The sequence below is a fragment of the Methanosarcina sp. KYL-1 genome, from assembly GCF_024372725.1.
Taxonomy (GTDB): Archaea; Halobacteriota; Methanosarcinia; order Methanosarcinales; family Methanosarcinaceae; genus Methanosarcina.
In genome coordinates this window covers 1-45,151 of sequence record NZ_VOUA01000033.1, presented here as the reverse complement: position 1 = coordinate 45,151, position 45,151 = coordinate 1, and the positions used below count along the sequence as shown (strand labels likewise).

Below are 45,151 nucleotides of genomic sequence, written 5' to 3'. Positions count from 1 at the left end.
ATTTTCAATTCGGGCTTTTCTTTTTTCCATTCTGGAATCATTTTCTTAGAATCATAGTAACCTATGTTCTTTTGTTCTAATTCCCATGCGTTTTTCCTGAGTGCGAGTGTTTCGTTATACGTCCACCTGCAAAGCTCAAGAGTGTTAGTCATAATTGTTTTTTGAGCCTTTGAAGGATAGATTCTATACCGAAGCACTTTCAACAATCAGTTCACCTTTTAGGTATCAACCTTTTAGGTATCAATATACTAGCCAATAATCTTTCTCTGGCATATTATTTTATGTAGATGGTTACTATACATATGTTAATAAAGTTGCGTTGTTGGAGTTGACGGGCTGTATCCCGCCTTTGAAAAAGCGGGGATTAGACCTTAATGCTCCTAAATTCTATCAAATACGGATATGAAATCTAAGGCCACACCCGGGAGAATTCCTGAGTAACCTCCCCTTCTTCGCCATGAAAGTGCTTCAAGTACTTTCATTTATTTGAGCCTGTTATTCAACCCGCTTTCCGCAGATGTCTTTTCAATTTTCACAAAGATTCATGCTATCGTTTTTCGGTTCTTGCCTGTTTTATCTTCCAGTTTAACCAGTGAAACTGATTTACTCCAAACAAAAAGCCGAACAAAGCAACTGTAATTTTATCTTTCAGTTTACCCTAAAACCTTATTAGATCGACTTTTAAGGTACATTTGCTCACCAGCTGCGAAGCAGACAGACACTTCCATGAAAGTGCATCGGAATAACTAAAAAGTACATCCTGATGACTGAAAAGAAGGATAAGAAAACATAGGATTTTGTTTAAATCGATAAAACTATTTGAGACTCTTTTGATGTTTTATATAATATAGATGAAAAATGGAAAAAATAGAATAATATAATATAGAGAATATAATTAATAGGACTATTGGGGAAATCCAGAAAACATCTTTTGTGAAATTAATAACCTCTCCATAGACGGGGAAAACCGAAGCACTTCCGGGCAAGATAGAAAAGAGAATTAGAGACTCCTAATCTGCCTGACCGGAGCAGAAGATGTTCATTCTTATGGCGACGGCCTCCATCGACGTGATTAATGAAAGGGACTCTGAAAGGGATTATGGCTGGGTATGGCACCAGAGAGCAAATAAACAGAGGGGTAAGACGGGGCCTTACAGCAGACAGATTGTCTCATAAAGGGGTGGGCAAATTATGATGACAGCTGATGCCTGGATTACAGCAGGGATTCTGGCAGTTACTTTTGCAATGCTCTTATTTTCCAAACTGCCGGCGCACGTAATCTTCCTGGGAGCACTCACAGCCGCAATAACGTTCGGACTTGCCCCGGTAGAAGAGTTACTGAAAGGCTTTTCCAATCAGGGGGTACTGACCGTTGCCGTACTTTTCATGATTGCCGAGGGGATGTACTCCACCGGGGCCATCACGATGATTTCGGACCGTGTTGTGGGAATGCCAAAATCGCTGCTCAAAGGTCAGCTCAAGATCCTCCCTCCCGTGGCATTAGGGAGTGCGTTTCTTAACAACACTCCGCTCGTTGCCATGATGATCCCTGTGATCCGCGACCTTTCCAGGAACACAGGCCTCGACTCTTCAAAACTTTACATCCCCTTAAGCTACGCTTCCATACTCGGGGGCGCTTCGACCCTTATAGGCACCTCTTCAAACCTGATTGTTGCGGGCCTCGTAATCGAGCAGATCGCGAAAAATGACCCGGGAGCGCCCGTGATGGAAAGGATCACGATCTTCATTCCGACTGTTGTAGGACTTCCTGCAGCTATCATCGGCATAGTCTTCCTACTCTTTATCGGCACAAAACTTCTTCCGGGGCATGGTGAGGGAAAAAAGGAGGAGACAAAACGGCGCCTCTACAGGGCTGAGTTCTTTATCGATGTGGATTCCTACCTTGCAGGAAAGAACATAGAAAAAGCCGGCTTTTCTGCCTCGACGGGGTATTCCCTGAACTCGGTTCGGCGGGGAGAGAAGGAAAAACCCCCGATAGAACCTGCCCTTGTGCTAAGGCAGGGGGATATCCTGACCTTCACCACTGATGCCGAAGGACTTCCGGCACTCTGGGCGACCATAGGGCTTACCCCGCTGAACACGCTTTCCCCGATGAAGGGCGAGCGGTACCGGCACCGCCTTGTGGAGGTAGTAGTATCTCCCCAGAGTTCAGCTGTCGGGCGCAGCATTGAAGAACGCCGGGAGACCGGGGAACCTTACGAGGCAGCGATTGTGGCAATTTCCCGGGGAGGAGAGCCTCCGGCAGTCCCTCTCCGGAAGGTGCGGATCAGGCCAGGGGACAATGCCGTGCTTGAGGTCGAGGACTCGTTTTTCTACCACAACCGGAACGAAGCCGAGTTTATTCTTATCAAGCGCCTGAGGGGGTACCGTATAAAGAGGACGGACCGGGCTATCGCCGCAATTGCAATCACGGCGGCAATGGTTGCATCGGCTGCACTCGGACTGCTTACGATCCTCAACGCTGCGCTTCTGGCAACCTTTGCGATGCTTGCTACCGGGTGCATGAGCATAAGGAGAGCGACTAAGAGCATTGAATGGAACACGGTCGTGGTGCTCGGATGCGCTGTCGGGTTTGAGGCGGCAGTTACGGAAAGCGGGCTTGCAGATGTCATCGGCAGCCTGGTCTCAGACTTTGGGGGCAGCGACCCGTATGTAGCACTTACGGTAGTCTTCGTTAGCTGCATCATAATGACAAACGTCATCACAAATGCCGCAGCAGCAGCCTTCATGTTCCCGATTACGGTTTCAATTGCAGGGGACATCGGTAGCAGCTTCATGCCATTCGCAGTTGCCCTTATGCTAGGGACAAGCTATTCGTTCCTCAACCCCGCCGGGTACCAGACCAACCTCATGGTCTTCGGGCCCGGAGGATACGCTACAGGAGACTACATAAAAGTGGGACTGCCCCTCACAATTCTGGTGAGCCTTATCGTAATCCTGCTAACCCCACTCATATACGAGTTCTGAAAAAACAAGTTCTGAAAAAACAAGTTCTGAAAAAACAAGTTCTAAAAAAACAAGTTCTAAAAAAACAAGTTCTAAAAAAACAAATTCTGAATAAAAAAGGGAAAAATAAGAGTGACCTGAAAATCACTCTTTTACTTGCTTAACCTAATATTTCGAACCGTGTTCGGTTCACTCTGCTGCAGCTTCAGCGGGGGCTTCTTCGACTTCGAGACCGAGGAGAGCCCTGATGGACTTGCTTCCGTACTCAACGACCTTGGCGTTGACCTGGACGATGTCCGGAGCAATTTCCTTGCCGCGCATCATCTTTCTTCTGCGCTGCCCGTTTGATTTGGGGGTGTAACCGACACCTACGGCAGCCAGGATCCTCTGTCTCCTGGGGCCCGGAAGGTCCGGGCGCATTACGAAACCGCTGCCGTCACAGCCGCCGGTGATCTGGACCTTGTACCCGGCGAGTCCGAAAATGGCGCCGTCCACAACATCCCCGATTGCTTTTCCGATTAATGCGTTTGCTCCAGCATCCTTTACATCGATCTGGTAAGCACGTGCCTCTTTTGGGTCAGAGACTACAACTTTGAAATTTGCCATGTAAAATCCTCCAAAGATCAAATTTATCTGATAATTTCCTTGCCTTACCTTGCCTTATTTACCTGAATCCTTACCTGCATTGCCCGGCAGTATTCTGCACGCCTATGCATTATAACCGCATTATAACCAAGGTATTGTTTACCCGTCAGCATTAGTTTGATTGCATGTCGCATTATTTTGCCCAGAAAGGATTGTCCCTGCGTTTTATCGTAAGGAACGAATCCAGGGTTTCCTTTTCGTCCCCGGAAAGGGACTCGTAGATTTCGTGCTCAAGGACTTTGGCATGCCTTTCAGGCACGTTGATATAGAGTACGTCTTCCTCTTTGACCTGCCTGCCTACGGTTACGCTGTCAATTGCCATTGCAACTTCCTTACCTGCTTTGGCAGTGGGAATGTTTTCCCCTTCGGACTGAAGGCCCTTAATCTTGCCCACGACAGTCCCGTTTTCAAGCATAACGTCGGCATTTGTCCGAACGACCCCACCGAGAACCCTTACCCCGACAACCGCGGGCTTGCTCTGGCGGAATACGCATCCCGGAAGGATCTTGAACCTGCCCGGGCGGATGATGGTTTCGAAAATCTTCTTTTCAGCCTTTTCCTGCTGTTCTTTAACGTATTTCTGGTAGTCCTCGACCAGGCGGTAGATCACGTCACTCGTGAACACCTTCACGTTACTTTCCTGCAGGAAATCTCTAGCGTCAGGGTGGATTTTAACACTGAAACCGATAAGTACCGAGTAGAGAGGGTCTTCAACTGTAGAAGCCTCGACCGCATCCCTGTGGGAAATGTCTCCCACCTCAGCTTTCCTGATAGGGACCTCATCTTTCTGGAACTCATGGACAAGGGCTTCTAAGGAACCAAGGGTATCTGCTTTTATCATAACCCCTACGGAACCCGTATCAATCCTGACTTCTTCGATCTCGGACTTTACCTGCTTGACGATTTCTTCAACCGTATCTTCCGCAGCAACCCTTATGGGAGAGCCTGCAAGGGCCCCTTCCAGGCCGGGAGCCGAAATCTTCACACCAACTGCGGCAGTAACCTTGTTGACCTGCTGGAACTTGCTTTCGTAACGGATCTCGGAAAGTTCCCTGGGTTTTAACAGGGCCCTTACCTTGGTCTGGATAGGCTCGCCCAGACTTCCGATAACGACCGTATCCCCTTTCTTCAACACACCGTCGTAGAGGATAATGTCAAGAGTTGAGCCCAGGCCTTTTTCTTCCTTGACCTCCAGGACAGTCCCGACCCCAGGGCCGGTTGCACTGTACTGCAGGTTTGCCTCAAGGAACTTCTGGGCCAGCCCGAGCAGCACCATCAGGACATCAGGAATACCTTCTCCTGTAAAAGCACTTACAGGCACAACACCCAGGGTTTTCTGGAAGTTCGTAACCCTGTCGTAGCGTTCTGCTGCAAAGCCCTGGTTGTAAAGCTCCCCGATAACCTCATAGAGCTTCGTTTCAAGCCGGGACTGGACCTGTTCGTTCTGTTTTTTGAAAGTTACAGCAAAAGGCAGGTCTTTTTGCGAGACCCAGCCGCCGATCCTGTCGATCTTGTTGGCTACTACGACAAAAGGAGTTTTGAACCGTTTTAAGATCTGCAGGCTCTCGTAAGTCTGGGGCTTGAAGCCTTCGTTTATGTCCACGACCACAATCGCAAGGTCGGCAAGGGCGCCTCCCCTGCTCCGCAGTGTTGTAAAAGCATGATGCCCCGGAGTGTCAATAAAGAGCAGTCCGGGCACGAGGAAACGTTCCCGGAGCCTTGGGTCTCCGAGTTTGTTGACAATCACGTCTATCGGGACTTCAGTTGCCCCTATGTGCTGGGTGATGGCCCCGGCTTCTCCGCTGACAATCGCAGTACCTCTGATCTTGTCCAGCAGAGTGGTTTTTCCGTGGTCGACATGCCCCATCACACAGACGATGGGAGTCCTCAGGTTTTTCTTGTCGGTCATATACAAACCTCTCTCATTCCCGCGTCTTACTTGTTGCAGGTCCAGAAGGGCCCGGGAGATTCCCGGAAGGACCATTTTGCAGGTACCGGATAGGTAAAGGCCTGAAGTCGTGCCCGAAATGCCGGGACACGAAAAGGCTTTGATGCACCTGCTTTATTCGTACAGACAGACCTCGTCGATCCTGGAGTAGGCTGCAATTTCAGAGTCCTTGAAGTGGATTGCAATTTCCCTTGCTGCAGCTTCCGGAGAATCGGAGGCGTGAACTACGTTCCTGCCTACATCCAGAGCGAAGTCTCCGCGGACAGTTCCTGGAGCGGCATCCACAGGGTTTGTAGCCCCGTTTACAGCCCTCATTACCTTTATTGCATCTTTTCCGGCAACGACCATAGAGACCGAAGGGCCGGAAGTGATAAACCCGATAAGGGAGGGGAAGAATGGCCTGGCTGCATGTTCAGCATAGTGCTCCTTTGCAGCGGCGTCACTGATTACGTTCATCCTAAGGGCAACGATTTTCAGCCCCCGTTTCTCAATTCTGGAAACTACCTCTCCTACCAGCCCGCGCTGGACTCCGTCAGGCTTTACCATAACGTATGTCTGTTCCATGTGCACACCTTTTATGCCTTTTGTTCTTCAGCCGGCTTGATTTTGCCTGGCTTATGCCTTCTTCAACTGGATTCTGCCTTTCTCAGTCCATACGGTACGCCTGGGAAGCCTACCCAGCTTGAAGTTGCTTATGCATTTGGAAGAGCACATGTGGTAGGTAGACCCATCCTTTTTGACGTAGAGCTTACCGGTTCCGGGCTCAAGCATCTCCCCGCAAAAATAGCATTTTCTCTGTTCCATTCTCTCTCACCGTACCGCTTTACCTTGTGGTCAGTTTCTTGGCTTCTCTTGATGTCTCAAGGAGCATAAAGATGTCGCCAATCCGGACAGGGCCCACACAGTTCCTTGTGATGACGCGGCCCTTGTCCCGCCCTTCCAGAACCCGGCACTGGATCTGGCTGGCTTCTCCATGCATGCCGGTGTTCCCGATAACATCAATAACCTCTGCAGCAAAGCCGCCCATACCTTCTTCAGCCATAATCAGCACCTCATATATTTAGCTGCTCGAGCTTATTTGAGCGCTTCGATCTTCTGGGCAATGTCCTGAACGATTTCAGCTGCCTTTCCCGCATCGACGATTGCCACAGTTGCGCAGGACACACCAAGTCCGCTGGCTGCACCGAGTTCCTTCTGGTTCTTGATAAAGATGTAAGGTGCTTTCTTTTCTTCGGAAAGGGGGGCAATGTGAGCAACAATCTCAGCAGGCTCGATGTCTTCTGCAATCAGGACAAGCTTTGCGCTGCCTCTTTCGATTGCTTTTGTAGCCTCGTTGGTGCCCTTTTTGATCTTTCCTGTGTCTCTGGCAAGCTCAAGAGCTTCAAGTGCCTTGTTTGCGAGTTCTTCTGGAACATCGAATTTAACAAATTGTGCCATGTAATAGATCTCCTTCGAAATTGCGAATGCCGCAATTTTTCATCAATCATAGGTTTTAAACATATATTGAGTCGCATCGAAAAATCAAATTCCAAAAAGAGAACTTGAAATACTTCAATGCGGAAAGTAAATTAATCGAAACATAGATACTGCTAGCTAAATGCTGCAGGCAGAACCTTAGAAGTACATAATTGCCTATAAACTTTCTGCTTGGAAAAGCGGCTGACACCCCAAAAACAGGAAAATAAATCAATACAAAACCCGGAAAATGAACGCATATGGATACCATCTACTATAAAGCCCACGGGAACCTGTACCTGAACCTTACGAACCGCTGCACTGCAGACTGCGTTTTCTGCATCCGCAACTTCGCAACAGGGGTATACGGCTACGACCTGAGACTGTCAAAAGAACCCTCAGTAGAAGAGATCATAGAAGCCCTTGAAAAACTTGACCTTTCGAAGTACAGGGAAATTGTGTTCACCGGCCTTGGAGAGCCCACCCTCCGCCTGGATGTGCTCCTTGAAGTGACCCACTGGCTTAAAAAACGTGAGTTGAAGGTCAGGCTTGATACTAACGGGCACGCTTCCCTGATCCATCCCAAAAAAGACGTTATCACGGAACTGAAAAGGGCCGGGATCGATTCCATCTCTGTCAGCCTGAACGCCGAATCCGAAGAAACGTATAACAGGCTCTGCAGGCCTGCCCATAAAAATGCTTACAGAGCAGTACTTGATTTTGTCCGGGAAGCCCGAAAAGCCGGAATCCCTACCAGGGTGACAGTGGTAGAACTGCCAGAAATAGATGTGGAAAAGTGCAGGAAGCTTGCAGCAGAACTTGACTCGGACTTCCATGTAAGAAAGCTCTCGGAAGCCGCAAGCAAGAAAAATAAAAAAGATCCCCGGGCTTGACCCCCGGAACTGAAAGGGCGCAGGAAAGTTTTCAGCCTTTAATAAGAATTTTTACCTTAAAAAAGATTTTCAGCCTTTAAAAAGGTTGAAAAACTCCAGGCCTCAGCGCCCCGTGTTTTCATCCACGAGGACATCTTCCCCGCTCTTTTTCCTCCGGAGGTCTCTTCTGGACTCCCTGGCAAGTTCGGCTTCAGCGCTCAGTTTGCCTCCCACCCACCTGTCCATCACGGTGCAGGCAACAAGGTCTCCCGTAACGTTGATTGCAGTCCGGCTCATGTCCAGGATCCGGTCCACCCCGATTATCAGGGCTATCCCTGCTGTCGGGATTCCGACACTGCCCAGGATCAAAGAAAGGATCACTATTCCTACCCCAGGAGTCGAGGGGGTCCCTATAGATGCCCCGACAGTGGTGACCATGATCAGAACCAGGGCCCCGATCCCTAGCTCAACCCCGAAAACCTGGGCAAGGAAAACAGCTGCTATTGCCTGATAGAGCGCAGTCCCGTCCATGTTTACGGTTGCCCCGAGGGGGATTATGAAATGGGAGATAGAAGGCCTTACACCCACTTTTTCGTCAGCGGTTTTTATGGACATGGGCATGACAGCCGCAGAACTGGAAGTGGAAAAGGCAAGCAGCATGACCTCCCTCACATCTTTTAAAAAAGAGAGGGGGTTGCGCCTGGAAACAAAAGTTACGATGAGAAGGTAAAATAAGAGCAGGAGCAAAAGCCCAAGGAGCACGGTCCCCACATACATTGCCATGCCCACGAGGGTCCCGACTCCCAATTTAATGGTGAAGTTCGCAAGCAGCCCGAAGACGGCAACCGGGGCTATCAGCATGCTCCATTTCACAACGGTCATGCACACCTCCTGGATCGAACCCATCAGGTCAAGGAGGGGCTTTGCCTGGGCCGGGAGCATGGACACGAGAGCTACTCCCACGATCACGGAGAAAATCACTACCTGGAGCATCTCCCCATTTACCATGGAAACAAGGGGATTTTTAGGGACAAGGTCCCCTATAAGGAGGGGCACGTTGCTGAGAGTAGGAGCGGGAATGGAAGATTCGTTAGCTGCCGGAACAACCGGAGAGCTGCCCAGAGTGCTCTGGACAAGGTCCCCGCTGATGTAAAGCCCCGGTTTGATAAAAAGGGAAAGTCCCAGCCCTATGCAGATCGCAATGCTGGTGGTAAACAAAAAGTAGCCCAGGATTCTCAACCCTACCTTTCGGAGCTGTTCGACATCCGAACCTCCGGCAATCCCCCGGATGATGGAGGCAAAGATTAGGGGCACCACGATCATCTGCAGGAGCCTGAGGAAAATATACCCGGGAAGGGAAAGCCATTCTCCCAGGGCATATGCTGTTTTTTCATCCAGTATTCCCCCAAAGGGCCCTAGCAGCAGCCCCAGGGCAATCCCCAGCACCATGCCGACCATGATCTGGAGCCAGAGCCTTTTCTTTAAAATATCCTGAAGCTGGTAGCTGAGCTGTTTAAGGGGACGGGGATGGATGCGTTCCACATGATTGGGTTTTTTGTCAATTCCAAACATGGTAAATCAATTTCTCCGGAGCCTCCAATCTTGCAAAAAGGGCCGATAGCAGCTCGTGGCACAGTTCTGTGACCCTTAGCACTATGAGGTGGGAGACCCACAATGAAACCTGAAAGGCTTAAAGGGCTTAACACAGGCTTCCTGAAAATAAGTTCAGGAAAACACGGACCTGACCAGGCAGCCGGATCGGCTGTAATAAATTTGAATTTGAAATGATAAAAACGTTATACCCTGAAGTGCAGATACAATGTATAAAGATGTACACGGATAAAGTTGTACCGTAAGTAAAAAGACTCTACTGCCGTGCGGTAAAAAAATGAGAGGAGGATAACTCGAGAAAAGCCTGAAAATAGGCCATCGAGCCCCTTCATCATTTGTTTTCAAGGGAATCGTCATTTTCGAAGAAATCCTCGCCTTCAAAAGCTTCTTCACTATCCCGTGAATATTCTTCATTTTCAAAATCCTCGAAATTCTCAAGGTCCTCATATTCTTCCTGTTTTTTGTTTTTGACCTTTTTAATAACAAGGACTGAACCAACTGAGAATGCCAGGAATATGGCAAGAGGAAGTTTTAAAGAGCTTAGCAACCTCAGGACTCCGGAAGAGCTTTCCTCAGGACCCGCGCCCTCGGAATCCGAATACTCAGAACCGGAAGCTTCGGGAGACTGTCCCTCTCCGGAAACCTCTGAGGCAGGAGAGGAAGAAACTACATTGTTTTCAACTCCTCCAGTAATTACCGTGGCGTCGTTTAACTCCTGGTCTGATTCTTCCACCTGAGCTTTCCCATCGTTTACCGGGACTTCCTCAGGAAGGAAACGGTCATCTCCGAGGAGCAGCGCAAAGGCTGTGGCGTTCCGGCTGAAGATATACACGGTCCCGTCGTCACTTCCTGCGGCTACGGTTGAACTGTCCCGGGAAACGGAAACACTGTTTATTTTTCCGAGGGTTGTGTATTTCCAGAGTTCTTCTCCTTCCATACTCAGGATATAGAAAGTGTGGTCCCAGCTTCCTGCGGCAATATATGAAGTGTCAGGAGAAGCGGAAACACTGTATACGTCCCCTCCGGTCCCGTACTCCCAGAGTTTTGCCCCGCTGCGGTTGAACATGTAGACCTTATCGTCAAAGCTTCCTGCAGCCATGTGCGAGCCGTTGTAAGTTAAAGAAACACTGCCTATCCAGTCCCCCGGATCATTCATCCAGGAATAATCCTTTTTCTGCTCCATTTTCCGGTCAAAGAGGTATACATTGTTGTTGGAACCTCCGGCAGCAACATAGTAAGCCCCGGGAGTCATGCTCACACTGTTGATTACGCTTCCGGTCCTCCGCTCCCAGACCTTTTTACCTTCCCGGTCAAACAGATAGACGTAATGATTGTAAGTGCCAGCAGCCACATAGTCCCCGTCCCTGGAAATTGCAACATCCCGGACCGCATCCCCGGAATCAAAACTCCAGAGAAGGGTTCCATTCCCATCAAAGAGGTAAACCCTGCCGTCCTCATTCCCTGCCACAACGGAAGAACCGTAAGCAGAGACCTTAACGCTGTTGAGGATGCCTCCTGTATCGTAATTCCAGAGCAAATCCCCGGCCCGGTTGAAAAAGTACACCTTATTATCATTACTTCCGGCTGCAACCCGAGATCCATCTGAAGAAACAGACACAGTATATACAATGTTTCCTGTAACATAATTCCAGAGTTCTGTCCCTCCAGAATCAAAAAAAGAAACGTTGTGATCAAAACATCCTGCAGCAACATAATCCCCCCCTGAAGAGAGCGAAACTGCATTGACAATGCAACCTGTTTCACATCTGCTGAGCAAGTAAAAAGCTTCGAGTTCAGACAGATCTACATCTTCATTATCCGAAACCGCCGGGTCTGAAGCTGCCGCAACCGAAAGAAGGCAGAAAAGCAGGCCCAGCCCTAAAAATACCCTTGTTCCCGATGACTGCTTCATATTAGTTAATAAAGAAGGACTTTATTACACATGAATTTATTGTTGGAAACGGACGGTAAAAAAGATTAGAGAGATCAGTATTTATTTATTTTACATATTATAATTATGTAAAATAGTAATAATTAAATTATAGATATATTATCACAATAAATAGTACTGGAAATCAGCAATAAAAGTACTGAAAATCAGTGATTAAACAATTTACTTATGTGAGTGTTTACTTCATGGAGTTTTTACTTCACGTGAGTTTTTACTTCACGTGAGTTTTTACTTATGTGAGTGTTTACTTATGTGAGTGTTTACTTCATATGATAAGTAAACCAGCAAATTCTGAAAAAACAGGAAAAACTTATACCCCGCACCCTGAGAGTGGCAGTATAAGGATACGCTGACGTAACTATGGTAAAACCTGCATTAATTCTGGTTTATTGCAGTTATCTTACTGGAGTGTGTAGCTCTCAACCTTACTACCTCGGAGTGCGGGCTATAAAGGGCTATAATAGTGATGTGGTTTAATGGCAAGAGAAGTTTGGAACACCAGAGTTGGATTTATTCTCGCAGCGGTAGGGTCTGCTGTGGGCCTCGGAAACATCTGGAGATTCAGTTACATGGCATACGAAAACGGCGGAGGGGCCTTCCTGATTCCGTACTTTGTAGCCATTTTAACTGCAGGTATCCCCCTGATGATCCTTGAATTCGGGTTAGGAAGTAAGTTTCGGGGCTCGGCCCCCATGTCCCTGAAAAGAGCAAAGAAAAGTTTCGAATGGATCGGCTGGCTGGGAGTCATGACCGGTTTCATCATCACAACGTATTATGCGGTCATCGTGGGCTGGAGCCTGACATACCTGGTAAATGCCTTCACCCTGGGCTGGGGGACGGATACTGCCGGTTTCCTCTTCGGAGAGGTACTCGAAATTTCGGAATCCCCCTGGGTCCTGGGAGGTTTTGCCTACAAGGCTCTTCTAGGCCTGCTTGCTGTATGGGCTATTGTCTGGATCGTTGAAAAGAAGGGTGTCCAGGGAGGAATCGAAAAGGCAAACAAGATTTTCATGCCTCTCCTCTGGATTCTCCTCGTCGTATTAGTCTTACGGGGAGTAACCCTCGTGGGTTCCCTCGAAGGACTCGAATGGTACCTTAAGCCGGACTTCAGCAAGCTCACCGACCCGAAAATCTGGATCGCAGCCTACGGGCAGGCATTCTTCAGCCTGAGCCTCGGGATGGCGATCATGATCACCTACTCAAGCTACCTTCCGAATAAGAGCGATATCGTAAACAACGCTTTTATCGTTAGCCTTGCAGATGCCGCCTTCAGTTTCACCATGGGCTTTGCAGTCTTTGGGACCCTCGGGTACATGGCAGCAGCCAAAGGTGTAGGCATCCAGGAAGTCGTGGCAAGCGGCGTAGGCCTTGTATTCGTGGTCCTGCCCGAAGCCCTTAACATGCTCCCGGGGTTAAAAGCGCTTACAGCAGTGGTTTTCTTCCTGAGCATCCTGGTTGCGGCGCTCTCTTCCCTGATCTCCATCGTCGAAGGCTTTGCTGCAGCCATGATGGATAAGTTTGAAATGAGCAGGAGCCGGGCAGTGGACATTACAATTGGTATGGCCCTTTTAGGCAGCCTGATCTATGCAACCAAAGGAGGGCTTTACTGGCTGGACATAATTGACCATTTCGTTAACAACTACGGGCTCCTGCTGGTCGGGCTCTTTGAAGCCGTAGCAATCTGCTGGGTCTACGGCGGGGACAAAATCAAGGAATGGGTCAACTCCTACTCGGACATCATGGCCGGAAGCTGGTGGGACATTGCCACAAAAGTATTCCTGCCCCTCGTCCTTATTGTCCTGCTGGCTCAGGAGACCTGGAACAACATCGTTGAGCCCTACGGAGGCGGAGACTATGACATAGCCGCACTCATGGTAGGGGTTGGCGTGCTCGTTGCAGGAATAATTATATCCTTCATCATGCCCCGGATCAAGAAGGAGGTTGAGTAAAATGCTGTCCACTGGCAGCATCGCAATGGCTGTCTTCGGGTTTGTGTTCCTTTACGGAGGACTTGCTTATTGCCTGAGCATAGCCCTGAGAAAGAAGATGCTCTGAAAAGGAAATAATAAAAAGTGTAAAAAGAAGTTGTGGGATTATTTCCACAACCTTCTGTTTTTTAACTTGTTCTGTTAGCTTTTTTCCATAACTTATTTCTGAAGCCCTGAGTTTCTTTTTTAGTAATTTAAAAACCCCCTTTCTTAAGCCTCCGCCTTTTCAGCTGGAAACAGAAGGTTCTCTTCATATCGACTAGAACTTCAGCATATCTGGATATAGAAGGAGAAATAAGCAGGCGGCATGGGTAAATCGTAGTGTAGAAGATACTGCAATTACATAATAAATTTTGTGAACTTTCACGATAATGCAAAAGAAGATATTTGAAAATAAGGCAAAGAAGATGTTTGAAAACAAAATAGAGAAGTTATGGAAACTTTTCCATAACTTCCTGTTTATGAAATTCCTTCAATAGAGATTATTTCTTTTTTCACGATACTATCAAAAGCCCCTTATCAAACCCATAAACAGCAGACATCTCCGAGTCCACATTCGCCCTGAAGAACTTTAAACCCCGAGAAGCCCCTACAGGCACCCTCACCTCAAGTGGGAATATCTTTTCTTCCCCTGCCCTGAGCTTAACCTCATTTTCAGTCCAGCTAAAGCCGGAAAGGTCCGCACAAAGAGATTCTCGCAACCTGTCAGTATTTATCCGGACATTAAAAATGTCATCGATGTTCTGGGTGTTTTTTACCTTTAAAGTTAAGGAAACAGTATTTCCCGAACTGGCAAAACTGACTCCTGGAGATATGGAAATGTCAACTCCACCTTTACACAGGACCACATGGTAGGGCACTGAAGTTTCCGCAGTGCTGCCAGCGGCGTCACTTGCTGCAATTGAAAGGGAATAATCACCAGGAGAAGAAGGAGCAATTATGCTTCCCTGCCAGATCCCATCTGTTTTTTTGACAAGCAAAACGTCGCCGACCGCTACTTCAATTACTTCAGCCTCGCCCACGACGTCCACACTTACATTTATTGCAGCGCCAGGCGTTGTCCTGGCAGGGAAGAGATCAACCGAATTGATAACAGGAGGCCCATAAACCTGCGGACCTGTAACGAGGATGGATTGTGTTGAAGTATCCCCGGTACCGAGTTTGTTTGCTGCGGTAAGGGAAACGACATACTCCCCGGGTTCGGTGTACGTGAATTCCGGATTCTGTGCCCTGGAATCCACGAGGCCGTCGCCATTAAAGTCCCATGACCAGGAAACGGCATTCATGGAAGTGTCGGTGAACTTAACTGTTAACGGAGCTTCGCCTTCACTGACACTGGGAGTGAAACCGGAAACTACCGGCCCAATCAAAACAACTGTCCCGCTACTGGGATCAAAACCGGTAATTTGAAGATTTGAATCTACAATTATAACATTATTAAGGATGAATTCTTTTACTCCATAAGATGAAATCGGGTCCTTTACCCTAAATTCAATTGTTGAAACTATACCGGGTGCAGAGACCCCCGTCTTTATCCCGTACCTTGATTCTACATAGAGGACTTCGCCTTTTTCGGGATATGTTTCCCGGACTACAAACGCAGGCCGGCCGTCCTGAGAGAGGAAGGGCCCCTGGGACTGCGACAATATTTCAAAGGCATCCGGGTCAAATGATACGTTGTACTGGACCCCGTAAACTTCCATTGACTGCGGGTCTATGCTTACGGTTACTGTAAACACGTCTCCGGGATGTACGTATGTTACGTCCGGTTCCAAAATTATGCTGCGAGAGGAATCGGCAGCTGCTTCAACAGGAGAAACAGATGTAAAAAAAAACAATATAAGTAAACAAAAGCAACTTCCAAGATGTCTGATTTTCATTATTTCGCTCCACATTATCGACTGACTCCACAAGTATTTGGCCTGTAAAGCCCAACCGGAGCAGGATCATAAAAATACCCCTAATTTTTCAGGCCAAAAGTAATAAAATAAATTTTTTATGACAGCAAATGCGTGAAATAAATAAAGTAATATATACAGTTAGGGTATGAAATTAGTACATAAAAACTATTCTATATTTTACTATCTTTTCAAAAGTTAAATGCAAACATAAGAGGTCACTGGCACTTCAAATCAACTTTCCTGAAACGAGTACACAAATATATTTGAAAGAATACCGCATAGAAAATTTTGAAAATGAATTTGTGAAACAGTTTAAAGAGTGGTATTCCTGAAATGAAAAGTTAAGAAATGATTCTCAGAAAATTAAGTCCCATGAAAAGGTGTATGCATTACCTCAAGTCCCTGAACCCCGAAACCTTAAATCTGGAATACGACTACGAAAGAAGAAGTGCAGTCGAGAAAAAGAGATATAAATTAACCAACAGGCACCTTCAAAAAGCACCTGCCAAAAAAACGTACATGAAATTTTTGAATTACAGGCACAAAAAATGAAAGTACTCCGGTACTTTCATGCCAAAGAAAAAAAGAAAAAGCCGCTTTAAAAAGCAGCAGCTTCAAATACACCTAATGATGCCCGTGCCCGTGTTCCGCCTGTTCTCTTTTGAACTTGACGTAGGTTTCACCGGCTGCCTTCAAACACTTCTCACAGAGCATGGCGTTTTCAGTCACAACGCCTTTTGAGAAGTTGGGGATGCGGAGCTCTACGGGGTAGAGGTCGGTTTTTGAGCCGCAGAGGTCGCATTTGCCGGGGGTGCCTTCAAGTTCTTCTTTTTCCACTTTTACGCGGGTTTTGTCGGCGGATTCGAGGCAGGTCTCGCAGAGGCCTGTCCAGACTCCTTCGGGATAGACGAATTTGAGGAGGGGAGGGATCTCCCCGAAGGATTTTGCAGAAAAATTCGCACCTGCCGCAGGGTTCAGGAATATACTCGTCCACATGTATGACGAAGTGGACCCCGGGGTTCTGGAAGAATTCCTGACCGAGAAACTTGGGGATTTTGAGGAATTTGCGGGGTATGTGCTGGAGTATGTTGAGAAGAAAGAAACTGAATGAAAATTACTTTTACAATTTATCTTCCAATTCTTCAAAAATCTTATATTCGGCCGGTCGACATAATAATTTAGACATTTCTTTTGATGCCGTTTTTGAATTAACAATCTCTAACTGAAATCATTTGATAACGTTTACATATACTTGAAATCTCGGTCCATATATAAGTAAGAGCATGTGTATGGAATCTACATATATTGGATGTAATTTCTGAAACAAGGCGAAAAACGGCATCGGGAAAAATGATTCAGAATATGCAAGCCACCTGCCGAAAGTAGGTCAGATCAGCCAGAGCGGTGAGTTCCTAAAGGAATTGACTGATGAGAAGGTTGTAGAGAAGGCTTTCGAGAACATCGACAAGTTCAATGAGAAATACCGGATATCCCAGTTTATCTTTGACAAGGATATTGAGAAAAGGTTAAAAATAGAGAAAAGTTTGAGGTAAGGAACCCCACACTTTTCATCAGAGATTATTTCAGTTCTACAAATACTCAATTTAAATCCATATTTTTGAACAATATTACCACGGCCATTCATAGTCATCTCTAAAATAACGATATACCATTTGCGCCTCTTCATAACGAACTGTCATTGTGTCTATTGAGTATTCCCACTCCGGATCCACAAATCTAGTCACATCATTTACGTGAGTAAACTCGAAACCAGAATTCACAGCTGTATCCCGTATAATTGATACAGTAGTATATGCAGCATCTAACTTATCTATATCACTCGAATGTTCCCAAATATCAACAATTTCTTCTTTAGATGTTGGTATATCTGAAAGAGTGAGACCATGGCTGTGGAAACTTTCAGATAATTCTGTAGCCACAGTTACTCCCATCATGATATTTTCAGCCGTATTCGTAGTTCCTTTAAGAGATTTTCTTGATTCAATGTATGGCCATATACTATTGAGACTTGTACCCTGGTTCCTCGTTGCTGCTCCTAAATATGTGACTCTATTAATAACAAAAGGATCTGTAAAAAAAGACATCGCCGGATCTACATATCTTTTTGTCCAGAAAATTTCATCTACACTTTTTACCGTGTTACCATCCTCTGAACATAAGCCTGTAGGATCAACATAGTTAACCGGATTATTCTGAACATAAGAATACCTGTTCAGACTCTGAGTGTTTGACATAAAACCTTCAAACGGATCCTTGTTGATAAATCTACCAATCTCGGGATCATAATACCTTGCTCTGAGATACATCAATCCAGTCTCGTCATCCATTTGTTCTCCGGTGAACAGGAATTCATTATCAACATGACCCATTTCCTTCTGTATTTGTCCGAAAGCATCATAGAAGTAAATAGTTTTAACACTTTGTTGGCTATCACTCAGGCTACGTACACTTCCAAGTCCATCATATTGATAGTAGAATTCCCCTCTTTGAGGATCTGTCATGGAAATGAGGTCCAGCCCATAAGTGTAATAGGTTGAATCCTTCTTATCAGATTCAGCAAGCACTTGTGGCAGGAAACTGTTGACATCCCATACATACTCTGTTGAACGCAGGTTATTTCCATGAATTTCGGTCTTGATGATACGATTTCCGTCACCATCATACTCGAAATTGTACAGGTCTTTAGGGGATTTCTTGCTATTTATGACTGCAGATATGCCTGTTAAGTGGTTTGCTGCATCATAGGTGTAGAGTGTAACCTGTCCCGGATTTTCCATCTTCTCGATCAGATTTCCGTTGTTGTCATATGTATATGCAATGCTACCGGAACTCAACAGGCGGTCAGCAACATCATATGAGTAATCCACAGTAGTGTCTATTCCATCGACTGTTGTTATCATACTGATACGATTACCCATAGGATCATAGTTATACTGCACAGTCTTATCGAAAGGATAGTTGACCTCGGTCAGGCGGTAGAGACCATCATACTCATAGGTAGTAGTGAGAACCTGTGCTTCGTCACAAACCGGATCCTCTGCCTCGAACCTTCCTGAAAACAGCTCATCAACGCTCAAACGATTGCCTACGGGATCCAGAGTGTACTCAAAACTCGAGACTACCTGGGTTTCATTTTTATTGATAAGCCTGACGAGTCTGTCATTTGCATCATAAACATAGTCTGTGGACATACCGTTTGGATAGGTCATATTTATCAGGTTACCGTTTGTATCATATGCATAGCCTGTGATCAAACCATCCCGACCAGTCACGCCAATGAGCCTGTTTATATCGTCATATATGTAAGAGGCAACCTTTCCATCAGGATATGTAATTTCAGCACGGTTACCGGATTCGTCATAGGTGTAGCTCACCTGTTCTGAGTCGGAATCGAGGACACTGAGCAAGCGGTTCAGGCTGTCATACTCATAGTTCGTTACTCCATGGCTATCCTGCATGGTGAGGCGGTTACCCAGGCCATCATGGCCATATATCACATTTTGACCATCCGGATAGGAGATCTGCACCAGACGATCAACAGCATCGTAACTGTAAGTTGTTGTCTCACCATTTGCATCGGTGAGGCTGACCATGTTGCCAACGGCATCATAGGTGTTACTCGTAGTGTATCCCAACGGATCGGTTGCAGAGACAGGACGATCCAATGAATCATAGGCGTAACTCGTGGTATGCCCGTTTGCATCTGTCATAGAAACCATATTGCCCACAACATCATACTCATAGATCACTGATCCACCCATTGCATCCGTAACCTCGATCAACCTATTAAGCAGGTCATAAGAGTATGTTGTCACGCTTCCGGCAGCATCCGTAAAGCTGATACCGTTACCAACGGCATCATATTCAACTGTTGAAATATAACCCAATGGGTCGGTAACAGAAACGGGGCGATTCAGGGGATCGTAGTTGATGTTTGTGGTCTGATCCTTTGCATCTGTAACTGCGATCATGTTGCCAACGGCATCATATGTAAAGCTAACAGAATCACCTACGGCGTTCGTTACCTCAAGCAAATTGTATAAGGGGTCATAGGAATACGTTGTTGCGCTTCCTGAAGCATCGGTAAGACAAATCATATTTCCAGCCGCATCATATGTACTGGTTGCAGTATTTCCAAGTGGGTCGGTAACGCTTATGACCCTGTCAAGGACATCGTATTGTAATGTGTATGTGTTGCCATTGGCATCGGTTATGCTGGTAACCCGGCCTATCATGTCATAAGTTAGAGATGCAGTGTTACCCAGGGCATCAACAACACTAATTTTGTCTCCGTTGGCGTTATAGGCAAAGGTTGCAGTGTTACCGTTGGCATCCGTGCTGCTTATAAGCTGTCCGTGCAGATCATAAGTAAAAACAAACTCATAACCCAGAGCATTGATTATTTTGCTAAGGTCATTATTGCTATTATACTCCAGGGACATCTGCCGACCCAGTGCATCTGTAAGACTTATCAGATTGTCTTCTGAATCATATGCCATGGATGTAGTATAACCCAGCGGATCAGTGATGCCGATAACATCACCATTTTCATCATATGCAAATGTGCTGGTCTGGCCATTCTCATTGGTCACACTGATCCTATTACCATCTTCGTCATAGGCATAAGTTACTGTGTTCCCGAGCTGGTCGGTTTCACTCAGTCCCCAGAAGTGTTCATCGTATGCATAGACCTTAGTATTGCCAAAGGGATCAGTTTCAGTAGTCCTTTGGTTCTCTGTATCATAATCGAAAGTATAGACCGATCCAAGGGCATTGCTCTGACTGATCACGCGTCCTTCATCATCATAGGTATTTGCCATGATCTGATTTCCAAGAGGATCGGTTATTGATGTCATCCAGTTATTTTCATCATATGTGTAACTGAATTGACCGCCCATGGGATTCAGACATTCGATCAGATTACCCTGGCTATCATATGAATAGCTCCATACCCTGCCTATCGGATCGGTGATCGAAATGATGTGACCCTCTGTATCATAGGCCAGAATCAGCTCCCGGCCAGAAGCATCGGTAACTTCTGTCAGATAGTCTCCAGTATACGTTAAACTTACTTGGTTATCGTTTTTGTCTATTATACTGGTAAGTTTTCCATCTGGGCCAAAGTTATACCGTGTCCTGTCCTTTCCTGTTAAAATATAGGTTCCATCCGGGTTTTTGGTTAAAGTATCAAAGACACCCAGTGGTGCGGAATAGGTCCCGTCTGTATTCAGTGTATACCTGTCCCTTCTGCCACTTTCTCTCATGACCGTTACATCACCAGTAGCTGAAACGATCAAATTCATATTGTAATTGAATGTCCAGCCATGACCTAGTGGCCCGTTATAATCATCCATGGAATTATATGAACGTGTAATTGCCAAAGGTAGACCCTGCCCGGGGATGTAGATGTCTTGGTGATTGTAGAAGTAACTACCAGTTCCCATGTTTATCGGATCATCGGAATGAAGACTGTTTGATTCTGAAGGACCGCCATAAGTAGCACTTATAGCTTCGTTATCTTCATCTATGTTACCAGAAGAAGGAGATATCCAAAAAGTACCCCCTTCTCCACCATTTGGCCAGTTCCAGTACCCGCTGAGAGTATCACCTTTTAGTTCCGCATAATAATCCCCATTAAGAACTATGGAAGATGACCCCTGTATTTGTTCGTATTCCGTAAACCAAGCTTGATTTAAGTTTGGATCAATTGTACCTGTAAACTTAGTTTTACTATCCCCAAGATCTGGCCAGTAAAGTATTCCACTAAATTCCAGTCCATCTACATCTGTAACTTCCATAATCATGGGGTACGAACCGTAATTGTATTGATCAAAAGTTCCTTCTAAAAAGGCACCTGGTTTAATGATCTCAAAAATTGGTTCATTAATATTTATCTCGTTTCCCTCTGGAAACATGTTTATTATCGACGAAGAAACGTCTATGACATCATCAAAACTGAATCCATTCCATTCGAGAGCTTCAGGAGATGTAAAGTGACGTTTCTTCCCATTTTCAATCAAATAAACTTTGTAATCTCCCACTTCCCTGATAAGCAGCCCATCAGAAATCGATTCCGTACTGATGAAACGTGGACCCTGTGAATAATCCGCTGGGTCAAAGTCACTGGCTGGCAGGGTGTTCACACTGTCCCAGCCCGGCACACCTGACATCTGGTTGATTATATCCCAATCGGTCACCCAGTAAAGTTTGTTGTTCTGGAACCAGTAGACATCTGGACTGCCTTGCACCTGGAGAAGAGATTTATCTTGCATAGATGATGAAGGCGGGGTTGAAGAATATGGTGCCATCAGCGGATATCTATCCACACTGCTGCCGCCCGGGATCGGGTAGGGGGTATCACCGATGCCATCACTGCCAGGTTGATCTTGATTTGGACCTTTGAAATTATCAGAACCAGTGTAATCGCTCCAGTAATTGCCACCTGATGGGTAATCATTATCCCACGTGTTCCATGTATAACCGGTGGAATCAAAAATATTTGCATCTATAGCGTTAGTATAATTATTGGTAATTAGATTATAACCATTGTTAATTAGATTATTATGATACAGAAGATTGTGGTATGTACCATTCGCAAAAAATTGTAAGTAGATCCCACATCCTCCGTTGGAATCTGCGGTATTGTTAATAAGTTCAATATAGGAGGAGCTTTGAATTTGGAAGCCATAATCAGCATTTGAATTTGCAGTATTATTTATTAAAGTATTATTCATTGAATTTTGTCCGATAAATAAACCAATGCTATTAGAGTTTGCAATGTTGTCTTTTATAACATTGTCTTTACCACCTACATGTAGACCCCATTCGTTTGATACGGCTTTATTACCAATTAATAACACATTTGATTTATGTATATATGTGCCAAGTCTATTTGAATCAAATGTGTTATTAATTATGGTTAATGTTCCTTGAGAACCCCACTCTACAAGGCATTGAATTCCACAATTATTGTTATAAAGGATATTGTCTGATATTATGCAATCTGAAGAAGAACATTTAATTCCTGCAGCAGGGCCAGTACCATCAAAATCTGCTCCTGTTACTGTGAATCCACTAATTGTGACTCGTCCATCATTAGTTGCAACACCAAAAACAGAATAGCCTGAAGGTGACACTACTTTTACTGTATCCGCGCTATCACCTTTTAATATTAAGCTCTTATCTATTCTAACATATTCAACATATGTGCCACTATCCACATGTATTTCATCACCTGAACTTGCATCATTAATAGCAGCTTGTATTGAAGTGTAGTCAGTGCCTTTATCGATATTATGAACAGAAGAAGATTTGCTTACATCACTTCCAGATTTAAATGTTGCAAGTATTTCTGTTGATACACTTATCACATCATCAAAGCTGTATCCACTCTCCAAGAATGCCTCAGGAGAAGTAAAGTGATGCTTTTCACCACCAAGAATAAGATATACCTCAGGGTATCCCTGTTCTTGGATTAACAAACCATCCGACTCTATTCCTGTACTAATAAACCTGGGTCCTTGCTCATAATCCTCCGGGTTGAACATGCTTGATGGTAGAGTGTTCACGTGATCCCAACCGGGGACATCTGACATCTTATTGATCACGTCCCAGTCTGTGACCCAGTATAGTTTGTTGTTCTGAAGCCAGTAGATATCGGGAAGTCCTTCTCTTTGAAGCAGGGTTTTATCGTTGCTGATTTCACTCCCTGATGAGAACATTCCGATAATTGATGGAGATACATCTATGACATCATCAAAACTGTATCCGTTCCATTCAAGAGCTTCAGGAGATGTAATATGGCGTTTCTTCCCGTTTTCAATCAAATAAACTTTGTAATCACCCAGTTCCCTGATAAGCAGCCCATCAGAAATCGATTCCGTACTGATAAAACGTGGACCCTGTGAATAATCCGCAGGATCAAAGTCACCGGCTGGCAGGGTGTTCACGCTGTCCCAGCCCGACACACCTGCCATCTGGTTGATTATTTCCCAATCGGTCACCCAGTAAAGTTTGTTATTCTGGAACCAGTAGACTTCGGGACTGCCTTCTACCTGGACTAAAGATTCATCAGTTGGTCCCTGATCTTGGATATCAGTTCGCAAAATCACAAGACCATTGGTATTATCGGCTACATAGGCATAATTGCCTGCCACAGCAACACCCTCTGCATAACCAGCAGTATCATAACTGCCTGCGATAGTTGGTGCTGCTGGATCTGTGACATCCACAATGACAAGACCATTGTAAGAATCGGCTACGTATGCATAATTTCCTGCCACCGCAACACCACGTGCATAACCAGCAGTATCATAACTGCCTGCAAGGGTTGGTGCGGATGGGGTGGTGACATCCACAATAACAAGACCATTGCTACCAGAGGCTATGTAGGCATAATTGCCTGCCACAGCAACACCCTCTGCATAACCAGCAGTATCATAACTACCTGTAAGGGTTGGTGCGGATGGGGTGGTGACATCCACAATAACAAGACCATTGTCCCAATCGGCTACGTAGGCATAATTGCCTGCAACAGCGACACAAAGTGGACAACGAGTATAATAACTGCCTGCAAGGGTTGGTGCGGATGGGGTGGTGACATCCACAATAACAAGACCATTGCTACTAGAGGTTACATAGGCATAGCTGCCTGCCACAGCAACACCATGACCAACAGTATCAACAGTATCATAACTGCCTGCAAGGGTTGGTGCTGCTGGGTTTGTGACATCCACAATAACAAGACCACTAGAGACTACATAGGCATAGCTGCCTGCCACAGCAACACCAAATACTATCGATGGTGTAAGCACCCTCCCCACTTCTGATGGATTGAATGCGTCACTGATGTCAAATATAACAAGTTCCTGCCCCGTTCCAATATATGCATAATCCCCAACTACCTCCACATCGTAAACCTCTCCGTCAAGGTGACTAACTAATTCCACGTTAACGTCATCAGCTATTGCCGTCCCTGTAATCATCGTCAGAAAAACAACAAGTAAAGGTAAACAAATTATTTTCCGATTTGTTTTCATCAAATATCACCCCTATTTTCAAAGATCAAAAATACAGAACATAACTCAGTACTTTATCAGAAGCCCTTCCAGATTATTTTATGAAAAATTAGACAAACAATTTCAATCTCTAATCACTCAGACCTTCAAATCTTCATCCTCACATTTTTTAACTGCTGCCATCAAACCCATGACTCGATGAAACTTCTTGGCTGGTTTCATCATGAAAAAAATCATTCATCTCTATATACCCCACCAAACGGAGGCATCCCATGTAGTCAAAATTTCCTTTCTAATCCCCCTCTATGTCTTCCTCTTTTCCGGAACATACCAACAGTGTACATATATAAAATGTGTATATAATAAATAAAATATTTTATACTGTTGTATAGAATAAGAATAGATAAATGTTTCGTTTTTTAGAGAAAGAGTATAAAATATAGAAATATAAAAAGATGAAAATGCTTTTGATGTTGATAATAAATCAAAGCAGTCGAGAAAATGAAATTAAAAGCGAACCAATAGGAACCTTCAGGATAAAAGCACCCATCAAAAAACAAAAAAAAGAAAAAAGCCGCCTTAACAGCAGCTTCAAATCCACTTAATGATGCCCGTGCCCGTGCTCCGCCTGTTCTCTTTTAAACTTGACGTAGCTTTCACCGGCTGCCTTTAAACACTTCTCGCAGAGCATTGCGTTTTCAGTCATGACACCTTTTGAGAAGTTGGGGATGTGCATTTCCACGGCGTAGAGGTCGGTTTTTGTGCCGCAGAGGGTGCATTTGCCGGGGGTGCCTGCAAGTTCTTCTTTTTCCACTTTTACATAGATCGTCACATAAATTTGGAACAGACCTCAAATATGTCCAAACCTCACAACATAAAGAAAGATTAATAACTGCTCAATATACTGTAAGAAATACAAAGCAAAAAAATTAAACTTGATAAGTGACGGAGGCAAATTTTCCACGTACTTAAACGGAAATATCGAACTTGAGATTTATTCTGATGAAATTTTCAGTAGCGTAGACCCTTTTGATAATACAAAATGGATGTACCTCGGAGCTCTCTTTGTCCCTAAAGATTGCAAAGAGGATGTTTTGACAAACTTGAAAGATCTGCGGTGCATAAAAAATCACCATTGGAATGTCTCAGATTCATGCTGTCCTGATAGATGTAAGTTTCATGAAGATAATGATACTGAGATTCATTTCAAAGAAATTCACAGATCAAGTGCTAGATACATGATAGCAAAAAATTGGATCAATTTTATCAACAGGGAAGCTTGTCAAAAGCACCGAAAAATGTTATACTTTAATATTCTGGGAATAAATCTTTCAAACATAGATTACAGAGAATTTGGTAGTGGCGGAAAAATAGAACTTAACATCTATAACCGATTTTATAGAACTGTTTTAATGAGCGGTTTAAACTATTTTTTTAAAGATTACTCCAATATTGTCGTGAATTCTATATTTCATGACAGAGGAAGTCAAGAATACCATGATTTTTTCCCTTGGCACCCAATTCAACAAACCGAATTCGCAATAGATAAGTTGAGCATAAACTGTGACGAAATAAAATTTATCGACTCAGACCATAGAGAAAGCAAGTCAGATGAATCCCAATTTATTCAATTGATCGACTTGATTCTTGGAGCAACTTTTTCAACTATCCATAACTCGTCAAATAATTCAAGAAAAAAAGAAGTTTGTGAACTTTTCAAACCAACATTGCGTAAACTTTTGGATCGCAAAAAGAGTCAAAAAGGACAGATGATAGGAAATTACTACAAAAGTAATTACTATAGGACATACCAGATATCGTTTTTTCCAAAAGATAAAATGACACCGGAGGAAGTTATTACTTATCTAGACCTTCAAGGCAATGTTAGAACGAAAGAAAAGATAAAAGTCGACAACTTCTATTATTCACGTTTAATTGAGGCAAAAAACCAACAAAAGCTTGACAAATGGTTTTAAGAAACTTTGGAATTATGTCAAAAAGAAACTGGCGAGGGATATAAAGCTACCAGCACCCGCCAAAAAAAATAAGAAAAAAGCCGCTTTAAAAGCAGCTCCAACTCAACTTTAATGCTTCGAGTGCCCGTGTTCCCCGTGCTGTTCCCTCTTGAACTTCACGTAGGTTTCACCGGCTGCATCCAGGCATTTTTTTCAGAGCATGGCATCCTTTTTTACGATTTCTTTTGAGAAGTCGGGGATGTGCATTTCTGCAGCGTAAAGGTCGGTTTTTGAGCCGCAGAGGTCGCATTTGTCGGAAGTGCCTGTAAAGATCTCTTTTTCCACTTTTACGCGGGTTTTGTCGGCGGATTCGAGACAGTTCTCGCAGAGGCCTGCCCAGACGCCTTCGGGGTAGGCGAACTTGAGGAGAGGGCGCAGGACCCTGACCGGGTTTACGGTCGGGATTGCACGTCCGCAAAGATCACAATATGTCACAATGACCCTACCTGCAACACCTGCAACATAATGTATTTGAAAGAACAGGACATAAAGAAGAATGCAATGGGCTCTACACCACATAAGAGAGGGAAAGAGATTCTGTGTACCGTGCTCCCTGAATTTTTCAAGGCACGGGAATATGTTGAACTTGCATATCTCTTCGGCTCGACAGCCGAAGGCACGGAAGGGCCGTTAAGCGATATTGATATAGCTGTGTATCTTTCCGGCAAACTTACAAAAGGAGAGAGGATCGAAAAGCGCCTGGAATTAATGGGAGAGCTTGCAACCTTCCTCAAAACCGATCATGTAGACCTTGTAGTGATGAATGATGCTTCACCGGTTATTAATTTTGAGGTAATAAAGCCCAATGTGCCGTTATTAGTCAGAAACGAAGACCTTAAACTGGACGTGGAGCATCGTGTAATGTCCAGATACCTGGACAGAAAGTACCATGAAGACTTTTTAAATAAGGAATTGCTGAAACGAATAAGGGAGAAGAGAGGTATTCCGAATGTCAGCAGCAGATAAGATCTTTAGAAAGTTAAACTTCATGCAGCGCTGTATGGACTACCTGAAATCAATAGATTCCGACAGCACGGACCTCGAAAGCAATTATGAAAAACGTTCCGCAGTCGAGAGAAATTTCCAGCTTGCAATTGAATGTGCCATTGACATCGGAGAAATCATCATCTCAAAAGAGGGGTTTGAAAGGCCTGAAGACTATAGGAGTGTTTTTCGGATTCTTGGCAGGCACAAAATAATCCCTAAAGAATTTGCAGAGGAATTCGCTTTTGCAGCAGGGTTCAGAAATGTTCTGGTCCATATATATGAAGAATTGGACCCTGACGTATTAAGAAAACTGCTAGCTGAAAACCTGGAAGATTTTGATACATTTGCCTTTTACGCTGCAGAATACGCAGAGAAACTTGCAGAATAAAATGAGATTTCAATAATCAAAAAAAAGGAAGAAAAAAGCCGCCATAACAGCAGCTTCAACCTCACTTAATGATGCCCGTGCCCGTGCCCGTGTTCCCCGTGCTGTTCCCTCTTGAACTTCACGTAAGTCTCACCGGCTGCCTTTAAGCATTTCTCACAGAGCATTGCATTCTTTTTTACGACTTCTTTTGAGAAGTCAGGGATATGCATTTCCACGGCGTAAAGGTCGGTTTTATCTCCGCAGAGGGCGCATTTGCCTTTTTTGCCTGCAGAGGTCTCTTTTGCCACTTTTACGCGGGTTTCCTCGGCGGATTCAAGGCAGGTCTCGCAGAGGCCTTTCCAGACTCCTTCGGGGTAGGCGAACTTGAGGAGAGGGCGCAGGACCCTGACCGGGTTTACGGTCGGGATTGCGCGTCCGCAAAGATCACAATCTGTCATTTCTCTTTACCTCCTTAACTCCTTAGACCAGTACCTTTGCCGCTTCCATTGCCCACTGCATGAAGGGTTCGGGCCAGATGCCGATTACCAGGACGCCAGCCACTGCGAGCAGGAGGGCCATTGCGTACGGGAAGGGAGTGCTGACCTTTTCACCATCGGGAGGCAGGAAGTACATGTACTTCACGAGCCTTGCGTAGTAGAACAGGGAAAGAGCACTGTTCAGGATGGCAATAACCGCAAGCCATACAAGCCCTGCCTGGATGGTCGAGGAGAAGAGCACGAACTTGGCCATGTACCCTGCAGTCGGGGGAATCCCGGCAAGGGCAAAGACGAATATCGTCATGGAAATGGCTGCAAGAGGCATTCTCTTCCCGAGGCCCTTAAAGCTGTCAAGGTGGTCGGGGACTTCCAGGTTTCCTTTCTTTTCCGAGGTGACCATCCAGACCACGGCTGCAGCGGCTATGAATGCGCCTGCCTTCATGAAGGCGTGGGCAAGGGCGTAGAGGATGCCGCCTGTAAGGGCCATGGGGGTCATGACCACGAAGGCCATTGCAATGTACCCGGCCTGGGCCAGGGACGAGTAGGCGAGCATGCGCTTGACGCTGGTCTGGGCAACTGCTACCACGTTTCCGAAGGTCATGGTAACAACAGCCAGGATCGTAAAGGCGAGCTGCCAGTCAGGCTGAAGGGCTATGAGGGCCACGATGAAAAGCCTGAAGGCTGCAACAAAGCCCATCTTCTTGGACCCGGCTGCAAGGAGGGCGGACACGACCGAGGGGGAGCCCTGGTAGGTATCCGGAGCCCACATGTGGAAGGGCACAAGGGCCATCTTGAAGCCGAAGCCTGCAATTAGCAGGACGACTGCCACAAGCCCGATGGGGTTGTTCACAAGGAGCCCGCTGTTTGCTGCGATCAGGGGGATGCTCGTCGTGCCGGTTGCCCCGTAGACGAAGGAGATGCCAAAGAGCATCAGGGCAGCCGAGACCGAGCCGATCACGAAGTACTTCATTGCGGCTTCGAGGGACCTTGCGTTCTGCTTTTCGTAGCCTGCAAGGGCATAGGTAGCCAGGCTTGCAAGCTCAAAGGCGCAGAAGAGCACGATCAGGTCGTTGGCTGAGGCCACGAACATCATGCCGAAGGTTGCAAAGAGCACCAGGGCATAGAACTCTTCGGTGTGGTTGCTGTCTTCGGTGTACTTGATTGCAGCTACCGAGACCAGCAGGGCGACTGCCAGGAAGACCAGTTTGAAGAACTGGGAGAGGGCATCGATGCTGAGGGTGCCCGAAAACATTGCTGCTTCGGTCCCGAAGCTCCCGACTGTCAGGCCGAGGGCTCCAAGGATGCCGAAGGTTGCAAGGTATCCCAGCATGTTTTTGGCCTGGGGGGACATGAAAATCCCTGCCAGCAGGACAAAGAGGCCGGTAACCGCAATTGCGAGTTCAGGTGCGAGGAGCGTCAGGTTTTCCATGCTTCACACCCCCGCTGCAGCCGCCAGGCTGACTATTGCTTCCGAATTAGTAATCATCATATCAAGCACCGGGCTCGGGTTCAGGCCGAAGTAAAGCACCAGGAGGGCGATTACGGCCATGGAGAAGACCTGAAGCGCATTTATGTCCTTCACGTCCCCGAGTTTCTCATTGTACACTCCGAACATTGCCCGCTGCATTGCCCAGAGGTGGTATCCCGCAGTAATCACGATTGCAAGCAGGGCGATTACCACAAAGCCGGGCAGGTTCACGAAGCTGAAGGTCAGCACCAGGAACTCGGCAATGAACCCCGTAAGGCCCGGGAGGCCGAGAGAGGCCATAAAGCCGACCATCATGATAACTGCCAGTTTGGGCATCTTCCGGGCAAGCCCGCCGAGCTCGTTGATGATCCTTGTACCTGCACTGGCATGGATTGCGCCTGCGGACATGAACAGGATGCTCATGATAAGCCCGTGGGAGAACTGCTGGAACATCGCACCCGAAACCGAGAGGGCTACAAGGCCTGCCGAACCCAGGGTCACATAGCCCATGTGGCTCACACTGGAGTAGGCGATCATGCGTTTGAGGTCCTTTTGCCTGAGTGCCAGGAGAGCTCCGTAGAGGATGCTGACCGACCCGAGAAGACCCATCATGGCAATGATCAGGTTGGGGCTTCCGGTGTTAGGAAGCATCGGCAGGATGATCCTGAAGAGCCCGTATCCACCGATCTTGAGCAGGACAAAGAGCACACTGCCTGCGGTCGGGGCTTCGGAGTAGGCATCCGGAAGCCAGGAGTGGAAGGGGAAAGTCGGGATCTTTGCCAGGAACCCAAAGAGGATTGCAAGGAAGATTGCATCCCTGAGCATTCCGGACTCAAAGAACTGGAACTGTGCGATCAGTTCCCTTATGTCGAAGGTCGGGACCCCGGTCTGCTGCCAGGCAGCATAGAAGAGCCCGAAGATTCCCAGGAGCATTACAAGGGATGCGACATGCGTGTAGATGAAGAACTTGTAGGACGCATGGGCCCTCTTTTCCCCGCCCCAGATGTTCACCATGAAGAAGAGCGGGATCAGGGTAAGCTCCCAGAAGATGTAGAACATGAAGAAGTCCAGGGCTACGAAGACCCCGATAACTGCAGCCTGCATGGTAAGGATCAGGCCGTAGAACCTGTTAGGGGCTTCTCTCTCCTCTTTCCAGGAGTAGAGGACCAGAAGGGGGATCACAATTGCATTGAGCAATATGAGGGGCATGGAAATGCCGTCAATTCCCACGGTGTAGCTGACCCCGAGGGAGGGGATCCACTCCACGGACTCAAAGAACTGCATTGCAGCCGTGCTGCTGTCAAAGTTCATGTAGGCATAAAGGGCAAGGCCCAGGGTCACCAAAGACCCGAGAAGGCCCATTCCTGCAGCCTGTTCTTTCGTTTTTGCAAAAAAGGTCACTGCTGCAAAAATCAGCGGCACCAGGATCAGCAACGATGCGACCGGCAGCATCACAGCACCTCCATTATCAACTTAACAAGTATTATCAACAGGCTCACACCTGCGATCACGACGGTTGCATAGGTCTGGACAACCCCGGTCTGGATTTTCCGGAGCTCTTCGCTTGCAGCAACCGTGACAATTCCGACTGCCTCCACAATGCTGTCAACGACCACGTCAACTACCTGGGCCAGGAAGGCAACGACGCCGTAGACCACACCGATTGAGAAGAATTCCGTGTAGATCTCGTGCTGGTAGTAGCGCTTGTAGAGCAGCTTGTAGACCGGGTTCTTCATGGAAGCCAGGGCTCCGAGGTCCACTGCCCTCAGGTAGTAGAGCGCAAAGGCAATTCCGAGACCTGCAAGAGCAACAATGAGCGGGAGCCAGAGGATGAAAAGAGGCTCGTGCCCTGCAGCATGGACAAGTTCGTTCCCGCCGATTTCGGCAAGGCTTCCGATGTCCACGGAAACAAAGCTGTTTGTAAAGGTTTCTTCAAGGAAGTTCATGAAGCCGGTCTGGGTCAGCCCGCCGAACACCAGGGCAAAGAGTGCCAGGATGCCGAGCGGAATGGTCATCACTGCAGGAGACTCGTGCCCGCCGTAGCTGCTCCGCGGCTTTCCCGTAAAGGTCATGAAGATCAGCCTGAAGATGTAAATCGAGGTAAGAAGTGCAGCTGCGATGGAGAACAGGTATGGGACCCAGTTGTGGGTGTGTTCTCCGAAGAGGAATGCACTCTCGATGATTGCGTCTTTTGAGAAGAAACCGCTTGTCCCGATTGAGGTTCCGGGGATCCCGAAACCCGCAAGGGCAAGGGCTGCAACGGCCATGGTGGCTGCAGTGATCGGCATTACCTTTCCTACGCCTCCGAGCTCCCTCATGTCCTGGGTTCCGACTGCGTGGATCACACTTCCGGCACAGAGGAAGAGGAGGGCCTTGAAGAAAGCGTGGTTGATCAGGTGGAAGAGGGAAACTCCCACTGCCTCAAGCCCGATAGCTGCTCCCAGCCCAAGGCCGAGCATCATATACCCGAGCTGGCTGATAGTGGAAAAGGCCAGCACACGCTTGAGGTCGTTCATCACAATGCCCATGGTGCCTGCAAAGAGGGCGGTAAAGCCTCCGAAGTAGGCCACGACCATCAGGGAGTCGGGGGCTGCGATGAACATCGGGAAAGTCCTTGCGACCAGGTAGACCCCCGCAGTAACCATTGTTGCTGCATGTATAAGGGCTGAAACCGTTGTCGGGCCTTCCATTGCGTCGGGAAGCCACACATGCAGGGGGAACTGCCCGGATTTCCCTACGGCTCCTCCGAAGAAGAGCAGAGTAATAATAGTAAGGTGGCTCACTTCAAAGCCGAAAACGTTTGCCTGCAGGGCCGAAAGCTGGGGGATGTACCCGAAAATCTCGTCAAAGCGGAGCAGGTATACCCCTTCGGTGAACCCGCCTGCAAGTTTCAGGAGGTCTGCGGTGAGCACGATGATGCCCGTAAGGAACATCACGTCTCCGATCCTGGTGGTCAGGAAAGCTTTCTTTGCAGCGGATGCAGCCGAGGGCTTTTCAAACCAGAAACCGATCAGCAGGTAAGAGCAAAGCCCCACAAGTTCCCAGGAGACAAAGAGCTGCAGGATGTTGTCCGAGAGGATAAGGGACAGCATGGCCGCGGTGAAGAGTGCGGTTTCTGCGAAGTACCTGGACTTTGCGGGGTCGTGGGACATGTACCCGACTGCGTAGATGTGGATAAGCAGGCTCACGAAAGTGACCATGGACAGCATAACTGCAGCCAGGGGGTCAATTAATACTCCCAGGTTGAGCACTGCAAACCAGGAAACGGACTGGCTGACAACCTCTTCAGGGTTTGCCAGGAGCCCCAGGGTAATCATGAAAGAGATTACGAAGGAGGCGGCAATGGCTGCTATCGGAACGATTGCCCCTCCGGAGGGCAGTTTCTTCCCGAAGAAGAAGGTGATTACAAAAGCCAGTGCCGGAAGCACCGGGATCAAAAATGCAAATTCTTCCAGAGCCATTTTTACCACCTCAGAAGGTTAAGCTCGTCAAGGTTGATCCTGTCATGCATCCTGTAGATTGCCATGAAGATAGCAAACCCGATTGCTGCTTCGGCAGCCGCAAGAGCAATGGAGAACAGGGCAAAGACCTGGCCGTTTAAGGTGTCCGTGTAACTTGAGAAAGCCACAAGGTTCAGGTTTGCGGAGTTCAGCATGAGCTCGATGCACATGATCAGCCTGATACCGCTTTTATGTGTCATTACGCCGTAGAGCCCGATGGAGAAAAGCAGGGCTGCAAGGCCGAGGTAAAAGCTTAAGGGAATCATTTGTCTCCCTCTCCTTTTGCCATATAGATTGCCCCGATCAGGGACGCAAGCAGGACGATTGACAGGACCTCAAAAGGCACCACGTACTGGGTGAAGATGAGCATGCCAATGCCTTCTATGTTGCTCTGGTCAGCCGGGTTAGCGGGAAGTTCGGAGACGGTATTCCAGGAAGTCCCGAAGGTCCCCAGCACCACGACGAACAGGAAGAGCAGGGACACTGCAAGGGCTGCTGGCCGGTTAATCTGCATTGGAAGCACCTCCGAGTTCGCGCTTGGTAAGCATCACGGCAAAGAGGATCAAAACTCCGATTGCCCCGATGTAGACCAGCACCTGGACAATTCCGAGGAACTGGGCGTTCAATAAGATGTAGAGCGCTGCAACGCCGAACATGCACATGATAAGGGCAAGTCCGGCCCTCACAACGTCCTTTGCGATAACCACAAAGATTGCGAAGAATACCGTTACTACGGCAAGCAGGCCAAATGCCCCCATTTCCAGAAGGGCTCCGATAGATTCAAGTCCGGTCATCTCTCATCACCTTCCTCAAGGTCAACTTCCCGGGCAAGTTTTTCAGGGGTCATGAGCAGGTCTTTGTGAGTCCACTTGACGACGCCCTTGCAGTATTCTTTCCCGCTGGAAAGTGCACCTTTCGGGCACTGGTCAATGCAAAGCCCACAGAAGAGGCAGTGACCTATGTCAATTTCCGGGAACCAGCGCTGTTTTCCACTGCCAGGGGCAATCGGGGCTTTTACGATCCTGATTGCGTTGTTAGGGCAGGTGTTGGCACAGATCCCACAGCCTATACATTTACTTTTGTCGAGGATCTGCAGCCCCCTGAACCTGTCGGAGAGCGGGCTTTCCACTTCAGGGCACAGCCTGGTTACGCGTTCCTTAGGGATGTTTTTAAGCGCATATCTGATATTTTTAAGAACCATGCTCTCTCACACTCCCAGATAGAGCCCGAGGCCCACTGCCCAGGCAAGGTTCAGGAGGGACAGAGGCAGGAGCTTTTTCCAGCTGAGGTCCACTACCTGGTCGATTCTGAACCTGGGGACAGCCCATCTCATCATGATAATAGTACACAGGACAAGAACGGTTTTCACAAGCAGGAAACCTGTGGGGGCAATAAGGCCAAGTATCGGGTTGTTTGCTACAAATGCCGGCACGTTCCAGCCGCCAAGGAAGAGAAGAGCCACAAGGAAAGAACCGAGGATCATGTGGATGTACTCGGCAAAGAACCCGAGCCCGAAACGCATTCCTGTGTATTCGGTAATCCACCCTGCGACCAGTTCTTCTTCGGACTCGTTCTGGTCGAAAGGAAGCCTTCCCATATCAGCCATAAGGGCAATAAAGAAGACAATAAATCCGAGCGGCTGCAAGAAAATGTTCCAGACAAGCCCCTGGGCCTGTGCGATTTCCACGATGTTAAGGGACCCGGTCATTACAGCCACACTTACAACAGTGATTCCGAGGGGCACTTCATACCCGACCATCCGGGCAAAGTTCCTGAATGCACCAAGGAGAGAATACTTGTTGTTCGAACCGTAGGCAATCATGAAAATCCCGAAGATGGAAATTGCAGACACTGCCTCGATATAAAGGACACTGATGTCCATTTCGGTTGCCGCTAACGGGTACTCGACCCCGTTAATAAAAACAGCACCTACGGGGATTGCAACAAGCATAAGGAAAACCGAGCCCATCATGAAGATCGGGGCGTTGTCGAAAAGGAGACGGTCAGCGTTCTTTGGCCTAAGGTCTTCTTTCGTAAAGAGCTTGATCGCATCGGCTACCAGCTGCAGGAGCCCGAATTTTCCTACCCTCATGGGGCCGTACCTGAACTGGATGTCGGCTGAGAGTTTACGTTCAATCCAGACCGCACCCATTGCGCCCAGGAAGATGGCTCCTATAAGGGACAGGCCTACAATCCCGCGGATCCAGGGAAGGAACGGAACTATGAATTCAGGGATTTCTATCATCACACTCACCTATCCGCTTCACTGGTGCAGCCGTCCATGCTGCCTGAAATTGCTGCCACGTCCGCAACCGTTGTGCCCTTAATCAGCGGAGGCAGGGCCTGAAGGGTCGGGAAGTAGGGGCCTCTGACTTTTACCCTGTGGGGCTTGTCCGTGCCGTCGGAGACCATGTACATGCCCATCTCGCCTCTCGGGTCTTCGACCCTGTGGAACACCTCTCCGGCGGGAACTCTCATAACAGGGGTCCTCCTGCCATAGGGAGAGTTTACCGGGAAGATCGGGCCGCCAGGGATCCGGTCAAGGCACTGTTCTATAATATAGATACTCTCCCGCATCTCGTTAAGCCTGACCCGCACCCTTGCAGCGCAGTCCCCTGCGGTGTCGGTACAGACCTTGAAGTCCAGGTCCTTATAAACAAGGTAGGGCTCGTTCTTCCTTATATCGAAAGGAACGCCCGTTGCCCGGAGCGCAGGCCCCGAAACCCCAAGGCTCTTTGCAACGTCTGCGGTAAGGATGCCAACACCCTCAGCACGTTCCCTGTAGATTCTGTCCGTGTTGAACATTTCCTCGTAATCGTCAATTACTCTCTTGAGGTTGTTCAGGACAGGAAGGGCTTTTTCCTTGAAACCTTCAGGCAGGTCGTCGCGCACTCCTCCGAACTTGAGGAAAGTGTGTGTAACCCGGGCTCCGGTAACCATGTCGATAAGGGTCAGGATATCTTCCCTTTCCTTGATCGTGTACATGAACATGGAAACAAAGCCGATGAATTCCCCATACTCACCCATACCAAGCAGGTGGCTCTGGAGCCTGGAGAGCTCTTCTACAATGACTCTTATGTACTGAGCCCTTTCGGGAACCTCGATTCCTGCCAGCTTTTCTACGCAGCCCACAAAACATTCTTCGTTTGTCAGGGCCACCAGATAGCAGATCCTGTCCACGATTGTAATTCCCTGGAGGTATGTCTTGTTCTCCAGGATCTTTTCTATGCCTTTGTGAATGAAACCCAGTTCCACCTCAGCATCCATCACAGTTTCCCCTTTCAACCTCAGGTTCAGCCTGAAGGGTCCGGGCTGCATGGGATGCTGGGGGCCCAGGTGTACAATCATCTCATTTGATCCAAGCATTTCTTCCATTTTTCACCCCTCACACCAGGTTTCTTGCAGTCCTGTTCGGGAAACCCTCGTAGTCTTTCCGAAGGGGCCATTCGCCCAGCATTTCTTCGGGAAGCACCAGAGGTTTCAGGTTCGGATGGTTTTTGAACATGATCCCGTAGAGTTCGTAGGTTTCCCTTTCATACCAGTTAGCATTCCAGTATACAGGTACAATAGATTCGATTTCAGGGGAATCCCTTGGCAGCCTTGCTTTCAGCGTCAGGACCACAGGGTGGTCGTATGAAGCTATGTGGTAGACTACTTCCAGCTCGTTTCTTTTGGGGTAGTCCACTCCGCAGACGGAGCAGAGGTGGTCGAACTGAAGGGAATCTTTCAGGTACTGGCAGACCTCTTTTGCAAAGCTGCCGTCCACGTATGCCCTTATGCGGACAGGGGATTCGACCTCGGCTTCGGAAATTGCCTCTGAAAATGCCCCGGTTAATGATTGGATAATTGTTCTGGCATCCATGATTTTCCCTCTAATACTCTGAAATTTCAGAAAAACCTCAATATTCCGTGCCCCGGTCTTTTTTGGCTATTATCTTGTTCTGCAGTTCCACGAACCCCTGGATCAGGGCTTCAGGCCTCGGCGGGCAGCCGGGAATGAACACATCAATAGGAAAGAGTTCATCGATGTTCTGCACCGTGCTGTAGGACTCGTAAAACGGGCCGCCGCTAATCGAGCAGTCCCCCATGCAGATCACCCACTTGGGAGCAGGCATCTGTTCCCAGAGCCGCTTTAAGGCTGGCAGGTATTTCTTTGTCACATAGCCGCTGATGATCATGACATCGGCGTGCCTCGGGGAGTTCCTCGGGATGATCCCGAAACGGTCAGTGTCGTAGTGAGCACAGCCGGTTGCGATCATTTCCACTCCGCAGCAGCCCATGGGCTGGGTCATGAACCAGAGGGAGTTTTTTCTCCCCCAGTTGATCAGGTCCTGAGCCTTGGTCTTCTTTAGGAAGTTGTGGATCGCACTTGTGGTGGTCGTGATCACCCCGGGGATTTCTTCTTCCTGATTGGCCTTTGATTCATTCGTTTTTTTCGCCTTCACTTCACCCATGTAAGGGCCTCCTTCTTCCAGAGATAGAGGTATCCGAAGAGCAGTACGAAGATAAAGACAACCATCTCGATTACTGCGATTGAAGTGATCCCGTGCCCCTTGTAGACCGTGGCCCAGGGGTAAAGGAAAAGCACCTCAATATCAAAGAGGACGAAAGCAATCGCATAGAGATAATACTCAACATTGAACTGGATCCTTGCAGTCCCGGTGGGAACGGAACCCGATTCATATGTTGTGTATTTGCTTGCTGCCTTGCTCCTCGGACTCAGTTGCTTTACGATGAACATTGTCATGGGCGGCATGATGAGCGCCACGACAAGAAAGACTGCAACCGGTATGTAGCTATCAATTATTCCAGACATTGTATCACCTGTCTAAGTGCGGCAATCTGAAACTGCAGCATTGCATGACCTGGATAATAAATTATTATCCCGGACAAAAAAACTGTATCCGAAAGACTGTGGTTTTTACCTGAACCGCAATCGGGACGAATACAGGTCCTGTTATGTAATACCTGCATTCCGAGTACCCGTTTTTCTGACAGACCCGAATCTGTGCGAACACAGGCACACGCTTTGCGGGGTTTGAAAATTGCCTTCCAAACCCGAACTGTTTTAATAAATCGCCAGAAGTTAGGGAGGTCCCACCCTTCGGCAGCAGGGTCAAATTATCATGAAATTAGTATAATTAATAATTAAGATTTCAAACCGCCAAGTTAATTCTGCAAATGAATTAGGGGTTATTTATAGCTATGTGCTAGATAATTAATATTATATAAATATTAAGTAGAAATAATTGAACATCTGTTTTTAAAATACAAAAATGTAAAAATAAAATGTAGGGGAAGCATTATACTGCCTGCGAAAATATATATACACCATAAATAGGTTGTTAACCCAAGATTGTCATGGCGCATATAAAAAAATTCACCTCAGGTCCAATGATTTTAAAGAGGATGGAGAAGAAATATATATAGATAATTATTATTTTAAAATCCCTTAAAAACCTTTGAATACATTACAGATAATAATGACAAAACCGAAGGTTCACAGACTTCCGGGGCAGTATAAAAGAAAAAAATATGAGGAACTGGGAATCCGGGAAAGGACACTCGGGACAGCATAAAGAAAGGAGATTTCAATATTCTGCCCCTCTGTCCCTGCAGAAGGAAAAAGCTGTATGTATTATACTGGCATTTCAGGATTATAATCCCGGCAATCCCCAGCAATACGCGAAATAGAATTAATCACATACCCGAATTGGTGACAAACCCGGACAAATATCGGGAATTGTTTGGGATAAAAATGTGACACCTCCTGAGTATATAATGGGTCAGCACATTACCGATCACTTAAAAGGCCGTCATATTACCAATCACTTAAAAGGCCTCCATGTTCGGTGCATGGAAAAGCAGCATATTATAACCATAAAGGAATAATTAAAAGACATATTACGGACTGCACATTGTTGCTGACTGCACGTTAAAGGCAGCCAGGGAATTGCACAAAGACAAAAAAGCCTCCGACCTGTACCCTGAAAACATAAAGGGGCCGATGCATGGGACTGATACATCATACCAACACATTATAATAACTCCTTTCATGATAGGAATCTGGTGGAATCGCATGAAGATTAACGAGAACTGCGTAGGGTGCGGCCAGTGTGCTTCCTTTTGCAAGAAAGGTGCAATAGAAGTCCTGGGAAAAGCCAGGGCCACAGATGCCTGTATTGAATGCGGGATATGTGCCCCCTACTGTCCTGTCAGGGCCATAGAGGTGCAGGTATGAAAGCGATAGTTATCGGAGCCGGACTTGGTGGGCTCCTGAGTGCTGCCAGGCTCTCGAAAGCAGGGTATGCAGTTGAAGTTTTTGAAAGGCTTCCGATCACAGGAGGCAGGTTCACAAATCTCGAGTACGAAGGTTTCCAGCTTTCCAGCGGAGCTTTCCATATGTTCCCCCACGGGCCCGGAGGCCCTCTGGCCAGGCTCCTTGAAGAAGTAGGAGCAGACGTGCAGATCGTTCGGTCAGGTCAGACAGCCCTGCGCGTACCCCTTAAAAAAGGGAGTACTGATTACGGCGCCGGATTCAGGGACATCCCTTTCTACGATTTTCCTGCACTTCTTTCCAACAAAGACCGCCTGAAAACCGCTTTTTTGATAGCAAGCACCAGAAAGAACCGTCCCGCGGGAAGTACTCTGCAGGCCTGGATCAAAACCCAGGTAAAGGACGAATGGCTGGTAAGGCTTGCGGACTCCTTTTGCGGCTGGTCCCTTAGCCTGAGAAGCGAAGAAGTCCCGGTAGAAGAAGTCTTTGAAATTATTGAAAACCTGTACCGTTTCGGCGGCCCCGGTGTCCCCATGGGAGGGTGCAAAGGGGTGATCGACGCCCTGGAAGCGGTGATCGCAGCAAACGGCGGGATAATCCGCACAAAAACCGAGGTCTCGAAAATCCTGGTGGAAAACGGAAAGGTTACAGGCGTCCTCGTGAACGGCGAGGAACATGAGGCCGACCAGGTCATCAGTAATATAGGGCATGCCGCAACTGCCGGGCTCTGTGGAGAAGCCCTGTCCGGAGAAAAATACGCGGGCTACCTCGAGATGCTTGAGACCCTCCAGCCCTCAGCCGGAATAAAGATCTGCCTTTCCGCAGCCGAGCCCCTAATCGGGCATTCCGGAGTCCTGCTGACCCCCTATGCAAAAAGGATTAACGGGATCAACGAAGTCACCCAGGTCGACCCGAAACTTGCCCCGCCTGGCAGACACCTGACCATGTCCCACCAGCACGTAGCTCCCGAGAACGTAAAGGACCTGGAGGCCGAAATAGAACTCGGGCTAAAAGACCTGAAAGCGATCTTCCCCGGCAAAAAATACGAAGTCCTGCTCATCCAGTCATACCATGACGGCTGGCCCGTAAACAGGGCAGCCTCAGGCACCGACCCCGGAAACGAAACCCCGATCACGGGGCTTTACGTCGTAGGGGACGGGGCCAAGGGCAAAGGAGGCATCGAAGTCGAAGGTGTAGCCCTTGGTGTGGCTGCAACCATGAAGAAAATCCTCGGCTGAAATTCCCGATTACAATGAACCCTGATTACGACAAAACCCGATGAGAATAAACCCTGATTCCGATAAAAACCAGAACTAAGCAGGTGTTTTACCATTCCACCGGAAAAACCACCTTTTGTAACTTACTCAAAAAACGTTTTCATCCCCGTAACCAATGTCTGCAGGAACCGCTGCGGCTACTGCGGTTTTCGGCGGGAGCCAGGACAGCCCGGAGCCCGGCTCATGAAACCCGAAGAGATAATCCTTATCCTTGAAAACGGAGTGAAGGCCGGGTGCACGGAAGCTCTTTTCACCTTCGGAGAATACGCCGAAGAGCTACCCGAATACATGAAATGGCTCGGAGAGCTGGGGTATTCCTCCACCCTGGAATACCTCATCTGTCTCAGTGAAGCTGCAATCGAAATCGGGATCCTGCCCCACACCAATGCCGGGGTCATGACCCGGGCCGAACTCGAAGCCTTAAAGCCATTAAACGCCAGCATGGGGCTGATGCTCGAGAGCACTGCAACCCTGGACGCCCATAAAGACTGCCCGGGAAAGCTTCCCGAAAGCAGGCTTGAGACGATCCGGGAAGCCGGAAAACTGCAGATCCCCTATACCACGGGCATCCTTGTGGGAATAGGAGAAAGCAGGGAGGACAGGGTCGAGTCCCTTGAAGCAATCGCAGGCCTGCACAGGAAGTACGGGCATATCCAGGAAGTCATTATCCAGAACTTTGCCCCCAAACCCGGGACGCCCATGGAAAAGCATCCCGAGCCCACGGTGGATGAGATGATGGATGCAGTATCCCTTGCCAGGGAAATCCTGCCGCCTGAAGTGGCCGTGCAGGTAGCCCCAAACCTGATAGAGCCAAAAGCCCTTATCGCAAAAGGGGTAACTGACCTGGGAGGCATCTCCCCTCTTACCATTGACTGGATCAATCCGGAGGCCGAATGGCCAGACGTAAAAGACCTGCAGGCGAAGTTAGGAGACATCCCCCTCAGGGAACGACTGCCGATCTACCCCCGGTATGTGCAGGAAGGGTGGTACTCGGAAAGGATAGGAGAGCTGATCAAGCGGCTCTCTGACAGAGAAGGTTACAGGAAACAGCCCGGAACCGGGAATTCAGAGGAGTAAGAAAAATGGACAGTATAATCCCCGACGACCTCATTGAACGCGCATACCAGGGAAAAAGCACTAAAGAAGACACCCTCCTGCTCCTGGAGGTGCCGCCATTCGAACTCTTCAGGTTTGCAGACGAGCTCCGCACCCTTGCCGTGGGAGACGAGGTCACGTACGTCGTAAACAGGAACATCAATTTTACAAGCCGCTGTGTGGGAACCTGCGGGTTCTGCGCATTCAGAGACAACAAAGGATACACCCTGAGCCTGGAAGAGATCCTTGCAAAGGTAAGAGTGGCCGCAGAGGCAAAAGCTACGGAAGTCTGTATCCAGGGAGGGCTGCTCCCCGAAGTGGGCCTGGACTTCTACCTTGATATTGTAGAATCCATAAAAGCCGAATTTCCGGAAATGCATATCCACTCCTTTTCCCCGATGGAAGTCTACCACGCCTCCCACATCAGCGGAATCCCGGTAAAAGAAGCCCTTTTCAGGCTCAAGAAGAGCGGGCTTGACACCATGCCCGGGACTGCAGCCGAAATTCTTTCAGACCGTGTGCGTGAAATCATCTGCCCCTCGAAACTCAAGACCGCAGAATGGATCGATGTTGTTACGCAGGCCCATGCTGCAGGGATTCCCACCACTGCAACCATGATGTACGGGCACGTTGAAACCCCCGAAGAAAGGATCGAGCACATGCTGATTATCCGCGAGATCCAGAAAGAAACCGGAGGCATTACCGAGTTTGTGCCCCTTCCTTTCATGCCCTACAACAACCCGATAGGGGAAAAAATGATAAGAGAAGGCCGATACGCCACCCCCGGTCTGGAAGACCTTAAGGTTTATGCGCTTTCACGAATCCTCTTCCACAGGCATGTGGATAACATCCAGGCAAGCTGGGTGAAACTGGGGAAAAAGCTTGCCCAGTTTGCCCTCCACTGCGGGGTCAACGACCTCGGCGGCACCCTGATGGAAGAAAGCATCTCCAAATCAGCCGGGGCAAACCACGGGGAAATGATTTCTGTGGAAGAGCTGGAATGGATGATCCACGGAGCCGGCAGGGTCCCGAAAGAAAGAACTACCCTTTACAGAGGAATACATGAGCTGGCTTCCGGAAATCCTGGAAAAGTGCCCCGGTTCGGAGCATCCCAATAAACCTGCTCATCCGGGAACGGTTCAGGGAAAACATGAATTTTGGACAGGAATGATCGGATGGACATGAAAAAACCGACAATCTCCGAGGACGTCATTGAAAGGGCGCACCAGGGGAAATGCACAAAAGAAGACGCTCTCCTCTTGCTCAAAGGAAACCCGTTTGAGCTTTTCGCGCTGGCCGATGAACTGCGAGCCCTGGCTGTGGGCGACGTGGTCACCTATGTGGTGAACAGGAACATCTACATCACAAACAAGTGTGTCGGAAACTGCGGGTTCTGTGCCTACAGGACTGAAAAAGGCTACATCCTTAACGTAGAAGAAATCCTGAAAAAAGTGGGAGACGCAAAAAAAGCCGGAGCCGTAGAAATCTGCATCCAGGGAGGGTACACCCCGGAAGCGGACATGGAATTCTACCTGGAGATCGTCGAGTCCATAAAAGCCGAATATCCTGATATGTGCCTCCACGCCCTGTCCCCTATGGAAGTGAACTACGCAGCTGGGCTTTCCGGCATGTCCGTAGAAGAAGCCCTCAGGAAACTGAAAAAGAGCGGGATTGACTCTCTGACCGGGACCTCGGCTGAAATCCTTTCAGACAGGGTAAGGAAAATCATCTGCCCGAGCAAGATAAATACCCAGCAGTGGGTCGACACCGTGACCGCAGCCCACAAAGCCGGGATCTCTACCAATGCGACCATCATGTACGGGCATGTGGAAACCTTAGAAGAGCGCCTGGACCACATCTTCACCATCCGTGAAATCCAGCAGGAGACCCGCGGGTTTTCCGAACTCATCCCGATGTCCTTTTTGCCCTACAACAACAGGGTCGGGGAAAAGATGCTCGCATCAGGAAAGTTCCAGAGCACCGGGCTTGAAGACCTCCAGCTCCATGCAATCGCCCGGACCATCCTGCACACTCATGTAAACAATATCCAGGCAACCTGGGTGAAGCTCGGGAAAAAACTTGCCCAGGTAGCCCTCCAGTGCGGGGCCAACGACCTGGGCGGCACCCTGATGGAAGACCAGATCTCAACTGCCTCAGGGGGCAGCAACGGGGAATACGTGTCTCCTGCGGAGTTCGAATGGATGATAAAAGGCGCAGGAAGGATTCCGGTGCAGAGGGACACCCTGTACCGGCAGGTAGAACCCCGCTGTCTCGAAAGCCAGGGTTCGGTCCCGAATTACCAGAAAGCCGGGATAGGCAGCAGGGAATGAAAACAGCGTATGGAAAAAAGAGAAAAACTTTCGACTACGTACAAAAGCGCACACAAACCGCAGGAATTCAGATGAGAGCCGTAATCCCCTATAAGAAATCCGGTGCAAAATCCCGATTATCCCCGGTCCTGAGCCAGGAGGAGAGGGAAGAATTTGTTGAGCTCATGCTGAACCAGGTAATAGGTTCCCTCCGGGAAGCCGGAATCGAAAATATCGATATCCTGAGCCCCTCGATGTACGGGCTTGAGGACATGGAGAAAGCCCGGGTCATCCTGGATGAAAAAGACCTGAACGAAGCCCTCAACCTCTACCTCGAAAAAGCAGGAGAACCTGTCCTGATCGCTATGGCCGACCTGCCCCTCCTCTCCGCAAACCACATAAAAGACATCAGCTCAACCGGAAAGGACGTATGCATCGTCCCGGGAAAAGGAGGAGGGACAAACGTCCTTTTCATAAAGAACCCCTCCAGCTACCGTGTGCGGTACTACGGCTCAAGTTTCCTGACCCACCGTTCGATCGCGGAAGAAGCCGGGCAGAGCGTCGAGGTCTATGATTCGTTCCTTGCAGGCACGGACATCGATGAACCCGAAGACCTGGTGGAGCTGCTCATACATGGAAAAGGTGCCTCAAGAGCTTACATCAACCGGAAGTTCAGACTCGAAGTAAGTAGAGGAAGGGTCGGGCTGGCTCCGGTTTGAGCCCTTAAACATCCCGGACCCCCAAACGAACAGAATCTTCCGCTCCGAAAGAACAGAATTTTCCACTCCGAAAGGACACAAAACCATGTTTTTCTGCAGGAAAGTTTGAGGGAAAGTGAACTACCCCTCCCTGCCTCCTTCGGAGTCGAGGAAGGGGCTTCCTTCGAGTACTCGAATCATCCAGGTATTGGCTCTAAGAACTCAATACCCATCTTCAAGCCTGTTTGTCGAAGATTATCGGCAAAAAACCGATAGCCTGTCCAC

The 45,151-nt window shown here is 47.9% G+C and carries 43 protein-coding genes; 16 read left to right on the top strand and 27 right to left on the bottom strand.

The window, feature by feature from the left end:
* Window positions 1-197: helix-turn-helix domain-containing protein (locus FTO70_RS16010; protein ID WP_255336772.1), on the bottom strand; the 197-nt coding region annotated here is incomplete at its 3' end.
* A 994-nt stretch (window positions 198-1,191) separates the two neighbouring features.
* Here FTO70_RS16010 and FTO70_RS16005 point away from each other — a divergent pair.
* Complete coding sequence (locus tag FTO70_RS16005; protein WP_255336769.1) at window positions 1,192-2,988, top strand: SLC13 family permease; 1,797 nt, start codon at window positions 1,192-1,194, stop codon at window positions 2,986-2,988.
* 168 nt (window positions 2,989-3,156) lie between these two features.
* On the opposite strand, the gene FTO70_RS16000 is transcribed toward FTO70_RS16005, so the two are convergent.
* The 6 genes from FTO70_RS16000 to rpl7ae form a co-directional block, all read right to left on the bottom strand.
* Window positions 3,157-3,573 carry a 30S ribosomal protein S6e gene (locus FTO70_RS16000; protein ID WP_255336768.1) on the bottom strand — a complete coding sequence of 139 codons (417 nt, stop codon included), beginning with the start codon at window positions 3,571-3,573 and terminating at the stop codon, window positions 3,157-3,159.
* A 172-nt stretch (window positions 3,574-3,745) separates the two neighbouring features.
* The gene (gene infB / locus FTO70_RS15995) at window positions 3,746-5,521 is read right to left on the bottom strand and encodes a translation initiation factor IF-2 (protein ID WP_255336767.1); all 1,776 of its coding nucleotides are present in this window, start codon (window positions 5,519-5,521) and stop codon (window positions 3,746-3,748) included.
* A gap of 153 nt (window positions 5,522-5,674) precedes the next feature.
* Entirely contained in the window at window positions 5,675-6,124 is a 450-nt protein-coding gene (gene ndk / locus FTO70_RS15990) for a nucleoside-diphosphate kinase (protein WP_255336766.1), read from the bottom strand.
* Window positions 6,125-6,175: 51 nt separating this feature from the next.
* Window positions 6,176-6,364: a 50S ribosomal protein L24e gene (locus FTO70_RS15985; protein WP_255336765.1), complete on the bottom strand. Its 189-nt coding sequence runs from the start codon at window positions 6,362-6,364 to the stop codon at window positions 6,176-6,178.
* A 19-nt stretch (window positions 6,365-6,383) separates the two neighbouring features.
* Entirely contained in the window at window positions 6,384-6,602 is a 219-nt protein-coding gene (locus FTO70_RS15980) for a 30S ribosomal protein S28e (RefSeq protein WP_255336764.1), read from the bottom strand.
* 32 nt (window positions 6,603-6,634) lie between these two features.
* Window positions 6,635-6,997, bottom strand: a complete 363-nt coding sequence (gene rpl7ae / locus FTO70_RS15975) for a 50S ribosomal protein L7Ae (RefSeq protein ID WP_255336763.1) — start codon at window positions 6,995-6,997, stop codon at window positions 6,635-6,637.
* A 278-nt stretch (window positions 6,998-7,275) separates the two neighbouring features.
* Between rpl7ae and FTO70_RS15970 the strand changes: the two genes are divergently transcribed.
* A complete protein-coding gene (locus FTO70_RS15970; RefSeq protein ID WP_255336762.1) occupies window positions 7,276-7,908 on the top strand; it encodes a TatD family nuclease-associated radical SAM protein in 633 nt (210 codons plus the stop codon).
* A gap of 102 nt (window positions 7,909-8,010) precedes the next feature.
* On the opposite strand, the gene FTO70_RS15965 is transcribed toward FTO70_RS15970, so the two are convergent.
* Both FTO70_RS15965 and FTO70_RS15960 read right to left on the bottom strand, forming a co-directional pair.
* Complete coding sequence (locus tag FTO70_RS15965) at window positions 8,011-9,459, bottom strand: dicarboxylate/amino acid:cation symporter (protein WP_255336761.1); 1,449 nt, start codon at window positions 9,457-9,459, stop codon at window positions 8,011-8,013.
* Window positions 9,460-9,829: 370 nt separating this feature from the next.
* A complete protein-coding gene (locus tag FTO70_RS15960) occupies window positions 9,830-11,410 on the bottom strand; it encodes a WD40 repeat domain-containing protein (protein WP_255336760.1) in 1,581 nt (526 codons plus the stop codon).
* Window positions 11,411-11,925: 515 nt separating this feature from the next.
* On the opposite strand from FTO70_RS15960, the gene FTO70_RS15955 reads away from it, so the two are divergent.
* Window positions 11,926-13,398, top strand: a complete 1,473-nt coding sequence (locus FTO70_RS15955; RefSeq protein WP_255336759.1) for a sodium-dependent transporter — start codon at window positions 11,926-11,928, stop codon at window positions 13,396-13,398.
* 1 nt (window position 13,399) lies between these two features.
* Window positions 13,400-13,504, top strand: a complete 105-nt coding sequence (locus tag FTO70_RS15950; RefSeq protein ID WP_255336758.1) for a MetS family NSS transporter small subunit — start codon at window positions 13,400-13,402, stop codon at window positions 13,502-13,504.
* 427 nt (window positions 13,505-13,931) lie between these two features.
* Here the strand turns inward: FTO70_RS15950 and FTO70_RS15945 are convergent, their stop codons facing one another.
* A complete protein-coding gene (locus tag FTO70_RS15945) occupies window positions 13,932-15,212 on the bottom strand; it encodes a PKD domain-containing protein (protein ID WP_255336757.1) in 1,281 nt (426 codons plus the stop codon).
* A gap of 498 nt (window positions 15,213-15,710) precedes the next feature.
* Here FTO70_RS15945 and FTO70_RS15940 point away from each other — a divergent pair, with 498 nt between their 5' ends.
* Window positions 15,711-15,890, top strand: a complete 180-nt coding sequence (locus tag FTO70_RS15940; RefSeq protein ID WP_255336756.1) for a hypothetical protein — start codon at window positions 15,711-15,713, stop codon at window positions 15,888-15,890.
* Between the two features lie 72 nt (window positions 15,891-15,962).
* Here FTO70_RS15940 and fpoO (FTO70_RS15935) read toward each other — a convergent pair whose 3' ends face one another.
* Window positions 15,963-16,334 (bottom strand): F420H2 dehydrogenase subunit FpoO, encoded by a 372-nt coding sequence (gene fpoO / locus FTO70_RS15935; RefSeq protein ID WP_255336755.1) that lies wholly within the window; start codon window positions 16,332-16,334, stop codon window positions 15,963-15,965.
* Here fpoO (FTO70_RS15935) and FTO70_RS15930 point away from each other — a divergent pair.
* Both FTO70_RS15930 and FTO70_RS15925 read left to right on the top strand, forming a co-directional pair.
* Window positions 16,252-16,449 (top strand): DUF86 domain-containing protein, encoded by a 198-nt coding sequence (locus FTO70_RS15930; protein ID WP_255336754.1) that lies wholly within the window; start codon window positions 16,252-16,254, stop codon window positions 16,447-16,449. The genes fpoO (FTO70_RS15935) and FTO70_RS15930 overlap by 83 nt on opposite strands.
* Before the next feature lie 310 nt (window positions 16,450-16,759).
* Window positions 16,760-16,891: a hypothetical protein gene (locus FTO70_RS15925; RefSeq protein ID WP_255336753.1), complete on the top strand. Its 132-nt coding sequence runs from the start codon at window positions 16,760-16,762 to the stop codon at window positions 16,889-16,891.
* A gap of 75 nt (window positions 16,892-16,966) precedes the next feature.
* Here FTO70_RS15925 and FTO70_RS15920 read toward each other — a convergent pair whose 3' ends face one another.
* Window positions 16,967-24,397: an RHS repeat-associated core domain-containing protein gene (locus FTO70_RS15920; RefSeq protein WP_255336752.1), complete on the bottom strand. Its 7,431-nt coding sequence runs from the start codon at window positions 24,395-24,397 to the stop codon at window positions 16,967-16,969.
* Window positions 24,398-24,977: 580 nt separating this feature from the next.
* Window positions 24,978-25,208: a F420H2 dehydrogenase subunit FpoO gene (fpoO, locus tag FTO70_RS15915; protein WP_255336751.1), complete on the bottom strand. Its 231-nt coding sequence runs from the start codon at window positions 25,206-25,208 to the stop codon at window positions 24,978-24,980.
* Between the two features lie 103 nt (window positions 25,209-25,311).
* On the opposite strand from fpoO (FTO70_RS15915), the gene FTO70_RS15910 reads away from it, so the two are divergent.
* On the top strand, window positions 25,312-26,352 hold the full coding sequence (locus FTO70_RS15910; RefSeq protein WP_255336750.1) for a hypothetical protein: 1,041 nt from the start codon (window positions 25,312-25,314) through the stop codon (window positions 26,350-26,352).
* Window positions 26,353-26,544: 192 nt separating this feature from the next.
* Here the strand turns inward: FTO70_RS15910 and fpoO (FTO70_RS15905) are convergent, their stop codons facing one another.
* On the bottom strand, window positions 26,545-26,826 hold the full coding sequence (gene fpoO / locus FTO70_RS15905) for a F420H2 dehydrogenase subunit FpoO (protein WP_255336749.1): 282 nt from the start codon (window positions 26,824-26,826) through the stop codon (window positions 26,545-26,547).
* A gap of 36 nt (window positions 26,827-26,862) precedes the next feature.
* Here fpoO (FTO70_RS15905) and FTO70_RS15900 point away from each other — a divergent pair, with 36 nt between their 5' ends.
* Both FTO70_RS15900 and FTO70_RS15895 read left to right on the top strand, forming a co-directional pair.
* Entirely contained in the window at window positions 26,863-27,357 is a 495-nt protein-coding gene (locus tag FTO70_RS15900; RefSeq protein WP_255336748.1) for a nucleotidyltransferase domain-containing protein, read from the top strand.
* The gene (locus FTO70_RS15895; RefSeq protein ID WP_255336747.1) at window positions 27,341-27,766 is read left to right on the top strand and encodes a DUF86 domain-containing protein; all 426 of its coding nucleotides are present in this window, start codon (window positions 27,341-27,343) and stop codon (window positions 27,764-27,766) included. Before FTO70_RS15900 ends, FTO70_RS15895 begins: the two co-directional genes overlap by 17 nt.
* 65 nt (window positions 27,767-27,831) lie before the next feature.
* On the opposite strand, the gene fpoO (FTO70_RS15890) is transcribed toward FTO70_RS15895, so the two are convergent.
* From fpoO (FTO70_RS15890) to fpoA, 13 genes are read right to left on the bottom strand one after another with little or no spacing between them, the layout of a single operon-like run.
* Window positions 27,832-28,203: a F420H2 dehydrogenase subunit FpoO gene (gene fpoO, locus FTO70_RS15890; protein ID WP_255336746.1), complete on the bottom strand. Its 372-nt coding sequence runs from the start codon at window positions 28,201-28,203 to the stop codon at window positions 27,832-27,834.
* A gap of 22 nt (window positions 28,204-28,225) precedes the next feature.
* The gene (gene fpoN, locus FTO70_RS15885; protein WP_255336745.1) at window positions 28,226-29,671 is read right to left on the bottom strand and encodes a F(420)H(2) dehydrogenase subunit N; all 1,446 of its coding nucleotides are present in this window, start codon (window positions 29,669-29,671) and stop codon (window positions 28,226-28,228) included.
* Between the two features lie 3 nt (window positions 29,672-29,674).
* Complete coding sequence (fpoM, locus tag FTO70_RS15880) at window positions 29,675-31,162, bottom strand: F(420)H(2) dehydrogenase subunit M (protein WP_255336744.1); 1,488 nt, start codon at window positions 31,160-31,162, stop codon at window positions 29,675-29,677.
* A complete protein-coding gene (gene fpoL / locus FTO70_RS15875; protein WP_255336743.1) occupies window positions 31,162-33,171 on the bottom strand; it encodes a F420H2 dehydrogenase subunit FpoL in 2,010 nt (669 codons plus the stop codon). Before fpoL ends, fpoM begins: the two co-directional genes overlap by 1 nt.
* A 2-nt stretch (window positions 33,172-33,173) precedes the next feature.
* Complete coding sequence (fpoK, locus tag FTO70_RS15870; protein WP_304364529.1) at window positions 33,174-33,476, bottom strand: F420H2 dehydrogenase subunit FpoK; 303 nt, start codon at window positions 33,474-33,476, stop codon at window positions 33,174-33,176.
* Window positions 33,473-33,724 carry a F420H2 dehydrogenase subunit FpoJ gene (gene fpoJ, locus FTO70_RS15865; protein WP_255336742.1) on the bottom strand — a complete coding sequence of 84 codons (252 nt, stop codon included), beginning with the start codon at window positions 33,722-33,724 and terminating at the stop codon, window positions 33,473-33,475. The genes fpoK and fpoJ overlap by 4 nt, the downstream gene beginning before the upstream one ends.
* Window positions 33,714-34,004, bottom strand: coding sequence for an NADH-quinone oxidoreductase subunit J (locus FTO70_RS15860; RefSeq protein ID WP_255336741.1), 291 nt, complete (start codon window positions 34,002-34,004; stop codon window positions 33,714-33,716). Before FTO70_RS15860 ends, fpoJ begins: the two co-directional genes overlap by 11 nt.
* Window positions 34,001-34,411, bottom strand: coding sequence for a F420H2 dehydrogenase subunit FpoI (fpoI, locus tag FTO70_RS15855; RefSeq protein ID WP_255336740.1), 411 nt, complete (start codon window positions 34,409-34,411; stop codon window positions 34,001-34,003). The genes FTO70_RS15860 and fpoI overlap by 4 nt, the downstream gene beginning before the upstream one ends.
* Window positions 34,412-34,417: 6 nt before the next feature.
* Window positions 34,418-35,455 carry a F420H2 dehydrogenase subunit FpoH gene (gene fpoH, locus FTO70_RS15850; RefSeq protein WP_255336739.1) on the bottom strand — a complete coding sequence of 346 codons (1,038 nt, stop codon included), beginning with the start codon at window positions 35,453-35,455 and terminating at the stop codon, window positions 34,418-34,420.
* Window positions 35,456-35,460: 5 nt separating this feature from the next.
* Complete coding sequence (fpoD, locus tag FTO70_RS15845; RefSeq protein WP_255336738.1) at window positions 35,461-36,585, bottom strand: F420H2 dehydrogenase subunit FpoD; 1,125 nt, start codon at window positions 36,583-36,585, stop codon at window positions 35,461-35,463.
* Window positions 36,586-36,595: 10 nt separating this feature from the next.
* On the bottom strand, window positions 36,596-37,072 hold the full coding sequence (fpoC, locus tag FTO70_RS15840; RefSeq protein WP_255336737.1) for a F420H2 dehydrogenase subunit FpoC: 477 nt from the start codon (window positions 37,070-37,072) through the stop codon (window positions 36,596-36,598).
* 37 nt (window positions 37,073-37,109) lie between these two features.
* Window positions 37,110-37,664 (bottom strand): F(420)H(2) dehydrogenase subunit B, encoded by a 555-nt coding sequence (gene fpoB, locus FTO70_RS15835; RefSeq protein ID WP_255336736.1) that lies wholly within the window; start codon window positions 37,662-37,664, stop codon window positions 37,110-37,112.
* Window positions 37,652-38,026 (bottom strand): F420H2 dehydrogenase subunit FpoA, encoded by a 375-nt coding sequence (gene fpoA, locus FTO70_RS15830; RefSeq protein WP_255336735.1) that lies wholly within the window; start codon window positions 38,024-38,026, stop codon window positions 37,652-37,654. Before fpoA ends, fpoB begins: the two co-directional genes overlap by 13 nt.
* 1,263 nt (window positions 38,027-39,289) lie before the next feature.
* Here fpoA and FTO70_RS15825 point away from each other — a divergent pair.
* The 6 genes from FTO70_RS15825 to cofC all read left to right on the top strand — a co-directional run bounded on the left by FTO70_RS15825 (window position 39,290) and on the right by cofC (window position 44,887).
* The gene (locus tag FTO70_RS15825; protein WP_255336734.1) at window positions 39,290-39,451 is read left to right on the top strand and encodes a 4Fe-4S binding protein; all 162 of its coding nucleotides are present in this window, start codon (window positions 39,290-39,292) and stop codon (window positions 39,449-39,451) included.
* On the top strand, window positions 39,448-40,725 hold the full coding sequence (locus FTO70_RS15820) for an NAD(P)/FAD-dependent oxidoreductase (protein ID WP_255336733.1): 1,278 nt from the start codon (window positions 39,448-39,450) through the stop codon (window positions 40,723-40,725). The genes FTO70_RS15825 and FTO70_RS15820 overlap by 4 nt, the downstream gene beginning before the upstream one ends.
* Window positions 40,726-40,818: 93 nt before the next feature.
* On the top strand, window positions 40,819-41,841 hold the full coding sequence (gene cofG / locus FTO70_RS15815; RefSeq protein ID WP_255336770.1) for a 7,8-didemethyl-8-hydroxy-5-deazariboflavin synthase CofG: 1,023 nt from the start codon (window positions 40,819-40,821) through the stop codon (window positions 41,839-41,841).
* Between the two features lie 5 nt (window positions 41,842-41,846).
* Window positions 41,847-42,977 carry a 5-amino-6-(D-ribitylamino)uracil--L-tyrosine 4-hydroxyphenyl transferase CofH gene (gene cofH / locus FTO70_RS15810; protein ID WP_255336732.1) on the top strand — a complete coding sequence of 377 codons (1,131 nt, stop codon included), beginning with the start codon at window positions 41,847-41,849 and terminating at the stop codon, window positions 42,975-42,977.
* Window positions 42,978-43,034: 57 nt separating this feature from the next.
* Window positions 43,035-44,189, top strand: a complete 1,155-nt coding sequence (cofH, locus tag FTO70_RS15805) for a 5-amino-6-(D-ribitylamino)uracil--L-tyrosine 4-hydroxyphenyl transferase CofH (protein ID WP_255336731.1) — start codon at window positions 43,035-43,037, stop codon at window positions 44,187-44,189.
* Window positions 44,190-44,260: 71 nt separating this feature from the next.
* Window positions 44,261-44,887 carry a 2-phospho-L-lactate guanylyltransferase gene (gene cofC / locus FTO70_RS15800; RefSeq protein WP_255336730.1) on the top strand — a complete coding sequence of 209 codons (627 nt, stop codon included), beginning with the start codon at window positions 44,261-44,263 and terminating at the stop codon, window positions 44,885-44,887.
* The last annotated feature ends 264 nt before the right edge of the window (window positions 44,888-45,151 follow it).

What these genes read in the sequence shown, in the direction of transcription:
- FTO70_RS15940 (WP_255336756.1), top strand. Translation starts at nt 15,711, where the DNA reads ATGAAAAGGTGTATGCATTACCTCAAGTCCCTGAACCCCGAAACCTTA.
- fpoO (WP_255336755.1), bottom strand. Translation starts at nt 16,334, where the DNA reads ATGTGGACGAGTATATTCCTGAACCCTGCGGCAGGTGCGAATTTTTCT.
- cofH (WP_255336732.1), top strand. Translation starts at nt 41,847, where the DNA reads ATGGACAGTATAATCCCCGACGACCTCATTGAACGCGCATACCAGGGA.
- rpl7ae (WP_255336763.1), bottom strand. Translation starts at nt 6,997, where the DNA reads ATGGCACAATTTGTTAAATTCGATGTTCCAGAAGAACTCGCAAACAAG.
- FTO70_RS16000 (WP_255336768.1), bottom strand. Translation starts at nt 3,573, where the DNA reads ATGGCAAATTTCAAAGTTGTAGTCTCTGACCCAAAAGAGGCACGTGCT.
- FTO70_RS15820 (WP_255336733.1), top strand. Translation starts at nt 39,448, where the DNA reads ATGAAAGCGATAGTTATCGGAGCCGGACTTGGTGGGCTCCTGAGTGCT.
- infB (WP_255336767.1), bottom strand. Translation starts at nt 5,521, where the DNA reads ATGACCGACAAGAAAAACCTGAGGACTCCCATCGTCTGTGTGATGGGG.
- FTO70_RS15825 (WP_255336734.1), top strand. Translation starts at nt 39,290, where the DNA reads ATGAAGATTAACGAGAACTGCGTAGGGTGCGGCCAGTGTGCTTCCTTT.
- fpoK (WP_304364529.1), bottom strand. Translation starts at nt 33,476, where the DNA reads ATGATTCCCTTAAGCTTTTACCTCGGCCTTGCAGCCCTGCTTTTCTCC.
- FTO70_RS15985 (WP_255336765.1), bottom strand. Translation starts at nt 6,364, where the DNA reads ATGGAACAGAGAAAATGCTATTTTTGCGGGGAGATGCTTGAGCCCGGA.
- FTO70_RS15950 (WP_255336758.1), top strand. Translation starts at nt 13,400, where the DNA reads ATGCTGTCCACTGGCAGCATCGCAATGGCTGTCTTCGGGTTTGTGTTC.
- fpoM (WP_255336744.1), bottom strand. Translation starts at nt 31,162, where the DNA reads ATGCTGCCGGTCGCATCGTTGCTGATCCTGGTGCCGCTGATTTTTGCA.
- FTO70_RS15960 (WP_255336760.1), bottom strand. Translation starts at nt 11,410, where the DNA reads ATGAAGCAGTCATCGGGAACAAGGGTATTTTTAGGGCTGGGCCTGCTT.
- ndk (WP_255336766.1), bottom strand. Translation starts at nt 6,124, where the DNA reads ATGGAACAGACATACGTTATGGTAAAGCCTGACGGAGTCCAGCGCGGG.
- fpoH (WP_255336739.1), bottom strand. Translation starts at nt 35,455, where the DNA reads ATGATAGAAATCCCTGAATTCATAGTTCCGTTCCTTCCCTGGATCCGC.
- FTO70_RS15860 (WP_255336741.1), bottom strand. Translation starts at nt 34,004, where the DNA reads ATGACCGGACTTGAATCTATCGGAGCCCTTCTGGAAATGGGGGCATTT.
- cofC (WP_255336730.1), top strand. Translation starts at nt 44,261, where the DNA reads ATGAGAGCCGTAATCCCCTATAAGAAATCCGGTGCAAAATCCCGATTA.
- fpoI (WP_255336740.1), bottom strand. Translation starts at nt 34,411, where the DNA reads ATGGTTCTTAAAAATATCAGATATGCGCTTAAAAACATCCCTAAGGAA.
- fpoD (WP_255336738.1), bottom strand. Translation starts at nt 36,585, where the DNA reads ATGGAAGAAATGCTTGGATCAAATGAGATGATTGTACACCTGGGCCCC.
- FTO70_RS15965 (WP_255336761.1), bottom strand. Translation starts at nt 9,459, where the DNA reads ATGTTTGGAATTGACAAAAAACCCAATCATGTGGAACGCATCCATCCC.
- FTO70_RS16005 (WP_255336769.1), top strand. Translation starts at nt 1,192, where the DNA reads ATGATGACAGCTGATGCCTGGATTACAGCAGGGATTCTGGCAGTTACT.
- fpoJ (WP_255336742.1), bottom strand. Translation starts at nt 33,724, where the DNA reads ATGCAGATTAACCGGCCAGCAGCCCTTGCAGTGTCCCTGCTCTTCCTG.
- fpoB (WP_255336736.1), bottom strand. Translation starts at nt 37,664, where the DNA reads ATGGGTGAAGTGAAGGCGAAAAAAACGAATGAATCAAAGGCCAATCAG.
- fpoN (WP_255336745.1), bottom strand. Translation starts at nt 29,671, where the DNA reads ATGGAAAACCTGACGCTCCTCGCACCTGAACTCGCAATTGCGGTTACC.
- FTO70_RS15920 (WP_255336752.1), bottom strand. Translation starts at nt 24,397, where the DNA reads ATGAAAACAAATCGGAAAATAATTTGTTTACCTTTACTTGTTGTTTTT.
- fpoL (WP_255336743.1), bottom strand. Translation starts at nt 33,171, where the DNA reads ATGGCTCTGGAAGAATTTGCATTTTTGATCCCGGTGCTTCCGGCACTG.
- FTO70_RS15955 (WP_255336759.1), top strand. Translation starts at nt 11,926, where the DNA reads ATGGCAAGAGAAGTTTGGAACACCAGAGTTGGATTTATTCTCGCAGCG.
- FTO70_RS15970 (WP_255336762.1), top strand. Translation starts at nt 7,276, where the DNA reads ATGGATACCATCTACTATAAAGCCCACGGGAACCTGTACCTGAACCTT.
- cofH (WP_255336731.1), top strand. Translation starts at nt 43,035, where the DNA reads ATGGACATGAAAAAACCGACAATCTCCGAGGACGTCATTGAAAGGGCG.
- fpoA (WP_255336735.1), bottom strand. Translation starts at nt 38,026, where the DNA reads ATGTCTGGAATAATTGATAGCTACATACCGGTTGCAGTCTTTCTTGTC.
- fpoC (WP_255336737.1), bottom strand. Translation starts at nt 37,072, where the DNA reads ATGGATGCCAGAACAATTATCCAATCATTAACCGGGGCATTTTCAGAG.
- fpoO (WP_255336746.1), bottom strand. Translation starts at nt 28,203, where the DNA reads ATGACAGATTGTGATCTTTGCGGACGCGCAATCCCGACCGTAAACCCG.
- FTO70_RS15980 (WP_255336764.1), bottom strand. Translation starts at nt 6,602, where the DNA reads ATGGCTGAAGAAGGTATGGGCGGCTTTGCTGCAGAGGTTATTGATGTT.
- FTO70_RS15895 (WP_255336747.1), top strand. Translation starts at nt 27,341, where the DNA reads ATGTCAGCAGCAGATAAGATCTTTAGAAAGTTAAACTTCATGCAGCGC.